The following is a 57671-nucleotide window of genomic DNA, read 5'->3' as shown; positions in this document are numbered from 1 at the left end:
CCGAGTTAATTATTCGACCGCGGTCACTTTCAAAATGGCGGCTAATATAATATTCCCCTTCGGGATCTTTTCGGCTGGTATAAGGGCGAGTAAAGCTGATCTTCGTCCTGAAATTGATCGCTGCCATTAATTGCCCCTCTTTTTTTCGTGAATTAATCCCCTGTCAGCCATGGTAGACTATGCCTTAATTTCGGCGAAAACATCTACATTAGCGAGACTCTTTATGAAAGCAGGCATTATTGGCGCGATGGAGCAGGAAGTCACTCTACTGCGTGACAAAATTGAAAACCGTCAAACCTTATCACTGGCTGGCTGCGAAATTTACACCGGCACGCTTAATGGCGTTGAGGTGGCTCTGCTGAAATCGGGCATCGGTAAAACTGCAGCTGCGCTTGGTACGACGCTGTTGTTACAGCTCTGCAAACCCGATGTCGTCATCAATACCGGTTCTGCGGGCGGTTTAGCGCCTACGCTGAAAGTGGGCGATATTGTGGTTTCGGAAGAGGTGCGTTATCACGATGCAGATGTCACCGCCTTTGGTTACGCGCCCGGCCAAATGGCGGGCTGCCCGGCAGCATTTGTTGCCGATGCGAATTTGATTGCGCAGGCAGAAGCCTGCATTCAGCAGTTGGATCTCAATGCAGTGCGTGGTTTGGTGGTGAGCGGCGATGCTTTCATCAACGGCGCTGAGCCGCTGGCACGCATTCGTAACACCTTCCCGCAGGCCATTGCCGTAGAGATGGAAGCCACCGCGATTGGTCACGTCTGCCATCAATTCGCGGTGCCTTTCGTGGTGGTTCGCGCCATTTCGGACGTTGCCGATCAAGAATCACATTTGAGCTTTGATGAGTTCCTCAGCGTTGCGGCAAAACAGTCGTCGCTGATGGTAGAAAACTTGCTGGCGCGCCTGGCGCGTGGCTAAACGTTTTCTGCTCTGCTGGCTGCTGCTGTTTAGCGGCAGCCTGTTCGCTTCAACCCCACGCGTTATCGCTCTCGCCCCGCATTTGACCGAATTGGCTTTCGCCGCAGGCATCACACCAATTGCCGTTAGCGCCTGGTCAGACTATCCGACTGCTGCGCAAAAAATCGAACAGGTTGCCAACTGGCAAGGCATCAAAGTTGAGCGCATTTTGCAGCTAAAACCGGATGTGGTGTTGGCGTGGCGTGGCGGCAATCCACAACGTCAAATAGATCAATTGCAGCAGTTGGGTATCAAAATTGAATGGATTGATCCCGCTAATCTGGCAGGCATGATCGATGCGCTGGCCGCGCTAGGGAAATGGAGTCCGCATCCTGAGCAGGCGGAAAAGGCGGCGCAACAGCTGCGCCAGCAGGAAGCTGAATTGCGTCAGCATTACGCTTCGCTGACATCGATTCCGCTGTTTTTGCAGTTTGGTCAGCAGCCACTTTTCACCGCAGCTAAAGCGACCTTGCAGAACGACATCATTGAGCTGTGCGGCGGCAGAAATATTTTTGCTGATAGCCGCGTCAGCTGGCCACAAGTCAGCCGCGAACAAGTGTTAATGCGCCATCCTCAAGCGATAGTGATGGGCGGAAACACGCAGCAGGCAAGGAACGTAGCGCGATTCTGGCAGCCGCAGCTTAGCGTGCCGGTGATTGCTATCAATGATGACTGGCTAAGCCGCCCGGGCCCGCGTCTGATGCTGGCAGCAAAACAACTCTGTACAGCGCTCCATCCAGCACCATAAAATTTGCATAATCGATTAAAGAAAAACCAACTATTGCCGTTAATTACTACATGAGACGCGCGAGCCACGTATGCTCGCCGTCCTTTTGCGCATAAGCGCCTTTTGACTACACCAGGACCTAAACATGACCAGAACAGTGCTTCTGGCCATAGCGCTGTTGATGGCTGGCTCCGCGTCTGCAGGGTCAATCACCGGCTCTATTGGCGTTAAACTGATCATTTTCTCTCGCTGTGAAATCAACAGCGCCACGAGCCAAAGCCCGCCCCAGGTTGATTGCGGACGTCACTTCAGCGCGCAGCCGCGCATTATGCAAAGCGTGCTGAAACGAGATGCAAAGCAGAGAGAAACCGATCGGTTAGTAACAATAGAGTGGTGAGCGAGGCCGCTGAACAGCGGCCTGCAAAATCAGATACTAAATGAAGAACCACAGCCGCAGGTGGTTTTAGCGTTCGGGTTAGTCACGATAAAGCGCGAACCTTCCAGCCCTTCGGTGTAATCCACCGATCCGCCCACCAGATATTGCAGACTCATCGGATCAACCACCAGTGACACGCCTTGCTTCTCAATCGTCATGTCACCATCATTCATTTTGTCATCGAAAGTAAAACCATACTGAAATCCGCTGCAACCGCCGCCAGTGATATAGACACGCAGTTTCAGTTCTGGATTCTCTTCATCAGCAATCAGGTTCTTCACTTTATTGGCTGCTGCTTCGGTAAATTGCAACGGCAGTGCTGCTACTTCATCACTCATGTTTGACTCCAGTAAACGCCCAGGTCAGAAAACGACCTTAATACCGCTATTATCTGCCAGCACACCAGCGCAATCAAGTTTTGAGCTTCGCACTCTGTGCCGCCTTAACTAAGGTTAGACATATTGCAGGGTTTTCCACCCTTTCGCCTGCCGCGCCTCTTACGTAGAATGGCGCGATATTTTATTGAACTGCTGGAGCCGAAAATGAGTAAGTCCGAAAACCTGTTCGCCCAGGCGCAACGCCTGATTCCCGGCGGCGTAAATTCGCCGGTACGTGCGTTTACTGGTGTGGGCGGCGTACCGCTGTTCATTGAGCATGCTGACGGCGCCTATTTGTATGATGCCGATGGCAAAGCCTATATCGATTATGTCGGTTCATGGGGCCCGATGGTGCTGGGCCATAATAATGCTGAAATTCGCAATGCCGTGATTGAAGCTGCCCAGCGCGGTTTAAGCTTTGGTGCGCCTACCGAAATGGAAGTGACCATGGCGCAACTGGTCTGCGACCTGGTGCCAAGCATGGAAATGGTGCGCATGGTGAACTCCGGCACTGAAGCCACCATGAGCGCGATTCGTCTGGCGCGTGGTTTCACCGGCCGCGATAAGCTCATTAAGTTTGAAGGCTGCTATCACGGCCATGCCGATCACCTGCTGGTTAAGGCGGGTTCTGGCGCATTAACGCTGGGCCAGCCTAACTCACCGGGCGTGCCTGCTGATTTCGCCAAACACACGCTGACCTGCACCTATAACGATCTCGATTCTGTACGTGCGGCGTTTAAACTTTATCCGCAAGAGATCGCCTGTATCATCGTTGAACCGGTTGCGGGCAACATGAACTGCATTCCGCCACAGCCAGGTTTCCTGTCGGGTTTGCGTGCATTGTGTGATGAGTTTGGTGCGCTACTGATCATTGATGAAGTGATGACGGGCTTCCGCGTCGCACTTGGCGGCGCGCAGGCGCATTACAATGTCGTGCCCGATCTGACCTGCCTCGGCAAAATTATCGGTGGCGGCATGCCTGTCGGCGCATTTGGTGGCCGTCGCGACGTGATGGCAGCGCTAGCACCAACCGGCCCGGTTTATCAAGCAGGTACGCTCTCCGGTAACCCGATTGCGATGGCAGCGGGCTACGCCTGTTTAAGCCAAATCGCCCAGCCGGGTACGCATCAGAAGCTGACCGCACTCACCACGCAGCTGGCGGAAGGCCTGCTTGAAGCGGCGCAGCAGGAAAACATTCCGATGGTCGTGAATTACGTAGGCGGTATGTTTGGCCTGTTCTTCACTGATGCCGCAACGGTAACGTGCTATGCCGATGTCACACAGTGTGACGTTGAACGCTTCAAAAAATTTTTCCACCTGATGTTGGAAGAGGGCGTTTATCTGGCACCATCAGCGTTTGAAGCGGGCTTCATGTCGCTGGCGCACAGCGCTGAAGATATCCAGCGCACTATTGACGCGGCACGTCGCTGTTTCGCTAAGCTGTAATAAAAAAAGACCGGTGAAAGCCGGTCTTTTTTGTTCTGAATAACCCACCCTGAATCGGGTTGATGTTATGTAGTTTAACGCGACCGCCGCAATAACCAGATGAAGTACGGCGCACCCAAAAACGTTGCCATTAAGCCCGCCGGTATTTGATCCGGAAACGCTAACATCCTGCCGCACCAGTCAGCAAATACCATCAACCCTGCCCCTAACAATCCAGACAGCAACAACTGCGGCAACGCCCGACGAAAGCCCAACATGCGTGCGATATGTGGTGCCATCAAACCGATAAAGCTCAGCGGTCCGATGGTTAATGTCGCGGCAGCCGTCAACGCAGCAGCCAGCAGCAGCAGACTCAGGCGCGATGGCGTCAGCGCCATTCCCGCCGAGCGCGCCGTGGCGCTACCCAGCGGCAGCAGCGTCAACCAACGGCTGGCCAGCGGTGCCATCGACACCAGCACCAGTGCGCAAACGGCACTCTGGATCGCCTGCTTGCCGCTGATATTGTAGGTTGAGCCAGAAATCCAGCTGAGTAATCCGCCCATGCGCGGATCGCCACTTGCCAGCAAAAGCATCAGCAGCGTCACAAAAGCGCTGTTAAGCGCCATTCCCGCCAGCAGCATACGCTCCGGCGAGAAACCGCCTCGGCTGGCGACCAGCATGATGATCAGCAAAGTGACGCCAGCACCCAGCACGCCCGCCGGCAGCAGGTACGCCAGTGCATCACCCGGTACGAAAAACAGCATGATCACCACGCCAAAAGCCGCACCTGAACTGATGCCCAAGACTTCCGGGCTCGCCATCGGATTACCGGTCAGACGCTGAATCAAACTGCCGGCAACGCCTAGCATCAAACCCACCACCAGCGCAGCCAGCAAGCGCGGTGCACGCCACGGCATGAGCTGTTGTAACATCTCGCCGCTGGACCAAGTCCAGCCATGCGCATCGCGGCCAAATGCCAGGCCAAAGCATGTCAACAGCGCCAGCATGCCCAAAGCGACAAGACACCAACGCCCCACCGCTTGACGCTCAGCAGGCACGTTATCGCCAAGATTCATTGCAGGCGGCATCGAGCCGGTGCGCAAACGCGGCAACAACCACAACAAAATTGGCACACCCAGCAGCGCAGTTGCGGTACCGGTTGAAACTTCGCGCCAATGCGTGGTGAGCCACAATACGCAAGCATCCGCCAGCCAGAGCAGTAACGCGCCGATAAGTGGCGCTAATAACATACGGCTGAGCAAACGGCGTCCGCCAAGCAACTTCGCCAGCAGCGGTGCAAACAGACCGATAAAGCCGATAATCCCGGCTGCGTTTACCAGTTGCGCACTCAGCAAAATCGCCAGCGCCAAACCGCCCAGCCGCGCCAGGGAAAGTGCGAGTCCCAGGTTTTTAGCGACACCATCATCTAGCCCCATCAAGGTTAATGGGCGCAGCAGCGCCAGCGCCACCGCAAATGCCAGCAGCAGACGCGGCCAGAGCTGACTCACATTCTCCCAACCCATTTGATTCAGCGATCCGGTGCTCCAAAGGAACATGTTCTGTAATTGATCGTGGTTAAAGATGGCAAAAATCTGGTTGACCGCGCCGCTGTACAGGCTCAGAACCAAACCTGCAAGGATCAGCGTGACCGGCGACAAACGTTTCCCCCACGCCACGCCAAACACAATCGCCCCCACCAGTAACGCGCCGCCCAGCGCCGCAAACTGCTGCGTCATCGCGCCGCCGGGTAATTGCCACAGCGTCGCTACCGTAATCCCTAGCTGCGCCCCCGACGAGACGCCTAATGTCGTGGGTTCTGCCAGCGGATTGCGCAACACTTGCTGAAACAGCAAACCGGCTAAACCCAAGCCTGCACCAACCAGCAACGCTAAAATCAGGCGCGACAGCAAACTGTGATGAAACACCATTTGCTGAATATTATTCACATCCGGCGCCCACAGCGCCTGTGACCACTGCGCCAACGGCAACGCGTGCTGCAAATTAACCAGCGTTAATCCAAGCGCCAGCAAAAACAGCACACCCAACAACGCAACGGGGAAAAGACGATGGCGCATCAATGCGTCTCCAGCGCGCGTTCCAACACGCGAACAAAATGCAGCGCCGACAACGTCGCGCCGTAATACCACACCGCAGGAACGCGCTGAAAGCGGCCCGCGCGAATAAAGGGCAAAGATTGCCACAGCGGACTGCGCATCACCTGCTGCATGTCCGCCTCGTTGTCATGATCGAAGCAGATCACCTCAACATCCCTTAGCGAAGCCAGACGCTCAATGCCCACCACCGCGCTGCCCCAAAAATTGGTTTCGCCCTGCCAGGCATTTTCCAGGCCCAGCATGTTCATCACCTCAAGAAACAGGCTGTTTTTACCGAACGTGATGGCGTGGCGACTATCGAGCAGTGACATCAAAAGAATGGGCCGCCCGCGATAAGCAGCAAGGCGCTGACGCGCCGCTGCAAGCTGATTATCCACCCACGCGAGATGCTGATCGGCTTGCGCTTCGCGACCGAGACGCTTGCCTAATTCTTGTAGCGACAGGCGCGCAGTCGTAAACGGTTTACCGTCGCCGCTGTTGAGGTCAAACCCCATAATCGGTGCAATGCGCGTGAGCTTCTCTTTTGGTGGACCATAACCGTTGGAACATAGAATCAGTGACGGCCGCATCTGCGTCATCAATTCAAGATTGGGTTCGGTACGCAATCCCACATCCACGACGCGGGCAGGTAGCGGCGGATCCCCCACCCAAATGTTGTAGTTGTGCATATCTGCCACGCCGAGCGGTGTTACGCCCAGCGCCAGCAGTAACTCCGTCGGCAACCACTCCAGCGCAATAATGCGTTGCAGATCCACGGGTGCGGCACGCAGCGGAAAACTGTGAAGTAACGGCGACAACGCCATTGCCATCATCAAACGACGGCGCAGCAGATCGGGCATTATCCCATCCTTAGTAAACAAAACTGACCGGCGCGCCGCCCTGCGGATGAGGCAAAATGCCCATGGGAATACCGTAAATGGCTGCCAGCACGTCGGCCTGCATAATGGTTTCCGGGCCGCCTTCGGCAATCATTGACCCGCCGCGTAGCGCCACCAGATGATCGCAATAACGCGCCGCCATGTTGATGTCATGCAATACCGCGATCACGGTTAAACCGCGTTCACGGCTGAGACGTTGAATCAGCGCGAGTACATCTACCTGATGCGCAATATCCAGCGCAGAGGTCGGTTCATCCAGCAGTAAACAGCGGCTGTTTTGCGCCACCAGCATCGCCAGCCATGCACGCTGCCGCTCACCGCCGGACAAGCTATCCACCAGCCGGCTGGCGAAGGGGTTTAGCCCAACCAGCGCAATCGCCTCATCGACACGATCGCGATCTTCCTGGCCGAAACGCCCCAGCGCGCCATGCCAAGGATAACGTCCAATCGCCACCAGTTCACGTACCGTCATTCCTTCTGCAGCAGGCAGTTGCTGTGGCAGATAAGCCACCTGACGCGCAAAAGCTTTGCTGCTCCAGTTCTCTATTGGCCGATTGTTAAGCAAAACCTGACCTTCGCTGGCAGCATGATGACGCCCCAACATTTTCAGCAAAGTGGATTTGCCCGATCCGTTATGACCAATCAATGCGGTGACTTTGCCAGGCGGAAAGGTCAGCGTGAGCGGATGGAGCAGCGTGCGGCCAGGCACGTGAAAGCTGACATTTTGCAGTGTAAAAGTGGTTTCTTCGGCGTGCTGATGCTGCATGAGAATCCCTGTAAAACGGGCGCCGCAGCGCCCGGTTAAATCAGAATCTGAAGGTCGCGGTGCCCACAATTTGACGTTCTGCGCCCCAGTAACACGCGTATTCGCGGTAACAGCTGGCGACATAATCACGGTCAAACAGATTATTGACGTTAACGCCTACCGTCGATCCAGGCAAACCGAAGCGACCTAAATCATACTTCAGCGCAGCATCAACCGTGGTGTAACCCGCAACGTCGAAGTTCTGGTTAACGTTGGTCGTGTCATTGGAACTGTACAAACCTTTGCTTTCACCGACGTAACGCACGCCAGCCCCCACGGTGATACCCGAAAGCGCTGTCTCATGGAAGGTGTAATCGCTCCACAATGACGCCATATGCTTCGGCACCTGAACCGGTGTTTTGCCTTTTAGCGTGGTGTCTTCGGTGTATTCCGCATCGGTGTAAGTGTACGACGCGGTCAGGTTGATGTTGGCATTCAGCGCCGCTTTGGCTTCCAGCTCAACGCCGCGTGAACGGATCTCACCGCTTTGAATGCTGGCAAAAGGATGGTTTACGCTATCGGGATCGGCGGTGAGGTTTTTGGTTTTGGTCAGCTGATACACCGCAGCAGTGATAACAACAGGGCGATCTTTCGGCACATACTTCACTCCCGCCTCATACTGTTTAGCGCGTGAAGGATCAAACGCCTCGCCACCCCACGTCGCACCCGCGTTAGGTATGAAAGATTCGCTGTAGCTGAAATAGGGTGCAATGCCGTTATCAAACACGTAGTTCAGGCCACCGCGCCAGGTAAACGCTTGATCGTTCTGGCGATCAACCGAGTCTGCTACACGATCGTAAACTGAATTCATGGCGTAATCGTAGCGACCACCGAGCGTCAATACCCAGCGATCCCATTCCAACTGATCTTGCGCATACAAACCGGTTTGACGTTGTTTATTGAGATGCTGATAAGGATCGGCAAATGGCGTCACGCTGTCATCACCATATTGAGGACTCACAGCATTCAACGGCGATGCCGTACCAAACTGCGCATCTATATCGTTGCGCGTACGCTGGAAATCCACGCCCAGCAATAATGTGTGGTCAACCTGACCAGTCGCAAATTTGGCCTGCGCCTGGTTATCCACCGCGAACTGGTTCAGCTTCTCATTTGAAGTGGCCGAACCCCGAATGATTTCCTGTGTAGTAGGATCAAAATTACTACCATAAATACTGCGATAATCGGTACGTAAATCCGCGTAGCGCAGGTTTTGGCGCACCGTCCACGTATCATTAAAGCTGTGTTCAAGGTTATAGCCGACCATTTTGGTGTTACGCGAAATCTTGTTGCTGTCTTCGCCTTCATCAAAGTTGGTAGGAAGTTTGTATTCGCTGCCGTCGGCACGAATGATAGGTACTACCGTGCCCTGACGCGGCAGCCAGCCGTAATAGCCGGTTTCAGGTTCGTTCTGGAAATAGGTCAGCAGATCGAAGCGGGTATTTTCATCAGGACGCCAGCTGAATGACGGCGCGAGGGTATAACGCTTCTCTTTGTTCATATCCTGCTGCGCATCCTGACTGCGAGCCTGGCCAGTCAGGCGATAACTGTAAACGCCATCATCGTCCAGCGATCCGCTGAAGTCGAAGCCCGTCGAAAACAGATTGTCGTTGCCCATCTGGAATTGCACTTCACGCAGTGTTTCCTGAGTTGGGCGCTTGCTGACCAGTGAAACCACGCCGCCTGGATTGCTTTTGCCATACAGCACCGAAACCGGGCCGCGCAGCAGTTCCGCACGTTCAAGAAAATAGGGATCGATGGCAAATTCAGAGTAGTTGTCGCCCTGTAGCTTCAGGCCATCAAGATATTGATTGGTGTTGGTTTCGCTGAAACCGCGAATCGACAGCGCATCGATCACATCGGAGCTGCCGCGGTTACCGGTTAATACGCCTGGCGTGTAGTTAAAGGCACCTTTCACGCTGGTAACGTTACGCATCTCCATCTCTTCACGCGTTACTACGGAAACCGACTGCGGATTTTTTTCGATGGGTGTATCGGTCTTGGTACCCGTGGCACTGCGTTTCGCGGCAACAGTTGGAGCGGGTCCCCATGCGTTTTCCTGCTCTACGCCGCCTCCGCCATCTGCTGAAACAACAATCGTCTCTTCGGCAAAGGCACCGGCGCTGAAACCACTGAGCGCAAGGGCAATCATCATGGTCAGAGGCTGACGAGAAAAAACACCGCTTTTGTAACAAGGAAAAGTCGTTCGCGCATTCATAAAGTTATCTCTAATGGATGAGTTTTGGGCAGGCGAATCGAAACGATAATGATTATTATAACGGTCGGATAATATGCGAAACGCAGCAATCACTGCAAGCAAAAAACCCAAGCGTGACGCCGTTTGCAGCGCGATTGACCGTTATTGATCAAGCACAAAAAAAGGGCGCATAAGCGCCCTTTTTACTCATTACTCTTTCAACTACTTGCCGAACATATCCTTTATCCAGCCCGCAACGCCATCGCTGTCTTTCTGCTCTTGCTGCTGCTGTTGCTGCTGCTGAACTTGTTGTTCCTGCTGCTGCTCTACCTGCTGCTGCTGTTCAACTTGCTGCTGCTGCTGCTGGCAAAGCGCGTTAGGATCCAGCGCCCACACCGGCAGCGAGCGCCAGGTGCTGCTGCCTGTGCCGCAAACAAAGTTGCCCGCAGAATCAACGTTCATCAATGACACATCTTCTGGCGGCGTCAGCTGAAGCGGCATCGGCGCCTGATTGTCGAGATAACGGCGATAAAGCTGCATCGCACCACTTGCACCATAAAGCTTGGTGGGTTGGTTGTTATCACGGCCTACCCAGGTAATCGCCACTTCTTTACCGTCGACACCGGCGAACCAGCTATCGATCAGGTCGTTAGTGGTACCGGTTTTACCCGCCAGATGCGCATTCGGGAAACGCGCGCCCAGCGCACGTGCAGTTCCGTGGCTCGCGACCTGCTGCATGGTGTAAAGCGTCAGGTAAGCCGCTTGCGCAGGCTCAACACGTTGCGCCTGTGGGAAGCTCTGATAGAGTACTGTGCCATCTTCTGCAATCACCGAACGCACCGCTGACAGGGGCGCACGGTTGCCGCCGCTGGCAATCGACTGGAAAGCTTGCGCGACTTCAATCGGCGTCAGGTTAAGGGCACCCAACAGCATTGAAGGAACCGGATGCAGCTGATCTTTCGGCACGCCCAGCTTGGTCCAGGTATCCATTACCGCATCCAGACCCAGCGTCATACCAAGGTTAACTGTCGGCACGTTCATGGAGTTGGTCAGCGCATCCACCAGCATCACTTTGCCGCTGAATCGACGATCGTCATTCATCGGTTTCCAGATCGAACCGTTTGGCTGTTTCAGCGCAATCGGTTCATCAGCAATCCAGCTGTTGAGACGATAGCTGTTCGGCTGGCTCAGTGCCGTTAAATAGGTCGCGGGTTTTGCCAGCGAACCGATAGAACGACGTGCCTGCAGCGCACGGTTATAACCGGCAAACTGCGGATCGGCACCGCCGACCATGGCACGCACTTCGCCACTGAAGCGATCAACCACCACCATCGCGGTTTCCAGATCCTTTAAGCCGCGCTGTTTTTTCAGGGTTGGGATACCGTCAAGTACCGCTTTTTCTGCTGCATCCTGCGATACCGGATCGAGCGTGGTAAAGATTTTCACGCCAGAGAGATCTTTGATTTTGTCGCCCAGCCGGGTCTGGAGTTCGTTACGCACCATCTGCATGAAAGCAGGCTGCGGCGTAATCACGCCACCTTTCGGCTGCACACCCAGCGGACGCGCCGACAGCATGTCGTAGAGTTCCTGATCGATCACTTTTTGCTGCTGCAACAAACGCAGCACTAAGTTACGACGTTCCAGCGCCAGTTTCGGGTTACGCCACGGATTATAGAGCGAAGCGCCTTTTACCATGCCGACCAGCATCGCCTGTTGGTCGAGGCTCAGCTCATCGACCGGACGACCAAAGTAATACAAGCTGGCCAGCGGGAAGCCGCGAATCTGATCGTTGCCAGCCTGGCCGAGGTAAACCTCGTTCAGATAGAGCTCAAGGATGCGATCTTTGCTGTAGCGCGCATCCATGATCACCGCCATGTAAGCTTCACGGGCTTTACGCCACAGCGAACGCTCATTGGTCAGGAACAGATTTTTTACCAACTGCTGAGTCAGCGTACTGCCGCCCTGCACCGCTTTACCGGCGGTAATGTTCGCCAGGAAAGCGCGACCAATCGAATAGGGGCTAATACCATCATGTTCATAGAAGTGGCGATCTTCAGTGGCGATCAAGGTATCGACCAGCAGATCCGGGAAACCTGCGCGTGGCACAAACAAGCGCTGCTCACCATTGGGTGATTGCAGCATGGTGATCAGACGCGGATCGAGACGGAAAAAGCCAAAGTCGCGACCGTTATCCAGGTTCTTGATCTCACTCAGCTCATCTTTGCTGAAGGTCATGCGCGCGTGGATCTGCCCTTCTTTACTGTCCGGGAAGTCAAACGGACGACGCAGCATATCGATGGTGTTGCCTTTGATCGAGAACTCGCCGGGACGGGTAATGCGCGATACTTCGCGATACTGCGTACCTTCCAGCAGCGCCACCATTTCGCTTTTGTTGTACGCCATGCCGGGTTCGAGGCTGACCATACGTCCGTACACCGTGGCAGGCAACTGCCATACTTTACCATCAATGCGGCTTCGGATTTCCGAGTCGAGATAGACGCCCCATGCCGCCATTACCACTACAAATACCAGGAAGAGTTTAATTAACCATCCCAACCAACGGCGTTTGCCGCGCGGCTTTCCGCTTTTACCTTTACGTGGCACGGGTGCCTTCTCCTCGTAATCATCGTCAAAATCATCCTGCGCGATATCGTCATCGATATCTCTGCGGCGACCCCGGTTCGCGCTGCGGCGCGGCGGCAGCTGCTTTCCTTTGCGCCCAATAGGTTCGCGATCGTTCCCAGACATTCGTTTCGTTCTCCAGGCATAGCCATCGGCAAGGCGGTTACTCTAACTGCTTTATCGCATTCCGCATGGCAGAACCCTCTGAATTCGATCCAGCGTTCTCAACCTTGCGGGGAATATTTTTTCGTGCGTCTTGTTGGCAAAGCGTTTGCTGGATCGTCAGGCCAGGGATGTTTGGGATAGCGCCCTTTCATCTCCTTTTGGACGTCCAGATACGCGCCACGCCAGAACGCAGCGAGGTCACGGGTGATCTGCAGCGGGCGCTGTGCGGGTGATAACAGCTCCAGCACCAGCGGCACGCGCCCTTCTGCGACGGCGGGATTGATGGCTTCGCCAAACATCTCCTGAATCCGCACCGCCAGCGCCGGAGGCTTATCCGCATGATAGCGAATAGGTAGACGACTTCCGGTCGGCACAGTGTAATGAGTTGGCAGCACAGTATCCAGCCGCTGACGTTGTGACCATGTGAGCAAATGTAATAGCGCGCTAACAAGATTGACCGACTGCAGGCTTTTTAGATCGCGTACCGCGCTCATCTGCGGCAACAGCCATTGCTCCAGTGAATCAAGCAACGCGGCATCGTCCATCGCGGGCCAGTTCTCTTCCGGCAGCCATTCAACCGCGCAGTGTAGACGCAGACGCAGCTGTTCAGCTTCCGGTGTCCAGCCGAGCACCGATAAACCTTTCTCGCTGATCCAGCGCAGCATCGCGGCATGCAGTACCTCTGGTTCAGGGCGCGCCAGCGGTTGCGTTTTGAGGATTAACGCCCCGATCTGCTCACGTCTGAAAGCGCGCAACGTGCCTTTTTCATCATCCCATTCCACTTCCATACGTTGCTCAATCAACGCGGGATGCTGGCGACACAACGCATCGATATCTACCGGCAACGCCAGCAACATGCGTGCATCCGGTGCGGCGCTGCCTTGTAACAACGCAGGCGCAATCAGCCATTCATTACGCGTTAATCCATCCTGCTCATCCAGTTTCGCGCCCAGGCCGTTAGCCAGCTGATAGCGACCACTTTGATCGCGACGTCGTGCCAGGCGATCGCCAAATCCCGCAGCCAGCAAGACGGCAAAGCGATCTTCATCCACGCGCCCACAGCTGACCTTAAGCCGCTTTTGCCACTGCTGAGCACGACGTTGCCAGTGCGGCTGGGGCCGATGCAGCGCATCCCGTAAATCGGCGCTGCCGCTGCGCGGGGGATCTTCCAGAATCGCCACCAGCAAAGCGGCGCTGGCAACCGCATCAGCATCCTCGCCAGCGGCGAGCAAGATAGCAGCTAAACGCGGATCGCTACCGAGCTGCGCCATACGGCGACCTTGCGCGTTAAGTTGACCCTTGTCGGCTAACGCGCCGAGCTGCGTTAACTGTTGCTGTGCAGCGCGCAGATGTTTTGCGGGCGGTAAATCGAGCCATTGCAGCTGCTCGGGTTGCGTACAGCCCCATTGCAGCAAATCCAGCCACAACGATGAGAGATCGCTGTGCAGAATTTCCGCTTCGCTTTGTGCTGCTGCCCGTGAAGCTTGCTCTTGAGGAATGAGATGCAAACAGATGCCGGGCGATAAACGTCCGGCGCGTCCGGCGCGTTGCGTCATTGAAGCCTGGCTAATGCGCTGGGTTTGCAGCCGCGTGACACCGCTGCGCGCATCAAACAACGCGCTGCGTTCCAGTGCGCTGTCGACCACCAAGCGAATACCTTCAATCGTCAGGCTGGTTTCAGCAATATTGGTGGCGAGCACCACTTTGCGTCGCCCTGCAGGTGCAGGAAGAATGGCGCGCCGCTGCGCCGCTAACGGCAATGCACCATATAAAGGCGCAAGATCAACATCCTTCGCCACACGTGATTCCAGCGCGTGCTTTACGCGTTCAATCTCTGCGACACCGGGTAAAAACAGCAGCAGCGAGCCGCTTTCTTCGCGCAACAGTTGCGCCACTTCACGCGCGACCGCCTCATCGAAGCGAACCGATTGATTGAGCGATGCGTAACGCCGCTCGACGGGGTAACTGCGCCCTTCTGAAATGATCAACGGCGCATCTGGCAGCATCGCCGCCAAACGGGCATTGTCGAGGGTTGCCGACATCAACAAAATCTTCAGGTCTTCGCGCAGACCTTGCTGCACGTCAAGCAACAGCGCGAGCGCGACATCAGCTTGCAGGCTGCGCTCATGAAACTCATCCAGGATCACTAACGAGACGCCATCCAGCATGGGATCTTGCTGCAACATCCGGGTGAGAATGCCTTCGGTCACGACCTCTAATCGGGTATTACCGCTAACGCAGGTTTCACCGCGCATGCGATAACCCACGGTTTCGCCCGGCTGCTGATTGAGCTGTTCCGCCAGCCGCTGCGCCACGTTGCGCGCCGCCAGACGACGCGGTTCCAGCATAATGATCCGGCCAGGCAGCGCCACATGTTCCAGTAATTGCAGCGGCAGCCAGGTCGATTTGCCTGCGCCGGTAGGCGCGGCCAGCAGGATTTGTGACGCCGTGTTAAGCGCCGCTAAAATGTCAGGCAGCACCGCGCTGACGGGTAAATCACTCACAGCAAACTCCGATTCCGCCTGTGCTAATATGGCGCGCATTGTAGCACCCATCCGTGAGGATTGCCGGAGACCGCCATGCCGACACAACGCTTATTCTTTGCTATCAGCCTGCCCGACGATCTTCAGCAACAGCTGGTGCGTTGGCGGGCAGAAAACTTTGCTGAAGAGGCTGGACGCCCGGTTGCTGCGGCCAATATGCATATTACGCTGGCATTTCTGGGCGAGGTTTCCAGCGAGACGTCGCAGCGCTTACAGACGCTGGCGTCACGCATTGTGCAGCCTGGTTTTGATGTCGATCTTGATGATGCCGGACACTGGCCACGTCCCGGCGTGGTATGGCTCGGTTGTCAGCGCCCGCCTCGCGGCTTGTTACAGCTCGCCAGCCTGCTGCGAGCCCAAGCTGCGCGTCACGGCTGTGTACAAAGTCCCCAGCCGTTTCATCCGCATGTGACCTTATTACGCCACGCTTACCAGCCGGTTGCGCTACCGCCGCGCGGCTTTCATTGGCGCTTTCGCGTGGCGCATTTTTCTCTTTATGCTTCGGAGTTTGCTAAAGGCCGCACGCGTTATCGCGCGCTGGCAAGCTGGCCGTTGCAGGCTTGATCAGGAATCCTATGCATTTTTCTCCACCGCTTAAATCCGCCCGTTTAGTTGCCCGTTACAAACGTTTTCTCGCCGATGTGGTGACACCCGAAGGCGAAACATTGACGATTCACTGCGCCAATACCGGTGCAATGACCGGCTGCGCTACACCGGGCGATACAGTGTGGTATTCCACGTCGGAGAGCCTGACGCGTAAATATCCCCACAGTTGGGAAATTACTGAGACGCAATCAGGCCACTGGATTTGCGTTAATACCTTGCGCGCCAATCAGTTAGTGCGTGAAGCGTTGGATCAGCAACGTATTCCAGAGTTATCCGCTTACGAACATTGCCAGGCTGAGGTGAAGTACGGCAGCGAAAAAAGCCGAATTGACTTCCTCCTCCAGGCGAAGGACAAGCGCAACTGCTATATTGAGGTGAAATCCGTGACCCTTTTACATCAAGGAAAAGGCTACTTCCCGGATGCGGTGACGACTCGAGGTCAAAAGCACCTGCGCGAGCTAAGCGCAGTTGCCGCTGAAGGTCATCGAGCTGTCTTGTTGTTCGCGGTTCTGCACTCGGGGATTGAGGACGTTTCCCCGGCCCGTCATATTGACGCGGCTTACGCAGAACAACTGGTCCAGGCGCAGAAGGATGGCGTTGAAGTTTTGGCGTATCAGGCAAACTTATCGGTGGCAGGTATGTTTCTTAAAAATCCTGTTGCAGTAAAGTTGTAATATCTTTAGCAATTATTTGTGCTAAGAATGTTCTGAGCATGACGCCAATTACGCTGCTCCTCACAGGCTTGTCAAGGTGCGTTCACGAATAATTGCTAACCTTGACTGCTTCTGTTATTTATAGCGGCCTGTTTTTTTCCCCGTTGGGGGATCGATGTACCCGAGAGATGTCAAGAAGCAGGCAGGCGGCAACGCACCTGTTGCAAGAAGTTGAAGGGTATAGTGCGTGTTATCCAGGAGAAACAACATGCAAGAAGGGCAAAACCGTAAAACATCGTCCCTGAGTATTCTCGCAATCGCTGGGGTTGAGCCTTATCAGGTAAAACCGGGCGAAGAGTATATGAATGATGCCCAGCTGACCCATTTTCGTAAGATTCTGGAAGCCTGGCGTAATCAACTGCGGGACGAAGTGGATCGCACCGTATCGCACATGCAGGATGAAGCTGCCAACTTCCCGGACCCGGTTGACCGTGCCGCGCAGGAAGAGGAATTCAGCCTGGAGCTGCGTAACCGCGATCGCGAACGTAAGCTGATTAAAAAGATCGAAAAAACGCTGAAGAAAGTTGAAGATGACGACTTTGGCTATTGCGATTCCTGTGGCGTAGAGATTGGCATTCGCCGTCTTGAAGCGCGTCCTACCGCCGATCTTTGCATCGACTGTAAGACATTAGCAGAAATCCGCGAGAAACAAATGGCTGGCTAATGCCGCAGCCACTTCGTTGCCGCGCATCAAGAGAACTGCAGGTTTTCTCGTTGCGCGGTAACCTCTAATGCACATGTCAATGTCATCTTGCACTGGGCGCTTCGCCCCATCCCCTTCCGGTGAACTTCACTTTGGCTCACTCATCGCTGCTTTAGGCAGTTACCTTAGCGCGCGCGCGCAAAATGGTCGCTGGCTGGTACGCATTGAGGATATTGATCCGCCGCGTGAAATCCCGGGCGCCGCCACGCATATTCTGCAGCAGCTTGAACAATACGGTTTGCATTGGGATGGTGAGGTGCTGTGGCAATCGCAACGGCATGAAGCTTATCGCGAAGCCCTCGACTGGCTACAACAGCATCGTCAAAGCTACTTTTGTACCTGCCCACGCAGTCGAATTCAGCAGTTGGGCGGCTTTTATGATGGTCATTGCCGCGATTTACAGCGGGGATCGGAAAATGCCGCATTGCGTCTGCGTCAGCATGCGCCAGTGAATGAATTTACCGATCGCCTACGCGGCACGTTGCAGGCCGATCCTCGTCTGGCGCAGGAAGACTTTATTATTCATCGTCGCGATGGGTTGTTCGCTTATAACCTGGCGGTGGTGGTTGACGATTATTTCCAGGGTGTGACCGAAATTGTTCGCGGTGCTGACTTGATTGAACCCACGGTAAGGCAGATCGCGCTTTATCAGCAATTTGGCTGGGCGGTGCCGCAATATCTGCATTTGCCGCTGGCGATCAATGCTGACGGCAATAAGCTTTCGAAGCAAAATCATGCGCCGCCGTTGCCTCAAGGTGATGCACGGCCGCTATTGGTTGAGGCGCTACGCTTTCTTGGTCAGCAGGTTGATGAGAACTGGCAGGACGAAACGCAGGAGAAACTGCTGTCTCGTGCGGTGTCACAGTGGAATATCGCTTTGATCCCGCAAGACAAGGCTCTGAAACCGGATGCCAGGACAACAGCATTCTCAAACGGTTCTCAACAGGCTATGATTAGCCGCTGATTTTACCCACACCCTTTTTACGTCACTGTCGAGGTGTCCCATTTTTACCCGAGTAGCTAATTTTTGCAGAAAAGTCCTTAAGCGTGATGACGAGGAGGCACCAGTAGAGGTTGAACCCGAGCGTCTTATGACCATTATTCCTCGTGAAAGCCATATCATCTCACGCAAAGACATCAGCGAAAATGCCCTCAAAGTGCTGTATCGCCTGAATAAAGCCGGTTACGAAGCCTATCTGGTAGGCGGCGGCGTGCGCGATTTGCTGTTAGGGCAAAAGCCGAAGGACTTCGACGTGACCACCAATGCCACGCCAGAGCAGATGCGTAAGCTGTTCCGCAACTGTCGGCTGGTGGGTCGCCGTTTCCGTTTGGCCCATGTGATGTTTGGCCCGGAAGTGATTGAGGTCGCGACTTTCCGTGGTCATCATCAGGCTGAAGAGGAAGTGGACGATCGCAACACGTCGCAGCGCGCTCAAAGCGGCATGCTGTTGCGCGATAACATCTTTGGCAATATTGAAGATGATGCGCAGCGTCGCGATCTCACCATCAATAGCCTTTATTACAGCGTGGCTGATTTCAGCGTGCGCGATTACGTCGGCGGTCTGCACGATTTGCAGGAAGGCATTATTCGACTGATTGGCGATCCGGAAACCCGCTATCGCGAAGATCCGGTGCGGATGCTGCGCGTGGCGCGTTTCGCCGCCAAATTGAACATGCGCATTGCACCAGAGACCGCTGAGCCGATTCCTCGCCTGGCCACGCTATTACGTGACATTCCGCCAGCGCGCCTGTTTGAAGAGTCGCTTAAGCTGCTGCAAGCCGGTTACGGTTACAGTACCTATCTCAAGCTGTGCGAATACCAGTTATTCCAGCCGCTGTTCCCGACGCTGTCACGCAACTTCACCGAAAACGGTGATAGCTTCATGGAACGCATGCTGGCGCAGGTGCTGAAAAATACCGATAACCGCATCCACAACGATATGCGCGTAAACCCGGCATTTTTGTTTGCTGCCATGTTCTGGTATCCCCAGTTGGAAACTGCCGAGCGCATTGCGCAGGAAAGTGGCCTGACCTACTTCGAAGCCTTTGCCATGGCGATGAACGATACGCTGGATGAAGCCTGCAAAGCGCTGGCGATTCCTAAACGTATTACTTCGCTGATTCGCGATATTTGGCAACTCCAGCTGCGTATGTCTCGCCGTCACGGTAAACGAGCGTGGAAGCTGATGGAGCATCCAAAATTCCGTGCAGCCTACGATTTGCTGGCGCTGCGTGCTGAAGTTGAGAATAACCCAGAGCTGTTGCGCCTGAGCCAGTGGTGGGGTGAATTCCAGGTCGCTGCACCGCCGCATCAGAAAACCATGCTGAATACTCTGGGTGATGATCCTTCACCGCGCGGTAAAGCGCGTCGTCGTCGTCCTCGTTCGGCTGCGCCACGGAATCAAAGCGCGTCATGACCCGCGTTTACCTTGCGTTAGGCAGTAATCTCGCCGATCCGCTGCATCAGGTTGATGCAGCGTTGGCAGCGCTGGATGCGCTGCCCGAAACGCAACGTATCGCCACCTCCGCGTTTTATCGCACCCCGCCTTACGGTCCAGCGGATCAGCCAGATTATCTTAACGCTGCCGTCGCGCTGGAAACCCAGCTGTCGCCAGAAAGCCTGCTCGACCACACTCAACGCATCGAGCTTGAGCATGGTCGCGTACGCAAAGCTGAGCGTTGGGGGCCGCGTACGCTGGACATTGACGTCATGCTGTTTGGCGAAGCGGAGATCAATACCGAACGCCTTATCGTGCCGCATTACGACATGCTGAATCGCGCCTTTATGCTGCTGCCGCTGCTTGAGATTGCGCCCGATGCTGCCCTGCCCGATGGGCGCGCACTCAAAACCTTTCTTCCTACACTTGATGCCAGCAATATTCGCCTCTGGCACGCCTGAACCGCACAATAGCACTTCTTTCATTCCGCTCCTTGACGCTATCCAGTAAACTTCGCCCATCAGAACTCCCTGAGTTGAGAAGGTTATGAAACCCACCACGATTTCCCATTTACGCCAGTGGAAAGCCAGCGGTAAAAAATTCGCAACGCTGACCGCTTACGATTTCAGTTTTGCTCGCCTGTTTGCTGATGAAGGTATTCAGGTGCTGCTGGTCGGTGATTCTCTTGGCATGACGGTTCAAGGTCACGACTCGACATTACCGGTTACGGTTAGCGATATTGCTTATCACACGGCGGCAGTACGTCGTGGTGCGCCGCAGTCGCTGCTGCTTTCTGACCTGCCCTTCATGAGTTACGCCACGCCTGAGCAAACCTTCGAGAATGCCGCGCAGCTGATGCGCGCCGGGGCCAACATGGTGAAAATTGAAGGTGGCGAGTGGCTGGCTGAGACCGTACGTATGCTCGCCGATCGTGCGGTGCCGGTATGTGGTCATCTCGGGTTAACGCCGCAGTCGGTGAATATTTTCGGTGGCTACAAAGTGCAAGGTCGTGATGAGGCAGGTGCTGAACGCGTGCTGGCTGATGCATTGGCACTGGAAGCAGCAGGTGCACAGTTACTGGTGCTTGAATGCGTGCCGGTCGCGCTGGCGAAGCGCATCACCGAAGCGTTGACCATTCCCGTGATTGGTATTGGTGCCGGTAACGCCACCGATGGTCAGATTTTAGTGATGCATGATGCCTTTGGCATTACCGGCGGGCACATTCCCAAATTTGCTAAAAATTTCCTGGCCGAGACCGGCGACATTCGCGCGGCGATTCGCCACTATATTGCCGAAGTGGAGTCTGGGGCTTACCCCGCCGCTGAACACAGTTTCCAGTAATTCAGGAGAATTTCAGTGCTGATCATTGAAACGCTGCCGTTGCTGCGCCGTGAAGTGCGCCGCTGGCGTCAGGAAGGCAAACGCATCGCATTGGTGCCGACCATGGGTAATCTTCACGACGGGCATTTAACGCTGGTTGATGAAGCGCGTAACCGCGGCGACATCGTTATCGTGTCGGTTTTTGTTAACCCGATGCAATTTGATCGTGCCGACGATTTAGCGCGCTATCCACGCACCTTGCAGGAAGATTGCGAAAAGCTGAACCGTCGCGGTGTAGATGTGGTGTTTGCGCCCTCTCCGGCCGAAGTCTATCCGCACGGCACTAAAAACCAGACCTTTGTTGAAGTGCCGGTACTTTCTTCACTGCTGGAAGGCGCCAGCCGTCCTGGTCATTTCCGTGGCGTTGCCACTATCGTGAGCAAGTTATTTAATCTGGTTCAGCCCGATATCGCCTGCTTTGGTGAGAAAGATTTCCAGCAGCTGGCGATCATCCGCAAAATGGTGGCGGACATGGGCTTTGATATCGACATCGTTGGCGTGCCTACCGTGCGTGCCAAAGATGGCCTGGCGCTGAGCTCGCGTAATGGCTATCTCAGCGATGACGAACGCAAGCTGGCACCGGCGTTAAGTCAGGTGATGAATGAGATCGCCACGCAGTTGGCCAATGGCGAACGGCACGTTGATGAGATGATTGAAGCCGCTAACCAATCATTGCTGGAAAAAGGCTTACGTCCAGACGGGCTGGCCATTTGTGATGCTGAGACGCTGCAACCCTTGACGGTCGACAGTCAGTGCGCGGTGGTATTAATGGCGGCGTGGCTCGGCAACGCGCGTTTAATCGATAACAAACAGGTCGATCTCACCCAGTAATTCGTTGTTGCTGGAGAGATTTTTTCCGCTGCATAAGAAAGGTTTTGGCTATGATTCGTACCGTTTTACAAGGTAAGTTACATCGGGTGAAAGTGACGCAAGCGGACCTGAATTATGAAGGTTCCTGCGCTATCGACCAGGATTTTCTTGATGCCTCAGGCATCCTGCAATACGAAGCGATTGATATCTACAACGTGACCAACGGTCAGCGCTTTTCAACCTACGCCATTGCGGCTGAACGCGGCTCAAAAATCATTTCCGTGAATGGTGCAGCGGCGCGTTGTGCCTGTGAAGGCGATATTCTGATTATCTGCTCGTATGTGCAGGTGGAAGAGGCTGAAGCGCGGACATGGCAGCCTAAAGTGGCCTATTTTGAAGGCGACAACCAGATGAAGCGCCTGGCGAAAGCGTTGCCCGTTCAGGTAGCCTGACGCTTTGTGCTATTCGCGCCAATAAAATAACGCAGCCTGAGCTGCGTTATTTATAGTGCTGATGCTGCGATTAGCTGCGTAAACCGCGGCCACGCTGAATCAGGCTATACACCAGGATATAAAACACCACAATAAAGCCGATCAGCACCGACAACGTGAAAATGATCGGCACATCGTTGATACCCAGAAAACCAAAGCGGAACCCGCTGATCATATAAACCACCGGGTTCAGTTTCGACACCATTTGCCAGAACGGTGGCAGCAGCGTCAGCGAATAGAACACGCCTCCCAGGTAGGTTAACGGTGTCAGTACAAAGGTTGGAATCAAGCTGATGTCATCAAAAGTACGCGCAAACACGGCATTCAGCAGGCCCGCCAGTGAGAACAAAATTGCTGTCAGTAACAAGGTTACTGCCACCATCGTCCAGGAATGCACGTGGAACGGCACAAAAAACAGAGAGATTGCTGTAACCAAAATACCGACGCACACGCCGCGCGCGACACCACCACCAACATATCCAGCGATGATAATGTGTGTGGGAACGGGCGCGACTAACAGCTCTTCAATGTTACGCTGGAACTTCGCGCTGAAGAAGGATGACGCCACGTTAGCGTAAGCATTGGTGATCACCGACATCATGATTAAGCCCGGCACAATAAACTGCATGTAGCTAAAACCATGCATATCGCCAATGCGTGAACCGATCAGATTACCGAAGATAATGAAATAGAGCGTCATGGTAATTACCGGCGGCACCAGCGTCTGAATCCAGATGCGGGCAAAGCGGTTAATTTCCTTGCTCCAGATGCTCTTTAACGCCACCCAGTACAAATGTGTCATGCTTTTGCTCCTGTTTTTCCCTGCACCAGGCCGACGAACAACTCTTCCAGTCGGTTGGCTTTGTTACGCATACTCAATACCTGAACGCCCTGCGCACTAAGCTGGCTGAATACGCTGTTTAATCCCTGTTCACGCATCACTTCCACTTCCAGCGTTGAGGTATCAACCAAGCGATACTGAAAACCTTCCAGTGCTGGCAGCGGGCTGCGCGGGGCTAAATCAAGAATGAAGGTTTCCGATTTCAGCTTGGAGAGCAAACCTTTCATGGAGGTGTTTTCCACCAGTTCACCGCTCTGGATAATGCCAATATTGCGGCACAGCATTTCGGCCTCTTCCAGATAGTGCGTGGTCAGGATAATGGTGGTGCCTTTCGCATTGAGATCTTTCAGAAACACCCACATTGAACGGCGCAGCTCAATATCTACGCCAGCGGTGGGTTCATCAAGAATCAGCAGTTTGGGTTCATGCATTAAGGCGCGAGCAATCATCAGGCGACGCTTCATACCACCGGAAAGCATACGCGCACGCTCGCTGCGTTTTTCCCAAAGATCGAGCTGCTTCAGGTATTTTTCAGCCCGCGTATTGGCTTCTCGACGTTCAACACCGTAATAACCCGCCTGATTCACGACAATCTGCATGACGGTTTCAAACGGGTTAAAGTTGAACTCCTGCGGCACCAATCCGAGCTGCCGTTTGGCATTTACCACATCTTTTTCCAGGTCGTAACCAAATACCCGCACGCTGCCTTCGGTCTTATTCACCAGCGAGCTAATAATACCGATAGTGGTGGATTTACCAGCGCCGTTTGGCCCCAGCAGCGCATAAAAGTCGCCCGCCTCAACGTTAAGATCGATCCCTTTCAGCGCCTGCATGCCGCCGGGATAGGTTTTAGTTAACCGGGAAAGTTCCAGTGCATAAGTCATTACGAATCCATACCCTGTTGTAGTGGCATTTTTATGCCGTTTGAAATTATTAAGCCTTCGCCTATAGTACGCCCACGCACAACGCGCAGTAACAGGTCGCTCACGCCATGACAGACATCGATACCCTGATCAGTAATAACCGCGAATGGTCCAAATTACTGGTCGAAGAAGATCCCGGCTTTTTTGAGCGGCTTGCCCAGGCACAAAAACCTCGCTTTTTGTGGATTGGCTGTTCAGACAGCCGCGTTCCCGCCGAGCGCCTCACCGGACTTGAACCGGGCGAACTTTTTGTTCATCGCAACGTGGCCAATCTGGTGGTTCACACCGATCTCAACTGCCTTTCCGTGGTGCAATACGCCATCGAAGTGCTGGAAGTTGAACACGTCATTGTTTGCGGCCATTATGGCTGCGGCGGTGTACAGGCGGCGATGGATAACCCGGAGCTGGGTTTGATCAACAACTGGCTGCTGCACATTCGCGATCTCTGGTACAAGCATAGCGTGTTGTTGGGGGAACTCCCGCCGGATAAGCGCCTCGATAAACTGTGCGAAATCAATGTGGTTGAGCAAGTTTATAACCTAGGACACTCTACCATCCTGCAATCCGCCTGGAAACGCGGGCAGAATGTTTCGCTGCACGGCTGGGTATACGGTATTCAGGACGGCTGCTTGCGTAACCTTGATGTCACCGCCAACAGCCGCGAAATCCTTGAGCAACGTTATCGCCACGGCATTGCCAATTTATTGGTCAATTCCGAAAGCCCGCAGTAATCCGTCTGGATATACCCTAAATCATTCTCGTTGCAGCCACACGGCAAGCGTATTTATCCCGATGAGCTGACTCAAGTCAGTGATTCGGATAAACACAGGTAGCCAACGCATCTGCAGCGTGAAGAATGATGGGTATCGCGGCGACAAGCCTACACTAAGCAGGCTGTCGTAGCCTTGGAAGAATGTGCGGTGCTTATGCTTCGAGCGGAACGACTTTACCGATATAAGGCAGATTACGGTAGCGCTGCGCATAGTCGATACCGAAGCCCACCACGAATTCATCGGGAATAGTAAAGCCGACATACTCTACTTTTACTTCAACTTCACGACGTTCCGGTTTATCCAGCAGAGTACAAATTGCCAGTGATTTCGGTTGGCGCAATGCCAGGATTTCACGCACTTTGCTCAGTGTATTACCGGAGTCGATGATGTCTTCCACGATCAGCACATCTTTACCACGAATATCTTCATCCAAATCTTTCAGGATCTTCACATCACGCGTGGTAGACATGCCGCTGCCGTAGCTTGATGCCGTCATAAAATCGACTTCATGCGAAACATCGATGGCACGGCACAGATCGGCCATAAACATAAAGGAGCCGCGTAGCAGCCCGACAAGTACCATGTCACTGCCGCTGTCGCGGTAATGCTCGGTAATCTCTTTGCCCAGTTCGGCGATGCGCTCGGCGATTGCCTGCTCAGGGATCATCACTTCAACAGTGTGTTTCATTGCGTTCAGCCCGGTTACGTCAGAAAGCCACGAAGTCTATCATAGTCGATACCGCCGCTGACGCCGTACGGCAAAGGCAAACGTTACCGTGGCGAAAAAGGATGCAGTAGCGTTAACTGTATGAATCGTACGCTGCTCGTTAACCCAGGTTAGCCGGAGATTTCATGACCTCTTCATCCAGTAAAAAGACCCACATAGGCGATCGTCCCCTTCATCCTGAAACGCAAATGCTGAATTACGGCTTTGATCCACGCCTCTCAGAAGGCGCGGTTAAACCGCCGGTTTTCCTCACCTCCACCTTTGTTTTTAACAGTGCTGAAGAAGGACGTGATTTTTTTGATTACGTCTCAGGACGCAAAGAACCACCAGAAGGGAAAACTGGCGGGTTGGTCTATTCGCGCTTCAACCATCCCAACAGCGAAATTGTTGAGGATCGGCTAGCGATTTATGAACACGCTGAAAGCTGTGCCCTGTTTGCATCGGGCATGGCGGCAATTTCAACCACGCTGCTGGCCTTCTCCCGTCCTGGCGAAGTCATTTTGCATTCGCAACCGCTCTATGGCGGCACCGAAACGCTGTTGAGTAAGACGCTGCATAATCTGGATATTCAGGCGGTGGGTTTCAGCGATGGCAATGATGAAAGCAAAGTGCGTGACGCTGCACAGCGCGCAATGGCGCAAGGTCGGGTGGCGATGATCCTGATTGAAACGCCCGCCAACCCGACCAACAGTTTGGTAAATATCGCCTTGATTGCGCGCATCGCCGACGAGATCGATCAGCAGCAAGGATCACGTCCGATCGTGGCTTGTGACAACACCCTGCTTGGCCCGCTGTTTCAGCAACCGCTGACGCTGGGCGCGGACGTGTCGCTCTATTCACTGACCAAATATGTGGGTGGGCATTCTGATTTAATTGCTGGCGCGGCGATGGGCAGTAAAGCGCTGATGACAAAAATCCGTGCCTTACGCAGCGCGATGGGTACGCAGCTCGATCCCCATTCCAGCTGGATGATTGGTCGCTCGCTGGAAACGCTGTCGCTGCGCATGGAAAAAGCCTGGCATAACGCCGAAGCGGTGGCTGCATTTTTACGCGACCATGCGAAGGTGGAAAAACTGCATTGGCTGCCCTATCTGGATGCAGAGAGCGCAGAAGGGAAAACCTACCGTGAGCAATGTCACGGCGCCGGCTCAACCTTTTCATTTGATATCGTTGGCGGCCAGCCAGCTGCGTTTCGTTTTCTTAATGCGCTAGCGCTGTTCAAACAGGCCGTCAGCCTTGGCGGTACCGAATCGCTGGCCAGCCATCCTGGCAGCACCACCCATTCGGGCGTGCCGGAAGCGGTGCGTCAGCGGATTGGCATTACTGACGCGACCGTGCGTTTGTCGATTGGCATCGAGAATGCGGATGACCTGATAGAAGACATTAAGCTGGCGCTTGATATCGCCTGAATTTAGGTCACGGTGAACCCCAGCATCATGCCGGTATCTTCATGCTCCAGCAGATGACAGTGCGCCATATAAGCCTGTTCGGCGGCGGCAACATAGTTGAAGCGCACCAGCACTTCGCTGCGCCAGCCGTCAACATTCACGATATCTTTCCAGCCCTGACGATGCGGGGCTGGCGGTTTGCCATTCTCCGATAAAATGCGGAACTGCGTACCGTGAATATGGAAGGGATGCAGCATGCTGTCGCCTTCCCCGGAGATCGTCCACTTCTCTACCGCGCCCAGCTCGACATTGAACATCGGCTTAGCCATATTAAACGCCTGACCATTGATTTTATTGCCGTTGTGGAAGTCATAGGCCGCTGCGGTTTTTTGCTGGCTTGGTGCGCCGTGATCCATTGAATGTTCGCCGTGCGCCATGCTGCTATCACCGCCGCCCATGTTCATCTCATGGTGGCCCTTGCCCATCGCTTTCTCGCCATAGCGCTGCATTAATGCCTGCATACCTTGCTGGTCAAGCTGCGGATCCATCATCAGTTGCAGCCAGCGCGTATTGAGCCCTTCGGTTTTTGGTATAACAGGCAACGTGGCTAACGTGTCGGGTAACGTGGCGCTGGCCATCACGCGCAGCGGTAAAATCTGCACCAGCGGCAAGGGCTGGTCGAACGGTGCCAACGTCATACCCATTTGCTCAACAGGTAATGTCACGATGTCAAAGGCGTTGCCGTCAGAAGTGTCAATCATCACCTCAAAACGTTCACCCGGCAACAAAGGCAGCGACGCAATTTTGACAGGTTCAGCCAGCAAACCGCCGTCACTGCCGATCACATACAGTGGACGTTTATCGCTGGCAGCTATGTGCAGCGAACGGGCGTTACACCCGTTGAGCAGGCGCAAACGCAGCCAGCCACGTGGCACGGCATGTTGCGGATACTGCACGCCGTTGGTCAGCATCATGTCGCCAAACCAGCCCACCGCGGCACGCATGATATCCAGTTGATAATCGATACGATCGCCCTGCTTTGTGAGCAGTTTGTCCTGAAAAATCAGCGGCACATCATCTGCGCCCCACTGCGTGGGCAGACGTAATTTGCCGGATTCATTATCTTCTAACAGCACCAATCCAGCCAAACCCTGCGCCACTTGATGACCGGTTTTGCCATGTAAATGTGGATGATACCAACAGGTTGCCGCCGGTTGATCGGGCGTAAATGTCACTTGCCGCGTCGTGCCCGGCGCAATGCTGGCGTGCGGTCCGCCGTCAACCGCGCCGGGGATTTCCAAACCATGCCAGTGCAGCGTCGTCGCTTCGTTGAGCCGGTTGTGAATATTTACCGTGACTGCCTTGCCACTTTGTAACACCAACGCCGGCCCGAGCAGATTGCCATTATAACCCCAGGTTGGAACGTCTTTGCCCTTCCACTGCGTGCTGCCTTGCCTGGCGGTGAGGTTGTATTGGCCTCTGCTATCCGGTTCCAGTAAGGAAGGAATCGGCAGCAGCGGGCGTTCAGCCGCCATTAGCGAGCGGCTCCAGAGCGGCAGCGCACCCGCCGCGCTCAGTGCAGCGGTGAGTTTGAGGAAATGGCGACGTTGCATGGTAATCATCCTTGTGACAAGAGAGGGCATAGCCTAAACCCTGACCTAATGGGAAGGTCAAGCATTCCCACCAGAATCGCCCGAAAAAATGCGGTCCTCTGCGGTAGCGGGCAAATTAATCGAAAACCTGTTAACAACTGTGCTAACGTCAATAAGATTATCCCTTGAAGAGAATGACTATGAAGAAGAGCATCAAGATCCTGCTGTTGTCAGGACTCCTTGGCTTCTCCTCCACCAGCTTTGCCTTGAGCGAATCCGAAGCCGAAGATCTGGCCGATCTCACGGCGGTGTTCGTTTATTTGAAAAACGACTGCGGCTATCAAGATTTACCCGATGCGCAGATTCGTAAAGCATTGGTATTTTTTGCGCAACAAAATCGCTGGGATTTAAGCAATTACAGCAACTACAACATGAAGGCGCTTGGCGAAGATAGCTATCGTGATTTAAGCGGTATTGCGATCGCCAATGACAAAAAGTGTAAGTCCCTGGCGCGTGATTCTTTAAGCCTGCTTGCCTACGTTAAATAACCCGCAGAACCCGCTCTCCTGCTGAACATTTGACCGTGCAACCACGGTCAGAGTTAGCTATGATGTGCCGCCCATTTTCATGGCGATGTCATTAGAGGAGAGCCTACCATGCCCCAAAAAATGGCCCAAAAAGAAACGTGGTATGAAACGCTTCATGCTGGATTTGGACAGTATTTTACCGTCGATAAACAACTCTATCGGGAAAAGACAGCGCATCAGGATTTAATCATCTTCGAAAATGCGGAGATGGGCCGCGTGATGGCGTTGGATGGTGTGGTACAAACCACTGAACGTGATGAGTTTATCTATCATGAAATGATGACGCACGTGCCAATTCTGGCGCACGGTGCAGCCAAAAGCGTACTGATTATTGGCGGTGGCGATGGCGCGATGTTACGTGAAGTCTCACGCCATCCGCAGATTGAAAAAATCACCATGGTGGAAATTGATGCGGGCGTCGTCACTTTTTGCCGTCAATATTTGCCCAATCACAGCGCCGGTGCCTATGACGATCCGCGCTTCACGCTGGTGATTGATGATGGCGTCAACTTCGTTAATCAAACCCATGAAAAATTTGATGTCATTATCTCTGACTGTACCGATCCTATCGGCCCAGGCGAGAGTTTGTTCACCTCAGAATTCTATGCTGGCTGCAAGAATGCCCTTAATGAAAATGGCATCTTCGTGGCGCAAAATGGCGTGTGTTTCTTGCAACAGGACGAAGCCATCAACAGCCATCGCAAACTCAGCCACTACTTTGCCGATGTCAGTTTCTACCAAGCCGCGATTCCGACCTATTACGGCGGCATCATGACGTTTGCCTGGGCGAGCGACAATCCGGCGCTGCGCCAGCTCGACGCTGCAACTTTGCAGACGCGTTTCGAGACCGCTGGCCTGAACTGCCGTTACTACAACGCGGCAATCCATACCGGCAGCTTTGCCCTGCCGCAATATCTGTTGAATGCTTTGTCACAGACCGAGCATTTATAAGGGGGTGAATGAAATTGCAAAAGCTAAAACTACATGGCTTCAACAACCTGACTAAAAGCCTGAGTTTTTGTATTTACGATATTTGCTATGCAAATACGGAAGCTGAGCGCGATGGCTATATCGCCTACATTGACGAGCAATATAACGCGACCCGTTTGACTGAAATTTTGACGGAAACCTGTTCGATCATTGGTGCCAACGTGCTGAATATTGCACGCCAGGATTATGAGCCGCAGGGCGCGAGCGTGACCATTCTGGTGAGCGAAGAGCCGATCGATCCGAAAGATATCGATAACTCGGAGCATCCTGGCCCGCTGCCGAATTCGGTGGTTGCTCACCTCGACAAGAGCCATATCTGCGTACACACCTATCCCGAAAGCCACCCCGAAGGCGGGCTTTGTACCTTCCGCGCAGACATTGAAGTCTCCACCTGTGGCGTGATTTCACCGCTGAAAGCGCTGAATTATTTGATTCACCAGCTCGAATCGGACATCGTTACGGTTGATTATCGCGTGCGCGGATTCACCCGTGACGTGAATGGGTTGAAGCATTTCATCGATCACGAGATCAACTCGATTCAGAACTTCATGTCAGATGACATGAAGGCGATGTATGACATGGTGGACGTGAACGTCTATCAGGAAAACATCTTTCATACCAAGATGATGCTGAAAGATTTCGAACTGAAACATTACCTGTTTAATACCAAGCCGGAAGATCTCAGCCCACAAGAACACAAGCGCATTACTGATTTGCTGTGGAAAGAGATGCGTGAGATTTACTACGGCCGCAACATACCTTCAATGGGTTTGAAGACGCTGTAGTGGCTGCCTCCGCGGGCTAAGTTAGGTGCTCGCTAAAGCTGGAGTTGGTTCTCGCAGTCCCCCACCTCGCTTCTCCCCCATTCATGGGGGAAGGTTGGGAGGGGGACAAACGACCCCGATCTATTTCGTCAACTGTAAGCCAATGCCGCGTTCACGTAACTCCCGCCTCACGTCCTCTTCCAGCCGGTTGTCGGTCACCACATCGGTTAAATTTTCCAGCGGCGAAGCGCAAAACAGCGACCAGGAACCGTATTTACTGCTATCAGCCAGCAAGACACGTCGTGCGGCATTCGCTAACAGATCGTGCTTCAGTCCCGCTTTCTCTTCGGTCGGCGTGGTAATGCCGCGCTCCAGACTCCATGAGTTGCAGCTGACAAACGCGATATCGGGGTTAATGCTGCGCAACAGACGGCGTCCATGTTCACCAATACACGACTGGCTGGAATCATCAATGCGCCCACCAATAATGGTCACTTCGATCTGTTTGAATTCGGAAAGAAACAGCGCGATATGTAAATCTGCGGTGATGACGCGCAGCGGCAGGTGCGTGAGCTGCCTCGCCAGTTCCAGCATGGTAGTGCCGGCATCCAGCACCACTGCATCACCCGACCGCACAAAGCTGGCTGCTTGTTCAGCAATTGCCTGTTTTTCGGCTAAATTACGCTGCATTTTCTCCAGCGTGGTGGGCTGGCTGGGAATAAACCGGTTTAAGGTCACACCGCCGTGGCTACGGCTGATTACGCCCTCTTTATCCAGCTTGATCAAATCACGCCGAATGGTGGCCGGTGAGGCGGAAATCGCACTCACCAACTGCTCTACAGTCACCAGATTATGGCTTTTCAGATAATCCATAATCTGGTCAAGACGACTTTGTCCCTTCATATTTCCCTATGCAAGCTGCATCGCGAGTTTGATCGAGATCGCCATGCTCTCAGACTTCGCTTTACCTGTCCAGGCGATATCAAACGCGGTGCCGTGGTCTGCCGAAGTGCGGATAAAAGGCAGTCCTGCGGTAATGTTCACGCCATCATAAAAGCCCAGCAGCTTCAGCGGGATATGTCCCTGATCGTGGTACATCGCCACCACAATATCGTACTGCCCTTCCTGACATTGCAGGAACACCGTGTCTGGCGGACAAGGCCCATAAACGTCAATGCCCTGCGCTTTCATCGCCTTGATTGAGGGTGCAACCGTGGTGATCTCTTCATCGCCAAATAACCCATTTTCACCCGCGTGGGGATTAACACCCGCGACGGCAATACGCGGCTTCTCAAAACCGACGCGGCGCAAGAAGGTATCCGCCATGCCAATCACCGTTTCAATGCGCTCACGATTCAGCGTATCGAGGAACTTACGCAGCGCAATATGCGTGGTGACATGAATCACCTTCAGCTTATCGGTATACAGCACCATGGCGTAATTTTTAGTGTTGGTAAGGTGCGCCAGCAGTTCGGTATGTCCCGGATAGATATGGCCTGCCGAATGCAGCGCTTCCTTGTTCAGCGGCGCGGTGGCAATCGCCTGCACTTCTCCGGCCAGCGCCAGTTCCGTCGCGCGCTTTACGCAGCGCCAGGCCAGATCGCCCGCTTCTTTTTGTACCACGCCAGGTTTTAACGCTTCCGGGTTCGCCAACGGTTCATCAAGGATGTTGATGATACCTGGTGCAAAATGCGCATCCTTTACGCTGTCGAGCACCCGCAATTCAGCTTGCGGGGTGATATTCATCGCCATGATGCGGCGCAGAGTACTGGCACAACCCACCACCACTGCTGGCGCGCCGTTCAGATCGCCTTCAGACAGCGCTTTGATGATAATTTCCGGGCTAATGCCCGCAGGATCGCCCATCGTCACCGCAATAATTTTATTCACTCGACTTCTCCTCAATAAAACGTATGGCTTCTACCAGGGTGTTTTCGTCGCCAAAGCCACCCGCTTTGGTCATCACCGGCAAGATAAATTCACTGTTAAGCAGAACCCCATGCGGCACGCAGCCCGCCACCAGACCCTGAATTTGAAACCCGCTGGCACCCAGCGCCTGGGCAACGGCAATGGCCACGTCGCCGCCGGAAAGATAAAGCGCATTTGGCAATTGCTGACGGCACACGGTGCGCGTCATCTCGCCGAGAAACGCACAAATCGCCTCGCCCAGTTGTTGACGAGTCATGTTGTGTTGCTGGCAAAGTTGATCAATTTCTTGTCGCTGATTGGCTCGCTGGCAGGTTCGAATCACCGTGTGCTGACCTGCACGCAGCGTCGCCACGCTTTGCGTGATCCATTCCGACGCGGAAGGCCACGCCGGTTGCAAGAACAGCTCACTAATATTGATGTCGATCAGAGCAATGTTGCGCTGCCTCGCCAGCTTGCTGATTTGCTGCTGGGCGCTGGCGCTCATCGATCCCACCACCGCTAACACCGGCTTTGCTGCACGGGTAGAAAGGTGCGCGCCCAGCGCATCGCTTAATCCCGCCGCGCCGACTAATAAAGGCGTTTCAGCTAAACGCGCCGCAGCGCGTACCAGACGGGCGATATCCGCGTCCTGTTCTGCATCCACCACCACCACACCGCGCAGGTTATTCAGTACGGTCTCCAGACGATCGCTTCGTAATGTGGCGAGATCGATCTGTGTGCCCGGCAACTGCAATTGTTGCAACACATTGGCACTTGAGATTGGCGTTTTAGGATCGCTGGCAAATTCGGTATCGGTGAGCAGCACATCATCTAAATAAACCGCGCCGTTTCGCGTGGTGCGTCCAAGACGCGGCACCGCCGGCACCACCAGCGCCAGCTGTTTGCCGCTGGCTTTGAGTGCGGCATTCACTTCTGCGCCGACATTGCCACGCAAGGTCGAGTCAATTTTTTTAACCAGCCAGCCAGCGTGTAGGGCGTGCTGCTTTACCACCTGCGTAATGCGCTCCACCGCCAGATCAGCGCTGATTGCCCGACTGTCAGTGCTGATCACGCAAACATCTACTGCCTCGCTGTTATGCGGCATCTCGCTGTTGAACAGCACATGTACACGCGCTCCCGCCTGGGCCAGCCCGCTGCCCGCATCGTTCGCGCCGGTAAAATCATCGGCGATCACCAATACCGGGGTTTTCCATGACGATTGGGTCATTGTTTCTCCTGTTTCGGCTGCTTGCCGCTGATGATGATTATATTCAATCATGATTGATTATATGTGAGCAAGATCAAATTAATCGAAATCAATATGCCCTATAAATTGAGGCACAGTAAGTGACAGAACTCGCACTGATATGAGCAAACACAATCATTCAGTTCAGATACACAGTGAAAAGGGTATGAAATGAATATCAACAGCACGGTTATCAGCGGCTATCAGGCGCTGAATGACATTCGCTATCTGCTTAACGGTAAGGCGAAAGCATTACTGGTTACCGACAAGAATATCGAAAGCATTCCTGCGGTTCAGGCGCTGATCGCACAACTGAAACAGCAGATTGCTCACGTCAGCATCGTGAACAACGTACCGCCAGAGCCAAGCCAGCATGATGTCGCGGCTATCCTCAGCGCATTGCCCTCACGTGACGTTGATTTAGTGATTGGTGTCGGCGGTGGCAGCGTACTGGATGTCGCTAAGCTGCTTTCCGTGTTGTGCGTAAAGAATGCGCCGTCGCTGGAGGCGTTGTTAGCGGGCGAGAAACCGCAGCATCGCACCACGTCGCTGTTAATTCCTACCACCGCAGGAACCGGCTCTGAAGCCACACCCAACGCGATTTTAGCCATCCCAGAAAAAGAGACCAAAGTCGGCATTATTTCGCCGGTAATGCTGCCCGATTTCGTGGCGTTGGTGCCTGAACTCACCACCAGCATGCCTGCACATATCGCCTCTTCAACCGGCATTGATGCGCTGTGTCATCTGATCGAATGTTTCACTGCCACCGTGTCGAACCCGGTGAGTGATAACTATGCGCTGATTGGCATGAAGAAGCTGTTCGCCAATCTTGAAACCACCATTAACCAACCGGGCAATCTACAGGCGCGACTGGAAATGTTGTGGGCTTCCTATTATGGCGGCGCCGCCATTGCCCACGCCGGTACGCATCTGGTGCACGCCATGTCCTATCCGCTGGGCGGCAAATATCACCTACCGCACGGCGTTGCCAATGCCATTTTACTGGCACCTTGCATGCGTTTCGTTCGTCCTGCCGCAGTGAGCAAATTTGCTCAGGCATACGATCTGCTGCCAGAAGCAGATAGCTTGCTAAGTGAAGAAGCCAAATCTCTGGCGTTAGTGGATTACTTCACTGCGCTGGTGAAGCGCCTGAAACTGCCAGCCAGTCTGGAAGAGCTGGGTATCAGCCCGGATCACCTGCCCTATTTAGTGGAAGCGGCATTAGATGTGCAACGTCTGATGAAAAACGTGCCAACGGCGGTCAGCGCCAACGATGTGCGTGACGTGTATTTGACGCTGTTTCCTTCACACCAGGCATAACGAGGATTCTCATGAGCCAGAAAATAGTCGGCGTATTAACCGCCATCATCACCGCCTTTGATCGTGATGGCGCTTTCAATCCCACCACCCAGCGCGAGCAGGTAAAACGCCAACTCAATGCAGGTAACGGTATCTTCTGCGGCGGTACCAACGGTGAATTCTTCGTGCTGAACGAGCAGGAAAAAATAGCGGTTACCGAAACCTGCGTGGATGAAGTCAACGGCAGCGCGCCAGTGGTGGCGCACATCGGTGAAATATCGACCCGTGAAACCATTCGCCTTGGCAAGCAGATAGCCAAACTGGGCGTGGACGCCGTATCCGTGATCACGCCTTATTTCGTGCCGTTGAAGCAGGAAGAGTTGATTTATCACTACCAAACCGTGGCCGACGCGCTCGACGTCCCGCTATTCCTCTACAACATTCCGGCGCGTACCGGTAATACCTTGCAGCCCGAAACCGTGCGCAAGCTGGCCTCACATCCCAACATTATCGGTATCAAAGATTCTGCGGGCAGCTATGAAAGCCTGAGTGGTTTCCTGAAAGCCGCTGAAGGCATTGATAACTTCGACGTGCTGAACGGTCCAGATTCATTGATTCATCAAGGATTTGTCGATGGCTGCTCAGCCTGCATTTCTGGCCTCGCCAACGTCGCGCCGCAAGAGATCAACGCTATTTGGGCACACTTCAACGCTGGCGATGTCGCCGCCTCACGTCTGGCACAAGAGAATGTGACGGGCCTGCGTACGGATTTATACAGCGTCGGCTTCTCGCCAGCGGCGGTGAAAAAAGCCGTCACGCTGCTGGGCTATGACGTCGGTGAAAGCCGCTATGCCGTGCATTTCAGCGCCGAAGAAGAGCAGAAGATCCGTCAAATCGTGAATCAATATTTGCAGTAATGGCCGTCAGGGTGGCCTTTGCTGCCCTTGCCTGAAACCTGACACCGGGAAAAATTATGAAAGTGATTTGCACCTCGCCCTCCTTTGCTAAATATGATGCGGCGCCCATCGACACCCTGAAACAGCATGGCTTTGAGCTGATTACGCTGCCCGCCGATGCGCCATTGTCGACGCTGGAGCCGCATCTGGCTGAAACCGTCGCGATGATCGTGGCCTTTACTGACGTCAACGATGAGCTGCTGGCGAAAGCGCCCCAGTTAAAAGTGGTGTGTAAACATGGCGTTGGCGTCGATAACATCGATCTGGATGCAACGCGCGCGCGCGGAATTTATGTCACCAATGTCCCTGACGCCAACAAGCACGCGGTGGCTGACTTCGCTTTCGCACTGATGCTTAACAGTGCGCGTCAGATCACACAGGCCGCAGAGGAAACCCGCGCCGGCAACTGGCCACGCATTTTCGCCACCGACGTCTACGGTAAAACGTTGGGCATTATCGGGCTGGGCAATATTGGTAAGCAGGTCGCGCTGCGTGCCAAAGGCTTCAACATGCGCGTTATCGCGTTTGATTTTTATCCCGATGAGAAATTTGCCGCCGAGCACGGCATCGAGTTCGTCAGCATGGATCGTCTGACTGAAGAAGGCGATTTCATCACGCTGCATACGCCACTGACCGATGAAACCCGTAACCTGTTCAATGCCACGCGTATCAAACGGATGAAGAAATCTGCCTTCCTGATCAACGTCTCGCGCGGTGGCGTGATCAACGAAAACGATCTGTTCCAGGCGCTACAGGACAACGTGATTGCTGGCGCTGCCGCTGACGTATTCGACCACGAACCCTTAGCTGAACATCCGCTGTTTACGCTGCCGAATTTTATTCCTACCTCGCACATCGCCGGTTATACCGACGGCGCAATCAGCGCTATTGGCGAACGTTGTGTGCAGCAGATTATTCAGTGCCTTAAACAGGGCGAACGCCCAGTAAACGTGATGAACGGGTTGGCGTAAGACCGACCGCTTCTCTTACCGAACAGTTTGGTGATTATAACGATGAACAACACCTCGCGTATCCGTTGGTGGATCGCTGGCCTGATGTGGCTGGCGATCGCCATTAACTACATTGATCGAACTGTACTCTCTGCTGCTGCGCCGCACCTGATCACTGAGCTGGACATCAATCCAGAAATGATGGGTTTTATCATGGCCGCGTTCTTCTGGTCTTATGCGCTACTGCAAATTCCGGCAGGCTGGTTTGCTGACCGCTACGGCCAGAAAAAAGGGCTGGGCATCGCCGTGGCGTGGTGGTCAATCGCGACCATGGCGATGGGTTTAGCCACCGGTTTTAAATCATTGCTGGCCATGCGTCTGGCGCTGGGCATCGGTGAAGCGGCTGCTTATCCGAGCAATGCGGGTATCACCGCACGCTGGTTCCCCGACCGCGAACGTGCCACCGTTTCTGGCCTGTTCGACAGTGCGTCGAAATTTGGCGGCGCGGTGGCCATGCCGCTGATCGTCTGGATGATCGCCATGGTTGACTGGCGTATCACCTTCCTGGTAATCGGCGCAATTGGCGTGTTTTGGGTCATCGCCTGGTACTTTATCTATGCAGAGAACCCGGAAGATCATAAGAAGATCAGCCAGAGCGAAATCAGTTTGATCCGCGATGGCCAGACACAAAAACATGGCGATAAAAGCGTTCGTCCCATGAAGTGGTACAAACTGCTGCGCTACCGCAACATCTGGGCAATGTGTATTGGCTTCTTCACTATTAACTATACCTCCTACTTCTTCATTACCTGGCTGCCGACTTATCTGGTGCAAGACAAGGGTATGGATTTCCTCAAAATGGGCATGGTGGCTGCGCTGCCGCTGATTTGCGGCATGGTGATTGAAGTGATTGCCGGTTGGATGTCAGATCGCATCGTCCACAAGAAAATCTTGTCGCTGACCGCCACGCGCAAACTGTTCCTCACCGTGGGTCTGTTGATGGCGCTGTGCATTGGTTTCGCGCCGTTCACCGATTCCGTCTTTATGACCGTGCTGCTGCTGTGTATCGCTAAATCGGGCACCACCGTGGCGGCTTCGCAGGTCTGGGCATTGCCTGGCGACGTTGCACCGCAGAACAGCGTGTCGATTGTCGCCGGTCTGCAAAATACGGTCTCCAATATGGGCGGCGCGGTGGGTCCGATCATTACCGGTGCGATTGTCGGCGCTACCGGCCACTTTACCTGGGCGCTGGTGTTCTCCGCCGTGCTGGTGGTGATTGGTATTCTTAACTACCTGTTCCTGCTGGGCAAAGTCGAGCCAATCGTTGACGAAGAACAGGTTCACGAACATCAGGCGGTGAGCCACAGTCTGTGATCACCTTCTGACTTAACGCCGCATGCGTCCTGCATGCGGCATTCCCTCTCTGTAACCACAACAAAAAACAATTGGAGGCGATGATGTCGCTGAATTCCAATGGATCACCTGCAGTCGTTTCGGCAAGTAAAAGTAAAGGGAAGTTTCGTTACGTGATTCTGACGGTGCTGTCAGTGGGTATCGCCATTAACTACATCGATCGTGCGGCGATGAGTGTCGCCATGCCATTTATGAGCGAGGAGCTGCACATCTCGCCCACCGACAGCGGTTTGCTGCTGTCCGCCTTCTTCTGGAGCTATGTGCTGTTCCAGCTGCCCGGCGGTTGGCTGGTTGATCGGCTTGGCCCGCGCATCACCTTCGCGTTAAGTAGCCTCGGCTGGGGATTAGCCACCGCGGCCTGCGGTTTAGCCAGCAGCATAGCCGCGTTGGTTGGCTTTCGGTTTGTACTGGGCGCGGTAGAAGCACCGAGTTATCCCGCCAGTTCGTCAACGGTGACGCGCTGGTTCCCGCGTCAGGAACGCAGCTTTGCCGCCGCGACCTTTAATAACGGCAGCAAAATCGGCGGCACGCTGGCGATTCCAATTATCTCGCTGCTGATTGCATGGGTTGGCTGGCGCGCCACTTTTGTGATTTCTGGCGTGGTCGCGGTGGGTTGGGCACTGGGTTGGTATCTGTGGTATCGCGAACCGCGCGATCACCCTTCCGCCACCGCCGAAGAAGTGGCCTTCATTGAAGCGAATCAGGATGCAGAAACCGGCGCTCCGATGAGCATTCGCCAGCTACTGACCCAGCGCACGGTGCAGGCAATGATGGCGGGCTTCTTCTGCATCAACTTCGTCTCTTATTTCTTCTTCACCTGGTTCCCTACCTATCTGGTGGAAACCTTCCATCTTTCGTTGATGAAGTTCGGCTTGCTCGGCATGTTGCCCGGCGTGGCGGCGATTATCGGCGGCTGGTGCGGTGGCTTGCTTTCCGACAGCCTGGTGCGTCGCGGTTACTCACTGAGCGTCGCGCGAAAAATTCCGTTGGTGGGTGGCATGCTCGGCAGCGCGACCATTGGCTTAGCCGCCTTTTCGCCGACGGTGGGCCTGGCGCTGGCGGCATTGTGTTTTGCCAACTTCTCGGCAACCTTTGCTTCCGCCGCGCTGTGGGCGCTGCCGTCTGACGTTGCGCCAAACCGCGCCAACGTCGCCACCATCGGCGGTATTCAAAATATGGCTGCCAACCTGGCGGGCATCATCTCGCCGATCATGATTGGCGTGATTATGCAGTACACCCATTCATTCGTTATCCCATTAGAAATCGCAGGCGTGGTGGGCATTATTGGCGCGCTGATTTACGGTTTCTGGCTGCCGCGCGTAACGCCGATGACGCTGAACAACGCCCAGTCACTGGATGCATCTGCAAGGAGTGAAGTATGAACACCCGCTGGAATAAACGGCCTGCGCTGTCAACCTGGGGCGATTTTGGTCCCGACGATCAGTTGGGTCGTCTGAATTTGCTGACCGCCGCCAAGGTACTTGAAGGGATTGCCGAAGTGCGTGAAGGCCAAACGTTTTGCCTGAGCCTGCCGCTGGATCTGCCTGGCGGCACGGCGATGAATCCACGTCGCCCACCGCCGCAGCTTAACGCCACGCGGCGTGGTGAAAACGCCAATATGACCTATCCACTGTCGCGGGATGATGCACGCCTGAGCGATGTCATCTGTGACGACAGCGTGACGCTGGCGCTGCAGTACTCAACGCAATGGGACAGTCTGGCGCACATGGGGCAATGGTTCGATGTGAACGATAACGGCGATGCCGAAATGGTGTTCTACAACGGCTATAAAGCGGGGGTGGATATTGTCGGAGAAACCGATTATCGCGGCGGCTGTGGTTGTGATAGCGGTACGCATCTCGGTGCAAAAGCATTGGGTATTGAGAATATGGCGCAGCACGGTATTCAGGGTCGTGCGGTTATGATCGATATCAAACGCCATTTCGGCATTAGGCGTTTCGCCTTTGGTTATCAGCATCTGATGCAGATCATTGAGGCCGATAATATCGACATTCGGCCCGGCGATCTTGTGTGCTTCCGTACCGGCATGGATGAAGCGATTATTGAAATGAACGGTGAACCTGATATGGCTTATCTCAACAGCCATTTTGCCGGGCTGGATGGTAGCGATCCGGCGCTGCGTCAATGGGTACATGACAGTGGCGTGGTTGCGCTGCTGGCTGACAATCCTGCGGTGGAAATTCTGCCCGCTAAACCTCTTAACAATGATTTTTATCCGTCACATCCGCTGCACGATCTCTGCCTGTTTCGGCTTGGGGTTTATCTCGGTGAACTGTGGCTGATGAGTCCGCTGGCTGACTGGCTGGCCCTACAGCAACGAACCGCGTTTCTGCTCACTGCACCTCCGCTGCGCCTGCCTGGTGCGGTGGGTTCACCCGCCACGCCGGTGGCAACGGTGTAAATTTACTCCCCCTAAACCCTACGGTGACGCGCAAAAAGAGCAAAAATGCCATTGCAGTCACCCTCATTGTGAGGCTTCACCATGAGTACATCGCAACAAGAAATCAGCATCCCGGTCGCCGATCACCACTTGCCGACCACCTTTCGTGGGTATCTGCGCAGTTTTGGTCCTGGCTTAGTGCTGGCGATGACCTTTCTCGGCACCGGTGATCTGGTGGCTTCCACCGTCGCGGGCGCTAATTATGGTTATGACCTGCTCTGGACGCTGATCATTGCCCTGCTCGCGCGTGGTTTTATGATCTCCTACATCGCCAAATACACCTTGATGAACCGCTTTGGTGATAACGACATTATTCAAGGCTACAAACGCGTCTGGCGCGGCTTTCCGCTGTTTTTTGGCATCCTGATCGCCATTGTGGCGTTCGTGGTGCAGATGAGTTTTTTACGTGCCGGCGCGGTGGGTCTTTATCAGCTTTTTAATCATTTCGGCGGCGAAACCTGGGGCGTGTTTCTCTGGAGCGTGGTGATTGTGAGCATGACGCTGCTGATGATGCTGACACGCAATCAATATCGTCACCTCGAAACGCTGGCGCGAATTGCGTCGGTGATTATGATTGGCTCGTTTTTGTATGCGATGATCAAGGTCGGTCATTTTGATGTTAGCGGCTTTCTGCGCGGCCTGACTTTCGGCCTGCCGGAAAACGCCGGGCCTTTTTTTGCCGTGTTCATTGCTGTCTCGACCATTGGCGCTATTGGCGGCTCCACCAGCAACCTGCTCTATCCCGGTTTCATGCGTGACAAAGGTTGGGTTGGGCCGAAATACCGCAAGCTACAACAGCTTGACTTGCTGTTTGGCATGTTACCGATGCTGGTGATTAACGTGCTGTTCTGGAGTGTGGCCGCCGAAGTGGTGCACGGTTCGGGCAGCACCATCGCCGATGAAAATGATCTTTCTGCTATGATGTCCAGCGTCGTCGGCCCAGCCGGGCCTTACTTGCTGTGGACCTGTATTTTTCTCGCCAGCTTTACCAGTTTTCCTTCGCAGTCTCGCGGCTTCTGTTCATTGATTTTCAGCTGTGTGCATCACACGGGAAACCTGAATCAACGTTACGCAACACCAGATGATAATCCGTGGTTTAAGCGGGTGCAGATTGCGGTCTATATCATTCTGCCGATTCTTGTCACCTTTCCCGGTGCGCCAGATTTAGTGATGCTGAATATCCTCGGCACCAGCGTCGCGACCTCTTTGGTCTTGCCGCCGCTGCTGGTTGGGCTGTTTATCATGACCAGCCGCAAGCGTTTCATGATGGAAGGTCAGGCAAATCGCCTGTGGGAACAGGCGTTGTTGGGGGTGATTTCACTGATTGGAATCTGGTCGACGTTTGAAATTGTACGCAATTTCTTTCGTCAAATAACGCATATTCTTTAAGCCGGAACGCAGGTTGAGCGGCGAATGCGGCTCAACCTTTATGGCCATATTGCTGAAGGAATTGGCGATAAGCGGCGATCACCAACAAAAAATCCTCTACACCACAGAATGACAGGCTCTCTTCATCGTAATAGTTCATGCCTTCTTCCATGCCGTCATCTTCCAGTGCCAGCAGATTAGCGCGGATCATCACCTCTTCTTCATCCAGCAAAATGGTGTATTCGCTGCCGACGCGCTGCCATTGTCGCACGCTGCCTTTTACCTCTTCGATGGCCGCTTCCACTTCATCCAGCAATCCGAGATCATTTTTCACTTCTTCATTAAACCAATGGCCAACTGCTTCATGATCCATCGACATGCGCACTTTAATCTGGCCCGTTACATCTCGTAAAAACTCATATTCCATTGCGTTATCCTCTTGCTCTCGCGGCTCACCTTGCACTCCCTGAGTGCATTTTGTGCGCAGCCTGCCCTCTACATTGTGACAGATGGCGCATTATTGCAGGCCACAGCGCCCTTTGCAGCGTTTTTCCCTTGATGAAAGTCTGGCGCGTTTCTTGCGTGTAACAAAGTGTGTAATCCCGCAGACGTTGCTTTCCCATTCATCCAAAGAGGTCCCTGCTATGGAATTGAAATGGTTTGAAGATTTTCTCAGCGTTGCCCGCAGTAACAGTTTTACCCGCGCTGCCGATGAGCGTCACATTACTCAATCCGCCCTGAGTCGTCGGATACGGCAATTAGAAGAGTGGCTAGGCGTGCCGCTGTTTAATCGCAAAACCTATCCGGTGACCTTAACCCCAGAGGGGCAAATCTTTCTTGCTACCGCCAGGGAAACGGTATTCTCCATGACGCATCTGCGTAACGATTTACATCAACGCTTTCGTTCACGTACTGCGGTGCTGCGTTTTGCCATGCTGAATACCCTTTCGCTGACCTTTTTTCCTGACTGGATTCAGCGGCTCAATTTGAAACAACAGCTGGGCTACATTCGTATGTGCAATTCGAAACCGAGTTTTATTGAGCATATCGCCACGCTTCACAGCGGTGAAACCGATTTTCTCCTGACTTATGCCCATGATGCCGTGTCGCTGATCCATCAGCTCGCGCCTTATCCGATGGTGCAACTGGGACGTGAGCGCGCCATTGCTGTTTGTCGTCCCGACAGCAGCGGCAAGCCGCTCTATCCGGTTGATCCGCATGGCGGACCGATTCCGTGGATCAGCTACGGACAACACTCCTTTTTTGCCCATGCGCTGGCACAAATGCTGAGTGAACGTCCTTTGCCATTGGAAGCGGTATACGAAAACGGTATGTCGGTGAATTTGAAAGCGATGGTGCTGGCAGGTGGCGGTGTCGCCTGGCTGCCGCTCAGCCTGATTCATCAGGAACTGGCCAGCGGCATGCTGGTACGCGCAGACGACAGCCGCTGGGATATGTCGCTGGCGATCCGCCTCTATCGACAACCGGTGTTACAGAACCCGCAGGCGGAATTGCTGTGGGATCGGGTACAGCAACTTCAACCCGCTACTGCGGCGTGAATGAAAACTATGCAATTTTGGAATGGGTTGTGTGAATTGCTCATTGGCCTTTTGCCAACCTGTTCGCCCATGCTGACGACACAGAGACGTGAAAGCGTCTGCCGCTGTGCGGATCAACCAATCTGGGGATTGCAATGGAAAACAAAGCGTTAGTCTGGAAGTGGGTTGAAGAACACCAAGCAACTTTTTGTGCACTCAGCGATCGGGTCTGGGGTATGCCAGAGATTTGTTATACCGAATACCGCTCGGTCGCTGAGCATACCGCGATGCTAAAACAGCAAGGATTCCGTGTGACCGAAAACGTTGCGGATATTCCCACTGCCGTGATGGGTGAAGCGGGCGATGGCGGGCCGATCATCGCTTTCTTGGGTGAATATGATGCGTTGCCCGGATTGAGTCAGGCGGCAGGCGTAGCGTCCTATTCACCCTTGCCAGGCAACGGCAACGGCCATGGCTGCGGTCACAACTTATTGGGTTCAGCCGCCATGCTGGCCGCTACTGCGATGAAAGCCTGGTTGGAAGAAACCGGCCTCCCTGGCCGCGTACGCTACTACGGATGTCCCGCGGAAGAAGGCGGTGCAGCTAAATCCTTTATGGCGCGCGCTGGCGCATTTGACGGCGTTGATGTAGCGATTACCTGGCACCCTAGCGCTCATCATGAAGTGGCAAAACCGCTGTCACTGGCGAATACCCGCATGGACTTTTTCTTCACTGGCCGTTCTTCTCACGCCGCCGCCTCGCCGCATTTGGGCCGCAGCGCGTTAGATGGTGTCGAACTGATGAACGTTGGCGTGCAGTATCTGCGTGAACACGTGCCACAGGATTCGCGTATTCACTACGCCATGCTCGATTCTGGTGGTATCGCACCCAATGTGGTGCAGGCGAAAGCTGCGGTGCGCTATGCCATTCGCTCACGCGATGTTCACGCCATGTTTGATCTTAACGAACGCGTCAAACGCGTGGCGCAAGGTGCGGCGATGATGACTGACACTAAAGTGGAGATCAGCATCATGAGCGCGGTGTCCAACCTGTTGGGCAACCGTCCATTGGAAGAAGCGATGCAGCGCAACCTTGAGGCGCTTGGGCCGGTGGCTTTCGACCAAGCCGATCTCGCTTTCGCGGCTGACATTCAAGCGACCTTGTCGCCCGAAGAGATCGACAGCTGCTACCGCAAAACCGGCGTGAAACCGGCTAATCCTAAGCCGCTCAGCGATTACATCATTCCTCTCGATACACAGGGTGAAGTGATGATTGGCTCGACCGACGTTGGTGACGTCAGTTGGGTGATTCCGACCGTGCAGGCGCATGTGCCGACCATGGCCATTGGCACGCCGGGCCATTCATGGCAACTGACTGCGCAAGGCAAAATGCCCGCCGCACACAAAGGCCTGACGCATGTAGCCAAAGTCATGGCGGCGACCGCAGTTGATGTGCTGACAGACAAAGTGCTGTTGGCTCAGGTGAAAAAAGCCCATTTCGAACAGATCAGTGAAAAGCCTTATCACTGCCCGATTCCACCCGACGTTAAGCCACCGATTCAGCCACGCCCGGATAACCTGTAATCCTCTGGAGAGAATAATGAAAGCAACACAGATTACCGCCGCGTTAGCGTTGGCTGGGGCCTGCTGCGCGCCGCTTCAGGCTGCTACCCCGCCCGATTCACTGGTGATGGCGTGGAACATTGACGCCATTAGCACCTGGGATCCGGCCCAAATTGGCGAAGTGGTGACCAGTGAAATCTACGCGAATACCTGCGACACGTTAGTGGATTTTAAGCTGAGCGATGAGAAAGAGCTGGTGCCAAACCTGGCGAAAACTTGGGATGTTTCAGCCGATCGCAAAACGATCACCTTTCACTTGCAGGACAATCTGAAATTCGCCGATGGATCGTCCGCCACCGCAGGCGATCTGGCCTGGTCAATGCAGCGCGTGGTGAAACTCGGATACGGCAACGCCGCAGCGATTAAAGAGTACGGTTTCACCAAAGAAAACGTTGATAGCCTGATTACCGCGCCTGACGACAACACGCTGGTGATGGCCTTCGATAAAGCCTATCCCACCAATCTTCTCCTTCAGGCGATTGCCGCCAACAACGTCTCTTCGCTGCTCAATCGCAAATGGGTCGAACAGCAAGCGGTGGACGGCGATCTCGGGCATAAATATCTCTCTACGCATACCGCCTGTGTTGGGCCGTATCAGATGATGCGCTGGAATGCGGGCGAAGGCGTGGTGCTTCAGGCTTCACCCCATTATTGGGGCAAAGCGCCGGCACTAAAACGCGTGTTGATTCGTCACGTTGCAGAAACCGGCACGCAGCGGCTGTTATTAACCAAAGGCGATGTGGATATTGCTCGCGATCTCTCCGCTGACGATCTTAAAACGCTGGATGAAGGCGGTCAGGTCAAAGTGGAAAAAGCCCTTAAACCGCAGCTTTTTTTCTGGACCTTCAACAATGAAGATCCCATTTTCAAGAATGAAAAAGTGCGTCTGGCGATGCGTTATCTGATCGATTACGACGGCCTGGCGAAAAGCGTCATGCCCTACCTTGGCGTCCCTCACGCCAGCTTCGTGCAGCTTGGCGCCTTTGGTGCGCTGGATGAACAGGCGGGCCAACCGTTTAAACTCGATCTCGACAAAGCCAAACAACTGCTAACCGAAGCCGGTTATCCCAATGGTTTCAGCGCGTCGGTGATCTTCGGCACTCTGCCGCACTCCGCGCCAATTGCGCAAAGTGTGCAGCAGAATGCCGCGAGGATCGGCGTCAAGTTAACCCTTGAACGCATGGCGAACGCCCAACTGTTTAGCCGGGCGCGGGGCCGCGAATTCCAGAGCGCGATGATGGCATGGCAAACATCTGTGCCCGATGCCTACGGCAACGCCTCGCGCTTAGTGTTCAATCCTGACAACCGCAAAGAAGCCCGCGCGACGCAATATCCTAGCTGGCGTGCTGCCTACTACGACCCGACGATGAACCAAAAGGTCAATGCCGCCTTGCTGGAACCGGATGACATCAAGCGCAGCGCGATGTATGCCGATCTGCAACGTGAGCAGATGGAGAAAGGCCCGATGGCGATCATGTTCCAGATGTACAACAGCGCCGGGATCAGTCCGGTGGTGAAGAACTGGACCTGGAACGGTTTCCGCGTCTGGTACGGTGACGCAAGCAAGTAACGGAGGTAACAGATGTCTCAGGTGATCACACCCACATCGATCAATACCTCGCCCTCTCCCTTATGGCGCCTTTGCAGGCGCCTGTTTCGGGGGCTAATTTCAATCGCTTTTACCCTGCTGGGACTGGCCGCATTAACCTTTTTTATTGGCCGACTGCTGCCGATCGATCCGGTCGTCGCAGTGATTGGTGATAACGCCAGTCAGGAAGCCTACGACAAGATGTTTCATCAGTTGGGGCTGGATCAACCGCTGTGGCAGCAATTTATCGATTACGTCTGGCAGCTGCTGCATTTCAACTTTGGTACCGCGTTGACCACCAGCCATCCCGTGGCTGAAGACATTGCCCGCGTGTTTCCGGCCACGTTGGAGCTGGCTACCGTGGCGGCGATCCTGGGTGTTGGACTCGGCATTCCGGCGGGGGTTTATGCCGCAATGTACCGTAATTCGTGGTTCGATCATCTCATCCGTTTCGTTGGCTTATTAAGCTATTCCACACCTCATTTCTGGCTCGGTTTAATGGGATTACTGCTGTTTTATGCCACTTTGGGCTGGATCGGCGGGCCCGGACGCATCGATTTTCTCTATGAGTTTGACCTGCAACCGGTGACCGGATTCTGGCTGATCGACAGCGCATTAAGCGGCAACTGGGCGGTATTCAAAAATGTGTTCGGCCACATCATTTTGCCCGCCTCGATTCTTGGCCTGAGCGCGCTGGCCTACATCAGCCGTATGACGCGCAGCTTTATGATTGAGCAGCTGTCGCAGGAGTACATCATCACCGCACGCGTCAAGGGATTGTCGTGGTCGCGCTGTGTCTGGATCCACGCCTTCCGCAATATCGCCGTGCCGACGCTCACTGTGGTGGCGCTATCCTGGGCCTGGCTGCTGGAGGGCGCAGTGCTGACCGAAACGGTGTTTGCCTGGCCCGGTTTTGGCCGCTACCTGACGAATGCACTGCTGGCGGGAGACATGAACGCGGTGGTCGGCTGCACGCTGCTGATTGGTGCGATCTTTGTTGGCCTGAATATTCTCTGCGATCTGCTGTATCGCATCTTCGATCCGCGAACCCGTCAGGAGGATCAATGACCGATTCTGCCCATAAAACCCTGCGAGTCCGTCCTCAGAGCGGCCTGCGTGCCTGGCTGAGCGATCCGGCTCCACACTCTCCGTTGCAGGCGCAGGTTCAGCTCGGCTGGATCCAGTGGCGCCGTTTTTGCGCCAACCACTCCGCGCTGTTTGGTTTGCTGGTATTGCTGGTGATTATCGCGGCAGCGCTGTTTGCGCCGTGGCTGGCCACGCAGGATATCTTCGCGCAGAACCTGGCGTTTCGCCTGCAAGCGCCCAATGCCCAACACTGGTTGGGCACCGATGAGCTGGGACGCGATATCTTTAGCCGCCTGCTCTACGGTGCACGCATTACCTTGTATATCGCTGCACTCACCGCTCTGATCATCACGCCGCTCGGCCTGCTGATTGGCACCGCCGCAGGTTATCTGGGCGGCTGGGTCGATACGGTGTTGATGCGATTAGTTGATATCTTTCTCGCCTTTCCCAGCCTGATTCTGGCGCTGGCGTTTGTCGCTGCACTCGGCCCCGGCATCGAAAACGCCATCATCGCCATTTCTCTCTCCGCGTGGCCGCCGATTGCTCGCCTGGCACGCGCTGAGACGCTGGCAATCCGCAAGATGGATTACATTGCGGCGGTGCGGCTACAAGGTGCGTCTTCGTGGCACATCATCGTACGTCACATCATTCCAATGTGCCTGCCTTCGGTGGTGGTGCGCGTCACGCTCAATATGGCGGCGATCATTCTCACTGCCGCCGGGCTGGGCTTTCTCGGTTTGGGCGCACAAGCCCCCAGCCCGGAATGGGGCGCGATGCTGGCTTCAGGTCGTGAGTTCATGCTGAACAATGGTTGGATCGCCGCCATTCCCGGTTTAGCCATCCTTTTCACCAGTCTGGCTTTCAATTTGTTGGGTGATGGCCTGCGCGACGTAATGGATATTCGCCATGAGTAATCAACTGCTGAAGGTAGAGAATCTCAATATCGTTTTCAAAGGCGCGCATGAAGATCATCACGCGGTACGCGACGTCAGTTTTCAAGTCGGGCGTGAAAAAGTCGCGATCGTCGGCGAATCCGGTTCCGGCAAATCACAAACCTGCCGCGCACTGCTGAAACTCACCCCGAAAATCGCTCAGGTAAGCGCGACGAAAATGCAGTTTGGTGACATTGATTTGCTCAACAGCAGCGAGCGAAAAATGCGCACGGTTCGTGGCAATCGCATTTCGATGATTTTGCAGGATCCGCGTTTTTCTCTGAACCCGCTGATGCGCATTGGCGATCAGGTGGCGGAAGCCTGGCGCATTCACAGCCGCGTGAGCCGAAAGGAAGCGCAGACACGGACGCGTGAAATGCTGGCTTCAGTGCATATCCGTGAAGTGGAGAAAGTCGCACAGCTTTACCCGCATGAAATTTCGGGCGGCATGGGACAGCGCGTGATGATTGCTATGATGCTGATCCCCGAACCCGATTTGATTATTGCCGATGAACCGACCTCGGCGCTGGACGTTACCGTGCGTCAGCAGGTGCTGCATATTTTGGATGAGCAGCTGTCACGACGTCAGACCGGTTTGTTGTTCATTACCCACGATCTCAATCTGGTTTCACGTTTCTGCGATCGCGTGCTGGTGATGTACGCCGGACGCATTGTTGAAGAAATTCGCGCTGATCGGCTGGAACACGCCCAGCATCCTTACACGCAGGCATTGCTGGCCAGCCAGCCGCGACTGCATCATCCCGTTGAATTGCTTCGCGTGCCCAGGCGTGATCCTGCCTGGTTACATGGCCCCCGTTTCCGTGATGGAGTTGCCCTATGACCCCGATTCCAGGCACTGAACGCAGTATCGAAACGGTTAATCTCAGCATCGCATTCGGTAAAGGCGCGCAATATCGTCAGGTAGTCGATGACGTCAGCATCACGCTGGCGCATGGCGATTGTTATGGTTTGATCGGCGAATCGGGTTGTGGGAAATCCACCATTTTGCGTGCCCTCGCCGGCCTTAATCACGATTACCAAGGTCATATCCTGTTCAATAACCGTGAGCAGCAGCCGCTGCGCGATAAGGCATTTTATCGTCAGGTTCAGATGGTATTTCAGGATCCTTATGCCTCGCTGCATCCGCGCAAAATGGTGTGGAACAGCCTGCGAGAACCCTTGAAGCTGCATCGGATGGATCGTCATGAAGCCCGCATCAGCGATGTGTTGAATGCAGTGGGCCTGTCAGATGCGTTTCGTTATCGCTATCCCCATCAGCTTTCGGGTGGGCAACGTCAGCGCGTGGCGATTGCGCGTGCGCTGATTCTTGAGCCTTCGGTGTTATTGCTGGATGAGCCGACCTCGGCGCTGGATGTCTCGGTGCAGGCTGAAATTTTGAACCTGCTCAGCGTGATGCGAAAACAGCGGCAATTAACCTATCTGATGGTGACGCACGATTTGGCGGTAGTGACGCATTTGTGTCAACGCGTCGGCATTATGCATCACGGCAAGCTGCTGGAAGAGTTGAGCGCCGATACGTTACGGCGCGGTGCCGCTAATGAATCTTACACGCGCCAGTTTCTGGCTGCCAGCGAGGCATAACTGATGACGTTGATCGAAACTTTAGCGCGCTGGTGTGCCGAGCCACCCGCCTTCTCGCCTCACGCGCAGCAGCTGGCGCGTGAGGCTATTACCGACACGCTGGCCTGCCTGGTTGCCGGGCGCGACGATTTTTCTACCCGCGCCGTGGCACAAGCCTGGTCTGCCGATGCCCGCAGCGTGGCAGTCGATGCACTGATTAACGCGACCGCAGCGCATGCAATCGACTTTGACGACAACTTCGCACCGGGGATGAGTCACGCTTCTGCCGTTTTAGTGCCGGCGCTGCTCGCGGTGGCACTGGCCGAAAAGTGCAGCGGATCGGCGCTGATCAAAGCCTATTTGATTGGCTTGCAGGCGCAGGCATTTATCGGCGATGCGGTGGGATATGGTCATTACACCGCAGGCTGGCACGGCACCTCAACCGTTGGTTGCATTGGCAGCGCGGCGGGCGTGGCGGCGCTGTTGGGTCATGATACGGCGGCAATTGCGCGTACGCTGAGCATTGCCGTTAGCCTCGCTAGCGGTGTAAAAGGCCAGTTCGGTACGCCATTAAAACCCTTCCATGCCGGGATGGCGGCACGTAACGCCGTTGACGCCGCAACGCTGGCAAGCACCGGTATCAGCGGTCGTCTGGACATCATTGAATGCCCTATGGGGTTTGCTGAACTCTACGATGGGATGCTGCAAGTGCCAACGCTGCCGGAAAGCAGCGATCCGCATGTAATTGAAAGCATCGGCGTAATGCCAAAGAAACATCCCTGCTGCGGTTCTACTCATCGCATTCTCGACGCCATTGCCGACCTGCAACAGCAGCAGCAGTTTCAGTTGGATGATATTGAACAGATACATTGTCAGGTGGGCATTGCGAACTGGCGTAACCTCGCCTATACACAGCCAGAAGATGAGATGCAGGCACGCTTTTCCATGCCCTATTGCGTGGCGGTGATGTTGCAGCGAGGCGCATTAAGCGTGGCCGATTTTACTGCCGAGGCGGTAAAGCATCAGGCAAAAAACCCCTTGTTATTGCGGGTAAAAATGGACGCCTGGACGCCAGAGCAGGAAGCAGAACAGCGCGATTTACCGCATATACTGACGCTGACGCTAAAAGAAGGTCGAGAAATCATCCATTCACGTTATCAGGCCAAAGGAACGCAAGCTGAACCTTTTAGTGAGGCGGAGCGGCGATCAAAATTTTTGGATTGCTGTGGCGAACTCACCGATCGGGAGCGGCTTTTTTCTCGCTTGTCTGCGCTGGAACAGGAAACTACGCTGCATTTTTTACGGGAAATGATGGCGTAAACAGAAAAGAAAAAGGGGCGAATCATCGCCCCTTGTTGCTATCGCTTGACGATTAAACCGCGGTCTGGAAAATCACGCCGTCGGCTTTCTCAGTGTACTGATCCAGCTTATCGAAGTTCAGGTAGCGGTAAGTATCGGTGGCAGTCTTATCCACCTGCGCCATGAACTGCTGATACTCTTCTGGCGTAGGCAGCTTGCCTAACAGAGAAGAGACCGCAGCCAGTTCCGCTGACGCCAGGAAGACATTCGCGCCGGTTCCCAAACGGTTCGGGAAGTTACGGGTTGAAGTCGATACCACGGTTGCGCCGTCTGCTACACGTGCCTGGTTACCCATACACAGTGAACAGCCTGGAATCTCGATACGTGCACCGCTCTTACCGAAGACGCTGTAATAGCCCTCTTCTGTCAGCTGCGCGGCATCCATTTTGGTTGGCGGAGCCACCCAAAGACGCGTTGGCAACTGGCCTTTGTGACTGTCGAGCAGTTTACCGGCAGCGCGGAAGTGACCGATGTTGGTCATGCATGAACCGATGAAGACTTCATCGATCTTCTCGCCCTGTACGTCAGACAACCAGCGAGCATCGTCTGGATCGTTCGGTGCGCACAGGATCGGCTCTTTGATCTCAGCCAGATCGATATCGATAACGGCGGCATATTCCGCATCCGCATCGGCTTCAAGCAGCTGAGGATCGTCTAACCATTTCTGCATGCCTTCAACACGGCGCTCAAGCGTACGACGATCGCCATAACCTTCAGCAATCATCCATTTCAGCAGCACGATATTGGAGCTGAGGTACTCTTTGATCGGAGCCTGATCCAGCTTGATGGTACAGCCTGCGGCAGAACGTTCTGCTGACGCATCGGTCAGTTCGAATGCCTGCTCAACTTTCAGATCTGGCAAGCCTTCAATTTCCAGGATGCGGCCAGAGAAGATGTTTTTCTTCCCTTTCTTCTCAACGGTCAGCAAACCTTGCTTGATGGCGTAAAGCGGAATTGCATGCACCAGATCGCGCAACGTGATGCCCGGCTCCATCTTACCTTTGAAGCGCACCAGCACCGATTCCGGCATGTCGAGCGGCATTACGCCCGTCGCAGCAGCAAATGCCACCAGACCAGAACCCGCCGGGAAAGAGATACCGATTGGGAAACGGGTGTGAGAATCACCGCCGGTGCCGACCGTATCTGGCAGCAGCATGCGGTTCAGCCATGAGTGAATCACGCCGTCGCCTGGACGCAGTGACACACCGCCACGGTTCATGATGAAGTCTGGCAGCGTATGGTGCGTGTTCACGTCAACCGGCTTTGGATATGCCGCAGTGTGACAGAACGACTGCATCACCAGATCGGTGGAGAAGCCAAGACACGCCAAATCTTTCAGTTCATCACGGGTCATTGGACCGGTAGTGTCCTGAGAACCGACGGAAGTCATTTTTGGTTCGCAATAGGCGCCTGGGCGAATGCCGACGGTGCCGCATGCACGACCCACCATCTTCTGTGCCAGCGAGTAACCGCGGCTGCTTTCTGCCACATCTTTCGCCTGGCGGAAGACATTGCTGATTGGCAAGCCCAGTGACTCACGCGCTTTGCTGGTCAAGCCGCGACCGATGATCAGCGGAATACGGCCACCGGCGCGCACTTCGTCAATCAGAACTTCGGTTTTCAGCTCAAAGTTAGCGAGCAGATCGCCGGTTTCATGGTTGCGGACTTCGCCTTTGAACGGATAGATGTCAATAACATCACCCATGTTCAGGTCGCTAACGTCGACTTCGATCGGCAGTGCACCGGCATCTTCCATGGTGTTAAAGAAGATTGGCGCAATTTTGCTGCCCAATACCACGCCGCCGCCTTTCTTGTTTGGCACGTTCGGGATGTCGTCACCCATAAACCACAGCACCGAGTTGGTGGCAGATTTACGTGATGAACCGGTACCGACAACATCACCGACGTACGCCAGCGGGAAGCCTTTGGCTTGCAGCGCTTCGATCTGTTTGATCGGGCCGACACTGCCTGCTTCATCTGGCTCAATGCCTTCACGGGCATTTTTCAGCATCGCTAAAGCATGCAATGGGATGTCTGGACGTGACCACGCATCCGGCGCTGGAGAGAGGTCATCCGTGTTGGTTTCACCGGTTACTTTGAAAACTGTAACAGTGATTTTTTCTGCTAACTCTGGACGAGACAGATACCACTCGGCGTCTGCCCAGGATTGCATCACCTGTTTGGCATATTCATTGCCCGCTTTGGCTTTCTCTTCTACATCGTAGAAGCTGTCAAACATCAGCAGCGTGCGAGAAAGCGCCTTCGCAGAGATAGGTGCCAGTTTGGCATCATCAAGAGCTTCAATCAGCGGATGAATGTTGTAACCGCCTTGCATGGTGCCGAGCAGTTCAACCGCTTTTTCAGGGGATACCAGAGGAGAGGTTGCTTCGCCCTTGGCGATGGCCGCCAGGAATCCCGCTTTTACATACGCCGCTTCATCGACGCCGGGTGGAACACGGTTGACCAAAAGATCGATCAAAAATTCATCTTCACCCGCAGGCGGGCTTTTCAGCAGTTCAACCAGCGCGGCCATCTGGGAAGCATCTAAAGGCTTAGCTACGATTCCCTGGGCTGCACGCTCGGCAACGTGCTTACGGTATTCTTCTAGCACGACTTTCTCCTCGCTCTCATTGTATGGGTTTCCGGTGCACCCCGATGACAAAGCATTCCGTGAGTAGGGTAAGGTGCCCGGTTCCGCGTGGGGCAGCATAGCAGGATTTCGCCTGATTGTTAATCTGTTTACAAAAAAGCAACATTGTTAACTTCTGTAGCAGATTTAGCTAGAAAACGCCGTTGAGACGAAAAAAAGCAGGGCATTACGCACCTGCTTTTTAACTAATGAGGGGCAGATTATGGGTTATCAACCAGGCCCATTTCTGCGCGGGAATAGCGTTCACCCTGAACGTTCTGCGCGGCAAAGAGCGCATCGAGTTGAGCTACATCTGCCGCCTGTAGCCTGACATTGACTGCCGCACAGTTATCTTCCAGATGATGAATTTTACTGGCGCCAGGAATCGGTACAATATCTTCACCTTTTGCTAATACCCACGCCAATGCCATTTGTGCCGCAGTAATATCATAACCTTGTGCCATTTTAGTGAGTTGATTAACTAACTTTTGGTTATGCTCCTGCGCCTGTTGCTGAAAACGCGGTAAACCGCGACGGAAATCATCTTCCGCGAATGTGTGACTTAGCTTGCCCGTCAGGAAACCGCGTCCGAGTGGGCTGTAAGGCACGAATCCGATGTTTAACTGACGACAGGCCGCTAAAATTCCCTGCTCCGGGTCGCGCGTCCATAACGAATATTCACTTTGTACCGCTGAGATGGGATGTACCGCATGCGCACGATGCAAGGTCGCTGCAGAGATTTCTGACAGCCCGAGATAGCGAACTTTGCCCTCCTTCACTAACGCCGCCATCACACCTACCACCTCTTCAATCGGCACGTTGGGATCGAGGCGATGCTGATAAAGCAGCTCAATGGTTTCCACCCCTAAACGCTGTAACGATCCTTCTACTGCGCGGCGGATATGTGCCGGATCGCTGTTTACGCCCGTGACGCGCTGCCAGCCCTCGCCCTCTTCATTAATGCGGAAACCAAACTTTGTGGCGATTTTTACCTGACCATGCCGACCTTTAATCGCTTTCGCGATCAGTTCCTCATTGGTAAAAGGCCCGTACACTTCAGCGGTATCGAGAAAATCCACGCCCAGATCGAATGCACGATTAAGCGTGTTTAGTGCCTGCTGCGCATCATTTTGGCCATAGGCGAACGTCATCCCCATGCAGCCTAAACCCAATGCTGATACGCGTAATCCCTGATTGCCCAATTGACGTTGTTGCATGGTTCTCTCCTCGTTGTGTTCAGTGTTAATGTTATATCCCTCAACAATCACGGCAACAATTGTGCTTATCTTGCCGATTTAGTGAGTAAAACTCAGCAATGACCCATCATCGCGCCACGCTTCAGGAACTTGAAATGTTCGCTGCTATCGCTCAGCACCGCAGCTTTCGTAAGGCTGCAGAGGAGCGAAATGTCACGCCTTCTGCACTCAGTCACGCCATGCGCAATTTTGAGCAGCGCCTGGACGTGCGGCTGTTAAATCGCACTACACGTAATGTGGCGCTGACCGAAGCGGGCGAACGTTTTCTCCAGCGCATTCAACCCGCTTTACTCGACTTGTCCCAAGCGGTGGATGAACTCAATGACTGGCGCAGCGATCCGCGTGGAACCCTAAAGCTCAATATGCCGCGCTCGGCAGAAGCTTTGTTCTTCGACTCGCTGATTTTGCCGTTTGTGCAGCGCTATCCTGAGATTACGCTTGAGATCGACAGCAACGATGCGCTGGTAGATATCATTGATGCTGGATATGACGCGGGTATTCGCTACGGCGATGTACTGGCGCAGGACATGATTGCCCTGCCTTTCGGCCCGCCAATGCGCGCGCTGGCGGTGGCAAGCCCTGCTTATATTGCGCGCTACGGCGCACCGCAAACGCCAGATGCCCTACTGAAATTTCCCTGTATTGAGCGCCGCTTTCCCAGCGGCCGTCGTTATCGTTGGGAGTTTTGGACGGAGGGACGGAAACAGGAAGTCTCTGTCAGCGGCACGCTGGTCCTGGATAATAACGAACGTATTTTGCAGGCGGCGCTGGCAGGTGCAGGGATCGCCTTTTTGCACCAGGCTACCGTGGAACAAAGCCTGGATGAAGGGACGTTAGTGGAGGTACTCGCGGAATATACTGGCTATGCAGAAGGGTTCTGGCTCTATTATCCCAGCCGTCGTTATTTATCGACGCCGCTAAGACATTTCATTAACTGGTTGCGAGAGAATAAGGATTGAGCCAATCAATAATTGCATTTAAATAAATCATTAAAATTAAGAAATTGAGCGATAAAAAGCGAGCCATACTGAACCACGGCTTGCTTTGATGACATTAAAAGAAAAATCAATATACCCTTCATTACGCAAAGCCAAACAACCCTTGACTCATTAAAAAATAAATCAAGTCAGAAAAAAACAACGCTTATTTAGTTAATTTTACGAATCGTATTACAAGCTCATTTACTAACTTAATTAAATTCAATAAAAAAACACAGGCAAGGGAAGAATAAATGAAATTAAATAAGATGTGAGTAGGCTGCCGGTGGGCGCTTGAGGCTTTCTGCTTCAGGCATCAGCCTTAGCTGGAAGAGGGAAAACCCCACTGACAATATCGTCGAATATTGCCCACGGGAGAACTACCCTAACATTTGGATACTGTCACGGTAGCCTCTCGCTTGCATAAAAAACAGAGGTTATTATGAAACCGAAACAGGGATTACTCATTATTAATGGCTAATGCTTCCAGGGGTAACGCTAGCGCGTCGTCACGCCTTACGTGAGT

The 57671-nt window shown here is 54.2% G+C and carries 52 protein-coding genes (1 of these 52 cut by a window edge); 34 read left to right on the top strand and 18 right to left on the bottom strand.

All coding sequences use genetic code 11. The annotated features are described in order from the left end of the window. On the bottom strand, positions 1-127 hold the 5' portion of the coding sequence (gene dgt, locus ACF2G4_RS18110; RefSeq protein ID WP_215847577.1) for a dGTPase. Its footprint begins 1364 nt before the window's first position; only the first 127 of its 1491 coding nucleotides appear in the window; the start codon lies at positions 125-127; the stop codon falls past the left edge of the window. A 96-nt stretch (positions 128-223) separates the two neighbouring features. Between dgt and mtnN the strand changes: the two genes are divergently transcribed. From mtnN to ACF2G4_RS18095, 3 genes are all read left to right on the top strand, one after another. Next, positions 224-922 carry a 5'-methylthioadenosine/S-adenosylhomocysteine nucleosidase gene (gene mtnN, locus ACF2G4_RS18105; RefSeq protein WP_215847578.1) on the top strand — a complete coding sequence of 233 codons (699 nt, stop codon included), beginning with the start codon at positions 224-226 and terminating at the stop codon, positions 920-922. After that, positions 915-1709, top strand: a complete 795-nt coding sequence (btuF, locus tag ACF2G4_RS18100; RefSeq protein ID WP_409075258.1) for a vitamin B12 ABC transporter substrate-binding protein BtuF — start codon at positions 915-917, stop codon at positions 1707-1709. Before mtnN ends, btuF begins: the two co-directional genes overlap by 8 nt. Positions 1710-1833: 124 nt before the next feature. Continuing rightward, complete coding sequence (locus ACF2G4_RS18095) at positions 1834-2085, top strand: hypothetical protein (protein WP_409075257.1); 252 nt, start codon at positions 1834-1836, stop codon at positions 2083-2085. Between the two features lie 29 nt (positions 2086-2114). On the opposite strand, the gene erpA is transcribed toward ACF2G4_RS18095, so the two are convergent. Then, on the bottom strand, positions 2115-2462 hold the full coding sequence (gene erpA, locus ACF2G4_RS18090) for an iron-sulfur cluster insertion protein ErpA (protein WP_215847580.1): 348 nt from the start codon (positions 2460-2462) through the stop codon (positions 2115-2117). 204 nt (positions 2463-2666) lie between these two features. Between erpA and hemL the strand changes: the two genes are divergently transcribed. Continuing rightward, positions 2667-3947 (top strand): glutamate-1-semialdehyde 2,1-aminomutase, encoded by a 1281-nt coding sequence (gene hemL / locus ACF2G4_RS18085; RefSeq protein ID WP_409075256.1) that lies wholly within the window; start codon positions 2667-2669, stop codon positions 3945-3947. Between the two features lie 74 nt (positions 3948-4021). On the opposite strand, the gene fhuB is transcribed toward hemL, so the two are convergent. The 6 genes from fhuB to hrpB all read right to left on the bottom strand — a co-directional run bounded on the left by fhuB (position 4022) and on the right by hrpB (position 15250). Further along, positions 4022-6001 carry a Fe(3+)-hydroxamate ABC transporter permease FhuB gene (gene fhuB, locus ACF2G4_RS18080; RefSeq protein ID WP_409075255.1) on the bottom strand — a complete coding sequence of 660 codons (1980 nt, stop codon included), beginning with the start codon at positions 5999-6001 and terminating at the stop codon, positions 4022-4024. After that, positions 6001-6879, bottom strand: a complete 879-nt coding sequence (gene fhuD / locus ACF2G4_RS18075; RefSeq protein ID WP_243078558.1) for a Fe(3+)-hydroxamate ABC transporter substrate-binding protein FhuD — start codon at positions 6877-6879, stop codon at positions 6001-6003. Before fhuD ends, fhuB begins: the two co-directional genes overlap by 1 nt. 10 nt (positions 6880-6889) lie before the next feature. After that, positions 6890-7684, bottom strand: coding sequence for a Fe3+-hydroxamate ABC transporter ATP-binding protein FhuC (gene fhuC, locus ACF2G4_RS18070; RefSeq protein ID WP_215847583.1), 795 nt, complete (start codon positions 7682-7684; stop codon positions 6890-6892). 40 nt (positions 7685-7724) lie between these two features. Further along, the gene (fhuA, locus tag ACF2G4_RS18065) at positions 7725-9941 is read right to left on the bottom strand and encodes a ferrichrome porin FhuA (protein ID WP_409075254.1); all 2217 of its coding nucleotides are present in this window, start codon (positions 9939-9941) and stop codon (positions 7725-7727) included. Between the two features lie 201 nt (positions 9942-10142). Beyond that, positions 10143-12668, bottom strand: coding sequence for a bifunctional glycosyl transferase/transpeptidase (gene mrcB / locus ACF2G4_RS18060; RefSeq protein WP_409075253.1), 2526 nt, complete (start codon positions 12666-12668; stop codon positions 10143-10145). Positions 12669-12766: 98 nt separating this feature from the next. Next, complete coding sequence (gene hrpB, locus ACF2G4_RS18055) at positions 12767-15250, bottom strand: ATP-dependent helicase HrpB (protein ID WP_409075252.1); 2484 nt, start codon at positions 15248-15250, stop codon at positions 12767-12769. A gap of 36 nt (positions 15251-15286) precedes the next feature. On the opposite strand from hrpB, the gene thpR reads away from it, so the two are divergent. The 9 genes from thpR to panD all read left to right on the top strand — a co-directional run bounded on the left by thpR (position 15287) and on the right by panD (position 22352). Further along, positions 15287-15814: an RNA 2',3'-cyclic phosphodiesterase gene (gene thpR / locus ACF2G4_RS18050; protein ID WP_215847585.1), complete on the top strand. Its 528-nt coding sequence runs from the start codon at positions 15287-15289 to the stop codon at positions 15812-15814. A gap of 11 nt (positions 15815-15825) precedes the next feature. Continuing rightward, positions 15826-16530: a DNA/RNA nuclease SfsA gene (gene sfsA, locus ACF2G4_RS18045; protein WP_409075251.1), complete on the top strand. Its 705-nt coding sequence runs from the start codon at positions 15826-15828 to the stop codon at positions 16528-16530. Positions 16531-16777: 247 nt separating this feature from the next. Beyond that, positions 16778-17233: an RNA polymerase-binding protein DksA gene (gene dksA, locus ACF2G4_RS18040; RefSeq protein ID WP_008925615.1), complete on the top strand. Its 456-nt coding sequence runs from the start codon at positions 16778-16780 to the stop codon at positions 17231-17233. A 73-nt stretch (positions 17234-17306) separates the two neighbouring features. Beyond that, a complete protein-coding gene (gene gluQRS / locus ACF2G4_RS18035) occupies positions 17307-18236 on the top strand; it encodes a tRNA glutamyl-Q(34) synthetase GluQRS (RefSeq protein ID WP_409075989.1) in 930 nt (309 codons plus the stop codon). 40 nt (positions 18237-18276) lie between these two features. Then, positions 18277-19689, top strand: a complete 1413-nt coding sequence (gene pcnB / locus ACF2G4_RS18030; RefSeq protein WP_215848335.1) for a polynucleotide adenylyltransferase PcnB — start codon at positions 18277-18279, stop codon at positions 19687-19689. Next, entirely contained in the window at positions 19686-20171 is a 486-nt protein-coding gene (folK, locus tag ACF2G4_RS18025) for a 2-amino-4-hydroxy-6-hydroxymethyldihydropteridine diphosphokinase (protein ID WP_243078563.1), read from the top strand. Before pcnB ends, folK begins: the two co-directional genes overlap by 4 nt. 85 nt (positions 20172-20256) lie before the next feature. Next, positions 20257-21051, top strand: coding sequence for a 3-methyl-2-oxobutanoate hydroxymethyltransferase (gene panB / locus ACF2G4_RS18020; RefSeq protein ID WP_215847587.1), 795 nt, complete (start codon positions 20257-20259; stop codon positions 21049-21051). A 15-nt stretch (positions 21052-21066) separates the two neighbouring features. Beyond that, positions 21067-21921, top strand: a complete 855-nt coding sequence (gene panC / locus ACF2G4_RS18015; RefSeq protein WP_215847588.1) for a pantoate--beta-alanine ligase — start codon at positions 21067-21069, stop codon at positions 21919-21921. Positions 21922-21971: 50 nt separating this feature from the next. Then, positions 21972-22352 carry an aspartate 1-decarboxylase gene (gene panD, locus ACF2G4_RS18010; protein WP_215847589.1) on the top strand — a complete coding sequence of 127 codons (381 nt, stop codon included), beginning with the start codon at positions 21972-21974 and terminating at the stop codon, positions 22350-22352. Positions 22353-22422: 70 nt separating this feature from the next. Here the strand turns inward: panD and ACF2G4_RS18005 are convergent, their stop codons facing one another. Next, complete coding sequence (locus ACF2G4_RS18005) at positions 22423-23193, bottom strand: ABC transporter permease (RefSeq protein WP_215847590.1); 771 nt, start codon at positions 23191-23193, stop codon at positions 22423-22425. Beyond that, positions 23190-24116, bottom strand: a complete 927-nt coding sequence (locus ACF2G4_RS18000) for an ABC transporter ATP-binding protein (protein WP_409075250.1) — start codon at positions 24114-24116, stop codon at positions 23190-23192. Before ACF2G4_RS18000 ends, ACF2G4_RS18005 begins: the two co-directional genes overlap by 4 nt. A 107-nt stretch (positions 24117-24223) precedes the next feature. Here ACF2G4_RS18000 and can point away from each other — a divergent pair, with 107 nt between their 5' ends. Further along, positions 24224-24886: a carbonate dehydratase gene (gene can, locus ACF2G4_RS17995; RefSeq protein ID WP_215847591.1), complete on the top strand. Its 663-nt coding sequence runs from the start codon at positions 24224-24226 to the stop codon at positions 24884-24886. Between the two features lie 193 nt (positions 24887-25079). Here can and hpt read toward each other — a convergent pair whose 3' ends face one another. Then, the gene (gene hpt, locus ACF2G4_RS17990) at positions 25080-25616 is read right to left on the bottom strand and encodes a hypoxanthine phosphoribosyltransferase (RefSeq protein ID WP_215847592.1); all 537 of its coding nucleotides are present in this window, start codon (positions 25614-25616) and stop codon (positions 25080-25082) included. 164 nt (positions 25617-25780) lie between these two features. Here hpt and ACF2G4_RS17985 point away from each other — a divergent pair, with 164 nt between their 5' ends. Continuing rightward, on the top strand, positions 25781-27064 hold the full coding sequence (locus ACF2G4_RS17985) for a cystathionine gamma-synthase family protein (RefSeq protein ID WP_409075249.1): 1284 nt from the start codon (positions 25781-25783) through the stop codon (positions 27062-27064). 2 nt (positions 27065-27066) lie between these two features. Here the strand turns inward: ACF2G4_RS17985 and cueO are convergent, their stop codons facing one another. Beyond that, entirely contained in the window at positions 27067-28656 is a 1590-nt protein-coding gene (gene cueO / locus ACF2G4_RS17980; RefSeq protein WP_409075248.1) for a multicopper oxidase CueO, read from the bottom strand. Between the two features lie 179 nt (positions 28657-28835). On the opposite strand from cueO, the gene ACF2G4_RS17975 reads away from it, so the two are divergent. From ACF2G4_RS17975 to speD, 3 genes are all read left to right on the top strand, one after another. Beyond that, the gene (locus ACF2G4_RS17975; RefSeq protein ID WP_215847595.1) at positions 28836-29183 is read left to right on the top strand and encodes a YacC family pilotin-like protein; all 348 of its coding nucleotides are present in this window, start codon (positions 28836-28838) and stop codon (positions 29181-29183) included. Positions 29184-29303: 120 nt separating this feature from the next. Next, positions 29304-30173, top strand: coding sequence for a polyamine aminopropyltransferase (gene speE / locus ACF2G4_RS17970; RefSeq protein WP_215848336.1), 870 nt, complete (start codon positions 29304-29306; stop codon positions 30171-30173). An 8-nt stretch (positions 30174-30181) separates the two neighbouring features. Next, complete coding sequence (gene speD / locus ACF2G4_RS17965) at positions 30182-30997, top strand: adenosylmethionine decarboxylase (protein WP_215847596.1); 816 nt, start codon at positions 30182-30184, stop codon at positions 30995-30997. Positions 30998-31117: 120 nt separating this feature from the next. Here speD and ACF2G4_RS17960 read toward each other — a convergent pair whose 3' ends face one another. The 3 genes from ACF2G4_RS17960 to dtnK are packed head-to-tail and all read right to left on the bottom strand — an operon-like array spanning position 31118 to position 34112. Further along, a complete protein-coding gene (locus tag ACF2G4_RS17960) occupies positions 31118-31879 on the bottom strand; it encodes a DeoR/GlpR family DNA-binding transcription regulator (protein ID WP_215847597.1) in 762 nt (253 codons plus the stop codon). Positions 31880-31885: 6 nt separating this feature from the next. Next, complete coding sequence (locus ACF2G4_RS17955) at positions 31886-32866, bottom strand: D-threonate 4-phosphate dehydrogenase (RefSeq protein ID WP_243078568.1); 981 nt, start codon at positions 32864-32866, stop codon at positions 31886-31888. Then, positions 32859-34112 carry a D-threonate kinase gene (gene dtnK / locus ACF2G4_RS17950; protein WP_409075247.1) on the bottom strand — a complete coding sequence of 418 codons (1254 nt, stop codon included), beginning with the start codon at positions 34110-34112 and terminating at the stop codon, positions 32859-32861. The genes ACF2G4_RS17955 and dtnK overlap by 8 nt, the downstream gene beginning before the upstream one ends. 189 nt (positions 34113-34301) lie before the next feature. Here dtnK and ACF2G4_RS17945 point away from each other — a divergent pair, with 189 nt between their 5' ends. The 7 genes from ACF2G4_RS17945 (at position 34302) to ACF2G4_RS17915 (ending at position 42598) form a co-directional block, all read left to right on the top strand. After that, on the top strand, positions 34302-35450 hold the full coding sequence (locus ACF2G4_RS17945; protein ID WP_409075246.1) for an iron-containing alcohol dehydrogenase: 1149 nt from the start codon (positions 34302-34304) through the stop codon (positions 35448-35450). 11 nt (positions 35451-35461) lie between these two features. Further along, entirely contained in the window at positions 35462-36346 is an 885-nt protein-coding gene (locus ACF2G4_RS17940) for a dihydrodipicolinate synthase family protein (protein WP_243078571.1), read from the top strand. A 56-nt stretch (positions 36347-36402) separates the two neighbouring features. After that, positions 36403-37356, top strand: coding sequence for a phosphoglycerate dehydrogenase (locus tag ACF2G4_RS17935; RefSeq protein ID WP_409075245.1), 954 nt, complete (start codon positions 36403-36405; stop codon positions 37354-37356). A gap of 42 nt (positions 37357-37398) precedes the next feature. Further along, a complete protein-coding gene (locus ACF2G4_RS17930) occupies positions 37399-38709 on the top strand; it encodes an MFS transporter (RefSeq protein WP_332625605.1) in 1311 nt (436 codons plus the stop codon). 83 nt (positions 38710-38792) lie between these two features. After that, on the top strand, positions 38793-40130 hold the full coding sequence (locus ACF2G4_RS17925) for an MFS transporter (RefSeq protein ID WP_409075988.1): 1338 nt from the start codon (positions 38793-38795) through the stop codon (positions 40128-40130). Beyond that, positions 40127-41170, top strand: coding sequence for a cyclase family protein (locus ACF2G4_RS17920; RefSeq protein ID WP_409075244.1), 1044 nt, complete (start codon positions 40127-40129; stop codon positions 41168-41170). Before ACF2G4_RS17925 ends, ACF2G4_RS17920 begins: the two co-directional genes overlap by 4 nt. Positions 41171-41251: 81 nt before the next feature. After that, the gene (locus ACF2G4_RS17915; RefSeq protein ID WP_215847604.1) at positions 41252-42598 is read left to right on the top strand and encodes an Nramp family divalent metal transporter; all 1347 of its coding nucleotides are present in this window, start codon (positions 41252-41254) and stop codon (positions 42596-42598) included. A gap of 31 nt (positions 42599-42629) precedes the next feature. Here the strand turns inward: ACF2G4_RS17915 and yacL are convergent, their stop codons facing one another. Then, positions 42630-43004, bottom strand: coding sequence for a protein YacL (gene yacL, locus ACF2G4_RS17910; protein WP_215847605.1), 375 nt, complete (start codon positions 43002-43004; stop codon positions 42630-42632). Between the two features lie 217 nt (positions 43005-43221). Here yacL and ACF2G4_RS17905 point away from each other — a divergent pair, with 217 nt between their 5' ends. From ACF2G4_RS17905 to ACF2G4_RS17870, 8 genes are all read left to right on the top strand, one after another. Next, entirely contained in the window at positions 43222-44136 is a 915-nt protein-coding gene (locus ACF2G4_RS17905) for a LysR family transcriptional regulator (protein WP_243078576.1), read from the top strand. A gap of 134 nt (positions 44137-44270) precedes the next feature. Then, positions 44271-45698 carry a M20 family metallopeptidase gene (locus ACF2G4_RS17900; RefSeq protein ID WP_243078577.1) on the top strand — a complete coding sequence of 476 codons (1428 nt, stop codon included), beginning with the start codon at positions 44271-44273 and terminating at the stop codon, positions 45696-45698. Between the two features lie 16 nt (positions 45699-45714). Beyond that, positions 45715-47307, top strand: a complete 1593-nt coding sequence (locus tag ACF2G4_RS17895; RefSeq protein WP_409075243.1) for an ABC transporter substrate-binding protein — start codon at positions 45715-45717, stop codon at positions 47305-47307. A 12-nt stretch (positions 47308-47319) separates the two neighbouring features. After that, positions 47320-48393 (top strand): ABC transporter permease, encoded by a 1074-nt coding sequence (locus ACF2G4_RS17890; protein WP_332625618.1) that lies wholly within the window; start codon positions 47320-47322, stop codon positions 48391-48393. Then, entirely contained in the window at positions 48390-49325 is a 936-nt protein-coding gene (locus ACF2G4_RS17885) for an ABC transporter permease (protein ID WP_215847607.1), read from the top strand. The genes ACF2G4_RS17890 and ACF2G4_RS17885 overlap by 4 nt, the downstream gene beginning before the upstream one ends. Next, positions 49318-50184 (top strand): ABC transporter ATP-binding protein, encoded by an 867-nt coding sequence (locus ACF2G4_RS17880; RefSeq protein WP_409075242.1) that lies wholly within the window; start codon positions 49318-49320, stop codon positions 50182-50184. The genes ACF2G4_RS17885 and ACF2G4_RS17880 overlap by 8 nt, the downstream gene beginning before the upstream one ends. Then, positions 50181-50945, top strand: a complete 765-nt coding sequence (locus tag ACF2G4_RS17875; protein WP_409075241.1) for an ABC transporter ATP-binding protein — start codon at positions 50181-50183, stop codon at positions 50943-50945. Before ACF2G4_RS17880 ends, ACF2G4_RS17875 begins: the two co-directional genes overlap by 4 nt. A 3-nt stretch (positions 50946-50948) precedes the next feature. After that, complete coding sequence (locus tag ACF2G4_RS17870) at positions 50949-52244, top strand: MmgE/PrpD family protein (RefSeq protein ID WP_409075240.1); 1296 nt, start codon at positions 50949-50951, stop codon at positions 52242-52244. A 52-nt stretch (positions 52245-52296) separates the two neighbouring features. Here ACF2G4_RS17870 and acnB read toward each other — a convergent pair whose 3' ends face one another. Together acnB and ACF2G4_RS17860 are read right to left on the bottom strand one after the other, a co-directional pair. Further along, positions 52297-54894: a bifunctional aconitate hydratase 2/2-methylisocitrate dehydratase gene (acnB, locus tag ACF2G4_RS17865; RefSeq protein ID WP_215847611.1), complete on the bottom strand. Its 2598-nt coding sequence runs from the start codon at positions 54892-54894 to the stop codon at positions 52297-52299. 239 nt (positions 54895-55133) lie between these two features. Next, entirely contained in the window at positions 55134-56129 is a 996-nt protein-coding gene (locus ACF2G4_RS17860; protein ID WP_243078581.1) for an aldo/keto reductase, read from the bottom strand. Positions 56130-56227: 98 nt separating this feature from the next. Here ACF2G4_RS17860 and ACF2G4_RS17855 point away from each other — a divergent pair, with 98 nt between their 5' ends. Beyond that, complete coding sequence (locus ACF2G4_RS17855; protein WP_243078582.1) at positions 56228-57127, top strand: LysR family transcriptional regulator; 900 nt, start codon at positions 56228-56230, stop codon at positions 57125-57127. Positions 57128-57671: the final 544 nt, after the last annotated feature.

The sequence above is a fragment of the Pantoea phytostimulans genome (assembly GCF_046118715.1).
Lineage (GTDB): Bacteria > Pseudomonadota > Gammaproteobacteria > Enterobacterales > Enterobacteriaceae > Pantoea > Pantoea phytostimulans.
Note: the sequence above shows the minus strand (reverse complement) of the source record. Positions and strands in the feature narration are given on the sequence as shown.

Excerpts from the sequence above, each read along its gene's own strand:
- hemL (WP_409075256.1), top strand. The coding sequence starts at position 2,667 with ATGAGTAAGTCCGAAAACCTGTTCGCCCAGGCGCAACGCCTGATTCCC.
- speE (WP_215848336.1), top strand. The coding sequence starts at position 29,304 with ATGGCCCAAAAAGAAACGTGGTATGAAACGCTTCATGCTGGATTTGGA.
- ACF2G4_RS17935 (WP_409075245.1), top strand. The coding sequence starts at position 36,403 with ATGAAAGTGATTTGCACCTCGCCCTCCTTTGCTAAATATGATGCGGCG.
- fhuB (WP_409075255.1), bottom strand. The coding sequence starts at position 6,001 with ATGCGCCATCGTCTTTTCCCCGTTGCGTTGTTGGGTGTGCTGTTTTTG.
- speD (WP_215847596.1), top strand. The coding sequence starts at position 30,182 with ATGAAATTGCAAAAGCTAAAACTACATGGCTTCAACAACCTGACTAAA.
- ACF2G4_RS17930 (WP_332625605.1), top strand. The coding sequence starts at position 37,399 with ATGAACAACACCTCGCGTATCCGTTGGTGGATCGCTGGCCTGATGTGG.
- can (WP_215847591.1), top strand. The coding sequence starts at position 24,224 with ATGACAGACATCGATACCCTGATCAGTAATAACCGCGAATGGTCCAAA.
- cueO (WP_409075248.1), bottom strand. The coding sequence starts at position 28,656 with ATGCAACGTCGCCATTTCCTCAAACTCACCGCTGCACTGAGCGCGGCG.
- mrcB (WP_409075253.1), bottom strand. The coding sequence starts at position 12,668 with ATGTCTGGGAACGATCGCGAACCTATTGGGCGCAAAGGAAAGCAGCTG.
- dksA (WP_008925615.1), top strand. The coding sequence starts at position 16,778 with ATGCAAGAAGGGCAAAACCGTAAAACATCGTCCCTGAGTATTCTCGCA.
- ACF2G4_RS17940 (WP_243078571.1), top strand. The coding sequence starts at position 35,462 with ATGAGCCAGAAAATAGTCGGCGTATTAACCGCCATCATCACCGCCTTT.
- fhuD (WP_243078558.1), bottom strand. The coding sequence starts at position 6,879 with ATGCCCGATCTGCTGCGCCGTCGTTTGATGATGGCAATGGCGTTGTCG.
- folK (WP_243078563.1), top strand. The coding sequence starts at position 19,686 with ATGACCCGCGTTTACCTTGCGTTAGGCAGTAATCTCGCCGATCCGCTG.
- hrpB (WP_409075252.1), bottom strand. The coding sequence starts at position 15,250 with ATGCGCGCCATATTAGCACAGGCGGAATCGGAGTTTGCTGTGAGTGAT.
- fhuA (WP_409075254.1), bottom strand. The coding sequence starts at position 9,941 with ATGAATGCGCGAACGACTTTTCCTTGTTACAAAAGCGGTGTTTTTTCT.
- ACF2G4_RS17860 (WP_243078581.1), bottom strand. The coding sequence starts at position 56,129 with ATGCAACAACGTCAATTGGGCAATCAGGGATTACGCGTATCAGCATTG.
- ACF2G4_RS17905 (WP_243078576.1), top strand. The coding sequence starts at position 43,222 with ATGGAATTGAAATGGTTTGAAGATTTTCTCAGCGTTGCCCGCAGTAAC.
- dtnK (WP_409075247.1), bottom strand. The coding sequence starts at position 34,112 with ATGACCCAATCGTCATGGAAAACCCCGGTATTGGTGATCGCCGATGAT.
- gluQRS (WP_409075989.1), top strand. The coding sequence starts at position 17,307 with ATGTCAATGTCATCTTGCACTGGGCGCTTCGCCCCATCCCCTTCCGGT.
- mtnN (WP_215847578.1), top strand. The coding sequence starts at position 224 with ATGAAAGCAGGCATTATTGGCGCGATGGAGCAGGAAGTCACTCTACTG.
- thpR (WP_215847585.1), top strand. The coding sequence starts at position 15,287 with ATGCCGACACAACGCTTATTCTTTGCTATCAGCCTGCCCGACGATCTT.
- erpA (WP_215847580.1), bottom strand. The coding sequence starts at position 2,462 with ATGAGTGATGAAGTAGCAGCACTGCCGTTGCAATTTACCGAAGCAGCA.
- ACF2G4_RS17945 (WP_409075246.1), top strand. The coding sequence starts at position 34,302 with ATGAATATCAACAGCACGGTTATCAGCGGCTATCAGGCGCTGAATGAC.
- sfsA (WP_409075251.1), top strand. The coding sequence starts at position 15,826 with ATGCATTTTTCTCCACCGCTTAAATCCGCCCGTTTAGTTGCCCGTTAC.
- hpt (WP_215847592.1), bottom strand. The coding sequence starts at position 25,616 with ATGAAACACACTGTTGAAGTGATGATCCCTGAGCAGGCAATCGCCGAG.
- ACF2G4_RS17920 (WP_409075244.1), top strand. The coding sequence starts at position 40,127 with ATGAACACCCGCTGGAATAAACGGCCTGCGCTGTCAACCTGGGGCGAT.
- ACF2G4_RS18000 (WP_409075250.1), bottom strand. The coding sequence starts at position 24,116 with ATGACTTATGCACTGGAACTTTCCCGGTTAACTAAAACCTATCCCGGC.
- ACF2G4_RS17895 (WP_409075243.1), top strand. The coding sequence starts at position 45,715 with ATGAAAGCAACACAGATTACCGCCGCGTTAGCGTTGGCTGGGGCCTGC.
- ACF2G4_RS17975 (WP_215847595.1), top strand. The coding sequence starts at position 28,836 with ATGAAGAAGAGCATCAAGATCCTGCTGTTGTCAGGACTCCTTGGCTTC.
- ACF2G4_RS17915 (WP_215847604.1), top strand. The coding sequence starts at position 41,252 with ATGAGTACATCGCAACAAGAAATCAGCATCCCGGTCGCCGATCACCAC.
- ACF2G4_RS17900 (WP_243078577.1), top strand. The coding sequence starts at position 44,271 with ATGGAAAACAAAGCGTTAGTCTGGAAGTGGGTTGAAGAACACCAAGCA.
- ACF2G4_RS17960 (WP_215847597.1), bottom strand. The coding sequence starts at position 31,879 with ATGAAGGGACAAAGTCGTCTTGACCAGATTATGGATTATCTGAAAAGC.
- ACF2G4_RS17875 (WP_409075241.1), top strand. The coding sequence starts at position 50,181 with ATGACCCCGATTCCAGGCACTGAACGCAGTATCGAAACGGTTAATCTC.
- yacL (WP_215847605.1), bottom strand. The coding sequence starts at position 43,004 with ATGGAATATGAGTTTTTACGAGATGTAACGGGCCAGATTAAAGTGCGC.
- ACF2G4_RS17890 (WP_332625618.1), top strand. The coding sequence starts at position 47,320 with ATGTCTCAGGTGATCACACCCACATCGATCAATACCTCGCCCTCTCCC.
- ACF2G4_RS17870 (WP_409075240.1), top strand. The coding sequence starts at position 50,949 with ATGACGTTGATCGAAACTTTAGCGCGCTGGTGTGCCGAGCCACCCGCC.
- ACF2G4_RS18005 (WP_215847590.1), bottom strand. The coding sequence starts at position 23,193 with ATGACACATTTGTACTGGGTGGCGTTAAAGAGCATCTGGAGCAAGGAA.
- ACF2G4_RS17985 (WP_409075249.1), top strand. The coding sequence starts at position 25,781 with ATGACCTCTTCATCCAGTAAAAAGACCCACATAGGCGATCGTCCCCTT.
- panD (WP_215847589.1), top strand. The coding sequence starts at position 21,972 with ATGATTCGTACCGTTTTACAAGGTAAGTTACATCGGGTGAAAGTGACG.
- ACF2G4_RS17855 (WP_243078582.1), top strand. The coding sequence starts at position 56,228 with ATGACCCATCATCGCGCCACGCTTCAGGAACTTGAAATGTTCGCTGCT.
- fhuC (WP_215847583.1), bottom strand. The coding sequence starts at position 7,684 with ATGCAGCATCAGCACGCCGAAGAAACCACTTTTACACTGCAAAATGTC.
- ACF2G4_RS17925 (WP_409075988.1), top strand. The coding sequence starts at position 38,793 with ATGTCGCTGAATTCCAATGGATCACCTGCAGTCGTTTCGGCAAGTAAA.
- ACF2G4_RS17885 (WP_215847607.1), top strand. The coding sequence starts at position 48,390 with ATGACCGATTCTGCCCATAAAACCCTGCGAGTCCGTCCTCAGAGCGGC.
- panB (WP_215847587.1), top strand. The coding sequence starts at position 20,257 with ATGAAACCCACCACGATTTCCCATTTACGCCAGTGGAAAGCCAGCGGT.
- ACF2G4_RS18095 (WP_409075257.1), top strand. The coding sequence starts at position 1,834 with ATGACCAGAACAGTGCTTCTGGCCATAGCGCTGTTGATGGCTGGCTCC.
- ACF2G4_RS17880 (WP_409075242.1), top strand. The coding sequence starts at position 49,318 with ATGAGTAATCAACTGCTGAAGGTAGAGAATCTCAATATCGTTTTCAAA.